Raw genomic sequence first — 57,671 nt, 5'->3', positions numbered from 1 at the left:
GGAAACGCGAGGATATTCTCGAACTAGCCACCAAAAATCAGATTGGCCACAATGCCCTGCTTTACTGCGTACTGCGCAAGCCCGCTGAAGATCAACCGTTTCACTTTCCGATTCAGGGCTACTATGCTGGCACTATCTCCCAAGAGGCAGCACAGGCTTGGGAGACTCTACGATAATAAGGAGAGTAAACATGAAACAGCTCAGGGAGTAATTTGCAGAACTCGGCTACTGCCATATCCCCCAGTTTATTTCGCCCGCTTTGTTAAATGAGTGGGCAGATGACCTGCACTGGCTGGTCGCCACGCAGCTTGAGCGGTTTGGCCTTTCAGCCAGTGAAGAAAGTGACCCTGTGCGTCGTTTGTCGCGCTCGCTCATAACTCTGTGGCGGGCCAAGCCGGAGGCCCAGTCTTGGATTTATGAGGAGGTCAATCGTCGGCCTTGGATGTTTGAACTGGCAAGCAGCCACTTGCTCACTGGTTGGGTTAGAGAGGTACTGGGCAGCGAGCACATCGCCATCCATCCACGCCTGATCATGATCATAAGCATGCCCGGCCACGAATGGCATGTTGCCTACTGGCATCAGGATCGTTTCTACGGCCCATATCACGTAGTGGCCTACATTCCGTTACAGAATACCGGCGCTTTAATGGCGGGTTGGTGGTTGCACCTGGCGAGCACAAGCGGGGTCTGCTGCCTCACGCCTACGACGAGGCGCTGCGTGGAAAAAACAAGTGGATTACGCTTTTGCCAGAAGTCACCGCTTCCTTCAAAGAGCAGCGTCAGCTCGAACTAATGGCAGGTGACCTGGTTCTCCTCGACGGACTATTGCCGCATTCGGCCAACCTGAACCGCAGTGAAGACGTAAGGTTTGCGGTTTCGCTGCGCTATACCGATTTGACCGATCCTTTCTTCATTGAACGAGGCTGGCGCTGGGAAGATTTGGCAGAAGAAGGACGGAAAGCACTTGCAACCAAGGAGAATGCCCCATGAGCAGCACTAACCATCCCTTGAGCGGCATGATCCGCGAGTCATCCCATCAAAGCGAAGCCAATATCAGGTGTCTGGCAGAACTGGAGCGCTACTGGGCCGAGAGCCCCGGCAGCGCCAACATTAAATTGGAAAATTTTACCAAATACGTTACGCGGGAAAGCTTAACGAAATTCTTGGCACGCGCCGAGGTGTTCCAGAAGCAACTGCACGTTCACGGTTCAGTTGTGGAGATGGGGGTTGCCCGTGGCGCAAGCCTCATGACCTGGTATCACCTGAGCTCGATTTTCGAGCCAACCAATTATCTGCGCGAGATCATCGGCTTCGATACTTTCACGGGCTTTCCAGAATTGTCTGCAGCCGATCTGGCAGGTCAGCAGGTTTCCGAACATACCCGTCCCGGTGGTTTTGCCGTCGAAAGCGGCATGGCCAACGATATTCTGCGTGCCGCATCCATCCATGATTTGACCCGCTTTCTCGGACACATACCAAAACTGAAGCTAGTCGAGGGCGATCTGCGTGTTACACTGCCCAAGTATCTTGAAGACAACCCCCATTTGGTTGTCTCTTTGCTGCATCTTGATGTCGACCTCTACGAGCCAACAAAACTGGCCCTGGAATTGCTCGTGCCGCGCATGCCCAAGGGAGCAGTGATCTTGTTCGACGAGCTCAACCTGCGTCAGTTTCCAGGTGAGACGCTGGGCATCCGCAATCTCCGTCTGATCCGCTTCCCCTACGCGACGTCCATGTCATACGCCGTGCTGGAGTAAACTCCTCCACGGCCATAGCTTGCTTCCCTGAAGCAGTAGCCTGCAGAGGACAAGCCAACTACGGGCCTCTGGGCTGGTTGACAGCAGCTCCAGAGGGGGCAATCAGGTTGGCGGCGTTGGACTCCCCATCCCCTTCCCAAGGCCTTTCTTGGCCGCCTGGACTGGGGTGGGGGCTAGCTGACAGGTCAGGGTTTGTTGCATGGTAATAGTACGATAGCCTCAGCGCTGCATTTTTCTGATGACACCCCTTTACTCCGACCCCTGCCCGGCATGCGGCGAAGTAGCGGCCCACCCTTTTTTTGACGGCGGGATGGCGCCGCTTGCCATCCTAGGCTGGCCGCGCACTGAACATGAGGCGCGGTCAATGCCCCGTTATCGGCTTGACTTTGTCCAGTGCATTGCCTGTGGCCATGTCTGGAATCGCGCCTTCTGCTATGAGGATGTTCCCTACCCCAGCCAGTCCACCCTCATGTTCAACGCTGGGATCCTGTGGAACCAGCACCTGGCACAACTAGCTAATGAGGCGTTGACCTACCTGCCCCAGAACCCAACAGTGGTTGAGATTGGGTGCGGCTGTGGTCACTTTCTGCGCGCCTTGGCTGCGCGTCGGCAAGGACAGTACATCGGATTTGATCCCCACCAACCAGACGACTTCCCCCGCGACTTCCAGTTTGAGGCGCGGCTTTTTGAGCCGGTTGAGGATCTGCTGCGCCTTCAGCCAGATCTGGTGGTGATGCGCCACGTGCTGGAGCACTTTAGCCAACCAGCAGCTTTCCTGCAGCAGTTGGCGTGGGCTGCAAGTCAATGTGAGAAGACTGTCCGCTTGCTCGTTGAAGTACCTTGTATCGACCGGGTCTTCCATACAGGCCGATTGGTGGATTTTTACTACGAACACCCCCAGCAGTTCAGTACCGAGTCACTGCGCACCCTGTTACAGCGCGTGGGTGCCATTGTGAGCTTGTGGCATGCCTACGATGGGGAAGTGGTGCTGGCCATCGTGGAGCTCCGGCTGCCCCCCGATTGGCGGCTACGAGCAGAAGCAGCAGCTCAATTCCTGCAGCGCAGCCAAGCGGCCCGGCGCAGGATTGCGGCCCAGCTTCACGAGCTTGCCTGCAGTGGCCTGCGGGTTGCCATATGGGGAGGTACAGGGAAAGGGGCAGCCTTCATGCACCACTTTGGGGTTAGGGCCGAGCAGTTTCCCTTGGTCGTCGATTCGGATCCCAACAAGGTCGGCACTCATGTGCCCGGGGTGGGTCAGAGAATTGTGAGCCGAGAGGAACTGGTCAAGCAACCCCCAGACGTGGTCATCATTCCAACGCAATGGCGCGCTGCCGACATTGTGACAGAGATGGCCAGCCTTGGGATAGCGCCAAAGCAGGTTCTCATCGAGCACCAAGGGCAGTTGGTTGACTACTGGCACGCGACCCATCCCTATGCCCTGCCGGGAGGGAAAAAAAGCACTTGAGGAGTTTCCCTGCAATGTCAGAGTTGGACGACCTGCTGCAGCAAGCCCTCAACCATCACCAGCAGGGGCGCCTGGAGGAGGCGGAGCAGCTCTATCGAGCTGTCCTACGGTCTGTCCCCCGCCACCCAGAGGCGCACCACAAGCTGGGGCAGCTTACCCGCCAGCGGGGGCAGCCCCGAGCGGCCCTGCACCATTTGGTAACCGCCGTCAGCGCCAATCCAACGGTTGGTCAGTATTGGCTGTCCCTGGTTGAGGCGCTGATGGAGTGTGACGAATATGCGGAGGCCGAGTCGGTGCTTGCCGATGGGCACACCCTCGGACTCCTGGAAGAGGCAGTGGTTGTCGAGTGGAGCGCGCGGCTGGCCGCTGCCAAGCTGGCAGGAGAGGCCCCCTCCCCCAGCTCGGTGCCAGCGACTCGAACCCTTAGCGAGGAGGAGGTCAGCGAGCTGCAGGCAGCAAGTGACGCCTACAACTGTGGCAACCTGGCCCTTGCCTTGCAAAAAGCCCAGGAGGTGCTGGCCAGAAACCCCAGCTCTGCCCTAGCCTGGGCCCTTGTTGCCAATGTGCACTGGAATCAGGGGGAGTATGCTGCAGCAGAAGAGGCGGCTCGCCGCGCTCTGGACCTTGAGCCTGCAGAGCGCAACGCCCTGCTTGCCCTAGCGCTATCTCTGCAAGGGCAAGGGCGCTACGTGGAAAGCGAGGCGACCTTTCGCCAGGCGCTCCTAGCCTATCCAGAGGATGCTGAGATATACAGCAATTTTTCAGCTCTACTGCAGGAGATGGGCAAATGGTCGGAAGCGCAAGCGGCTGCCCTGCGGGCCATCGAGCTCCGGCCGACTTATGCTGACGCCTGGGTCAACTACGGGAGCGCGCTGCTGGGGGGCGGCGAAAGAACGCGGGCCAAGAACGCCTACCAAGCAGCACTGCAGTTCAATCCCCAACGGGTGGAAGCGCTCCTCTCGCTTGGGAGAATGGAGCTAGGGGAGCACAACTTTTCCCAGGCCCTGGATTACTACGACAAAGCCTTGGCCCTTCGCCCCGACTTCCCTGAGGGCTTGCTGGGCAAGGCAGAAGTCTACCTCAATTTAGAGCTCTTTCAGGAAGCAGAGAGCTTTGCCCGTCTTGCCCTTCGAAAAGATCCCCACCACTTTGCTGCCTATCTGGATCTAGCGCTTGCCTTGGCAGCTCAAGAAAGAGATGCAGAAGCAGAGGAAGTGCTGCAGGCCGCGCGCCAATGCAGGCCGCAACCCCCTAATGCTGCCGAGCAGATCCTTGCGGCGCAGATTCAGGGCCGGCTTTGGCTACCCCCCATCCTAGAGTCACAGGCCGCTATCGCCCACTGGCGGGCACGCTACCAGGAGGGTCTGCGGAGTTTGCTGGCCTTGCCTGGAACCCTGGAAGACCCGACCCAACTCTTGGGAACCTCCCTTTCCTTCTACCTCGCCTACCACAACGCCGACGACCGGCCACTCATGGAGATGCTCTGCCAGCTCTTTCGAGCCAAGGCGCCGCAGCTCAATTTTGAAGCGCCGCATGTTGCCCGTTGGCACTTCCCTGCTGGTCGGCGCATCCGCGTTGGCTTTTGCTCACAGTTTCTTGTCAACCACACCATCGGCAAGCTCTACCAGGGCCTTTTGCGTCAGCTTGACCGCTCGCGTTTTGAAGTTATCCTCATCTACCCACCGCAAGCCCGTCGCGACTCGGTGCGGGCTATGTTAGAGGCTGCTTGCGACCGAGTGGTGGTTCTCAGCGGCCCACTGCCCCAGTGGCAGGCGCAGGTTGCAGCCCTTGAGCTGGACGCCCTCTTCTATCCCGACATCGGCATGTCGATGGCGACCTACTTCCTGGCCTATGCGCGGCTTGCGCCGGTGCAGATGGTTAGCTACGGCCACCCGGATACCACTGGCCTCGATACAATCGATTACTTCCTGGGGGCCGATGCGCCAGTAGAGCCAGAAGGGGCGGAAGCGTACTACAGCGAGCGCTTGGTGCGCTTTGCCCGCTTGCCCTTCTTCTACTACCAACTTTTCAGCTTGCCGCGGCAAATTCCCCCACGCGCAGAACTGGGCCTGCCTGAGCGCGGCAGGCTCTACGGCTGCCCGCAATCGCTTTTTAAGTTTCACCCGGACTTCGACGCGGTGCTAGCAGCCATTGCTGAGGGCGATCCCGAGGGCCACATTGTCCTCATCGACAGCCGCGCCAAGACTTGGAACGACCAGCTCAGGGCCCGCTGGGCAAAGAGCGCTCCCATCCTCAACGAACGGGTCTGCTTCGTGCCGCGCCAGCCCCTTGCTCGCTTCATGGCGCTGGTGGCCCATTGTGACGTTCTGCTGGATCCTATCCATTTCGGCTCAGGCAACAGTTTCTACGAGCCCATGGCCTACGGCAAACCCGTTGTCACCTGGCCTGGGCGCTTTGCCCGTGCGCGTTTGGTGGCGGCAGCCTATGAGCAGATGGGGATTGCCCAGATAGCGCCCATTGCCCCATCCCTCGACGCCTATGCGGCTACAGCCCTTGCTTTTGGCCGCGACAAGGAGCGCTGTCTGGCTTTTGCCACCAAGGCCGTAGAAGCAGCCAAAGTGCACCTGTACCAAGACCTGCAGGTTGTGCGTCAGTTCGAGACCTTTCTCCTGGCGGCGCTGGAAGCGGCTGCCCGTGGAGAGAAGCTGCCCAGCGGTTTTCGGGTGCCACCCCCCGACCCTGGGAGCTGAGATCCTCAGGGGGTGCGGAGTTGCTGCCTCTGCTCGTGGGCAGAAAACAAGCTCCCCCGTATCCTTACCGAACCACCACCCGCTGCAGCGCCCGTCGCCCTACTGCCATGTCCGGCATCCCTATTGACGTGCGGTAGCGCCGGCCCTGCTACGTTTAAGTCAGACGCCGCCAACCCTTGTCTTGAGTCACGTAGACAACTTCCTTTGGCTCTCTCCTTGCGATCATTTTGCAATCACTCTACGCACCCAACTTACCCTCTTCTACCCCAAACTTGGCTTTACCCTCAACTGAGGTTTTAGGTCTGAAAGGGCTTATCTGGAGCCAGTTTTGCAGCTTAGTTCAGGATCTACCGGCTGGAAGCGGGCGGACGGAATCGAACCGACAACAGCAGTTTGGAAGACTGCGGTTTTACCATTAAACTACGCCCGCCCAGGTAGCTTATACTGCTAGCAAGCTATGCTAGCATCCCCTGGCGTCTTCCCTCAAGTCTTCCCTGCTTTGGCTCTAGGTCAGGATCCCGGTAGGGGAGAGGGTCTATGGTTTTCTCTGGCGTTTTCTCCGCCACTGCTGGAACTCTTTTTCGTAGCGTTCCCCCTCAGTCTGGTAGGTGTTCCAGCCCTTGAGGGCAACCGCCAGACCCCAGCCCATCAGGATAAACAGCGACCAAGACAGCCCTCCCCCAGAGAGCCAATCTAGGCTCACGAGGAAGCTGTTAACGATGGCATACCGCCCCAACAACTGGTAAAACTGCCGCTGGCGGTAGCGTTGAAACTCACGATGTTGGTTGGTCAGCTGTTGCCAGGCTCTCCATTCCCGCTCGGCCTCCTCCAGCTCTTGGGGGGAGATCCCCAGCTCGGCGGCCATTTCCTCCAGTTGGGAGCGGCTAAACTCCCCAAGGCGCCGCTGGCGAGCAATGGCCCGCTGGAGGATCTGCTGCACGTCCTCTTGGCTGTAGCGGGATCCCGACATTTGACTCCGGGGAACTTGATGACTCTTAGTTTAAGGCAGCCCAACTTGGCGGCGCCGCAAGTTGCCTTTCCTTTCGAGCCCAACCAATGGCCAACCTAGGGAGAGGATCCCCCTAGGCTTAGGCAGCGCTCCCGAATGGCCTGGAGGTTGCAGGCCAGATCGCGGCAGATGCGCCGTTCTACTAGGCCGACCGGCATGCGGCGCGGTGGCTGCACCTGCAGATGATAGGTCAGCAGGGTTTGCTGGTCTAGCCAGTCGGCCAGCTCCCAAAACCCCTCGAAGATGAGAAAGTCCCCTTCTACTTCTTGAAAGCGCAGTTGGTGGGGAAATACTTCCTCAATAGCTAGCACCACCGCTGCAGAAAACCGGGCAAACAGAACTTGCTGGGATCCCACCTGACGCACCAGTTTGCGGCCATTCTGGCTGCCGAGGAGGCGACTTTCCACCAAGTTGGGGATAAACTCCGCCAGGTGGTCGTAGTCCGTTAAAACTTGCCAGACCTGTCGTCGCTCTACCGGGATCAGGATGCGGCCTTGCACTCGGCGGCGGCGCCCCCCCAGGTCCTCCACCTCCACCTGGATGTCTGAGGGCTCCATTCCACTGAGGAGGACAGGAAGGGGGTGACCTTGGGGATCCTGTTCAAAGCTGGAAAGCATGGCAAGAAGATAGCCGACAGACCAACTGAGGAGCTGCTAGGCTAGCCCCGCAACAGGCTGAGCTCCCCTGGAGCATTGTATAGGGGATAACGCTCCTAGGAGAAAAGAGCCCGAAACCAACTTAGGATGACCTGCCAAACTTGGTCGAGGAGGGCAAAGGGATCCCGCAGCTCCTGCAGCACCTGGCGCGGGCCAATCCTAAAGACCACGTACAGCACGGCCAGGAGAACTACGATCCCCGCCGCTGTCCAGATGGCCTCCCGAACCACCCGCACCCAGAAAACCAGCATAAAAATGGCGATGGCTACAGCAGCAACCAGCGGCAGTGTCTCCAGGACCATCGCACCCTCCCCCTGAGCTTAGGTTTTGGTCTCTAACAAAGAGCAAAGCCGTCCTTCCAAGAGTACAATCGAGCCATGCAGCACCTGCAAGCAGCCGGGATGATCTGGAGAGTGCACCGCTACCATTGCCAACCCCACCGTGCTAGAGCTTGGAAGCAAGGATCGGCCGGGGGGGTGGCGGAACGGAGTCCTTGGCCAGAGGGCGGGGGAATTGCCGTGCCCAGCGCAAGAAGGAGGCGGGGAGATGCCAAAAACAGGCGGTTGAGGGATCTTATCCCCCAGAGCAAGCTAGAGACAGCTGGGAGTGTCGCCACAGTTGCTGGCTAGAGTGAAGATGAGTGTGTTAGCTTCAGCAGGATCCCCTCCCGACTTTGCAAGTGTGCCCCACCGCTCCCGTGAGCGGATTCACCCCACTGCCGTGATCCATCCAAAGGCTGAATTGCACGAGACAGTGCAGGTTGGCCCCTATGCAGTTATTGGTGAACATGTGCGCATTGGTGCCAACACGGTGGTGGGGGCCCACGTGGTCATCGACGGCTGGACGGAGATTGGGGAGGACAACCAGATTTTTCCGGGAGCGGTGCTGGGCACAGAGCCCCAGGATCTGAAGTACAACGGCGCACCCTCGCAGGTGGTTATTGGTAAAGGCAATCGCATTCGTGAGTTTGTTACCATTAACCGGGCCACCAACGAGGGGGAGGCGACGGTAATTGGCAACTACAACTTGTTAATGGCCTACGTCCATGTCGCCCACAACTGCGTCATTGAAAACCAGGTAGTAATCACCAACGCTGTCTCCCTGGCTGGCCACATTTACATTGAGTCCCAGGCGCGCATTGGCGGCATGGTCGGGATCCACCAGTTTACCCGGGTGGGGCGCCTGGCGATGGTGGGGGCCATGAGCCGGGTGGATCGCGATGTTCCGCCCTACATGTTGGTGGAGGGGCATCCCGCCCGCATCCGTGGCCTCAACTTGGTGGGGTTGCGGCGGACGAAGGGAATGGAGGGATCCCTGCCAGCTTTGCGCCAGGCCTACCGGTTGCTCTACCGCTCTGGATTGCCCCTGGAAAAGGCGCTGCAAACGCTGCGGGAGAGCCTGCGAACCGAGGACGGGCGGAGCATCTTCTCGCTGCAGGGAAAAGAACTGGTGGACGAGACGGGATCCCTGCTCCATCTGCTGCAATTTTTGGAAGATTCCCTTTCCCAACCCCAACGGCGCGGCCCTCTGCCGGCCTTGCGCCGCAGCAGAGAAGAGGACGACCTGTGAGCCATCTGTTTATCTGCACCGGAGAAGTCTCCGGGGATCTGCAGGCTGGCCATCTCATTCGCGAGCTGCTGCGCCAGCGTCCACACCTGCGCATCACGGCCGTTGGGGGAGAGGAAATGGCCGCTGCCGGAGCCCGGCTGCTGCACCGCACTACGGAGATGAGCTCCATCGGCATCCTGGAGGCCCTCCCCTTCGTCCTCCCTGCCCTGTGGACAGAGTGGAAGATCCGCCGCTTCCTGGCGCAGGACCCGCCGGATTTGGCCATCTTGGTGGACTACATCGGCGTCAACAGCCGCCTTGTCCCCCTGCTGCAGCGGTGGCGCATCCCTGCCGTTTACTACATTGCCCCCCAGGAATGGGTGTGGTCGCCCAACAGCCGCCTCACCTACCGCCTAGCTCAGCAGATACGGCTGATGGTGGCTATTTTCCCAGAAGAAGCCCGCTACTACGCCGCAGCAGGCGCCCAGGTTTGCTATGTGGGCCACCCCCTACTGGATATTTTGGCGAGGGTACCCGGTCGCGCTCAGGCCAGGGCTGAGCTAGGGATCCCTGAGGAGGCAACGGTGGTGGCGCTGCTGCCCGCCTCCCGTCGCCAGGAGCTGCGCTCCGTTCTGCCCATCCTGCTCCAGGCAGCGCGGCTGTTGCGGGCTCGTCTGCCTCAGGTGCGGTTTTGGGCGCCGCTGGCCTCGCCCCGTTTTGCCGCCCCGATTGCTCGGGCTGCCCGCCGCTATGAACTGGACGATCTCACCCTTGTCTTGCCTCGCCCTTCCCCGCCAAAGGCGCATCACCTGCTGTTGGCCGCCGCTGACCTGGTGCTGGCCAAGTCGGGCACCGTCAACTTGGAAGCGGCCATTTTGGGGATCCCGCAGGTGGTGATCTACCGCCTCAACCCCATTACCTTTTGGCTAGCCCGCCATTGGCTAAAGGTCTCGGTGCCCTTTATGTCTCCCCCCAACTTGGTGCTGATGCGCCCCATTGTGCCGGAACTGCTGCAGGAGGAGGCCCAGCCGGAGCGGGTTGCCCAACTGGCCTTGGAGCTGCTGACTCAGCCGGAGCGCCGCACCCAACTGCAGGCCGACTATGCTGCTATGCGGGCAGCGCTGGGGGAGCCGGGAGTTTTGGCCCGCGCCGCCAAGGCCATCCTGGAAGTGCTCGACAGCGAAACTCGCCCTAAGGGAGATCCCTGAGGCTAGCCTGTCGAGAGAATGGCATCCAAGAGGGGATCCGCCCCAAAGCGCACCACGTCGGTACAGGGCCGTCCGGTCTCCGCTTCCACCTGGCGGATCTGGGCCAGGGCGGCTTCTTCCTCCCAGCCAAAGGTATTGAGGGCCACCCCCACCACTGGTACGGGGGCAAAGGCACCGGCAGCTCTGGCCACTTGTTCGTACAGCTCGATGACCTTGGGCAGGGGAGGGATGGGTACGTAGTCCATCCCTTTGATGTGGGTCTGGCCAGCCCGGTGTACCAAGATCAAGTGGGTGGGCTGGGATCCCCGCAACAGGGGCAGGGTTGCTGTAGAGGCGGGGTTGAGCAGGGATCCCTGGCCTTCAATGTGCAGAATGTCATGGTCAAGGCCGTGGCGTAGCACCAGTTGCTCCACGGCACCGCTGGCGTAGTCCACCCGCACCGCATCTAGGGGCACCCCATCGCCACTGATGAGGATCCCGGTCTGCCCGGTAGCGAGAAAGCGGGAGCGCAGGCCGCGCTTCAGGCTGGCCCGGTGCAGTTCCAGGCTGGTGGACATTTTGCCCACGCCCATATCCGTGCCCACCGTCAGCACCCGTCGACAGGGGAGGGAGCGGGCTAGGCCTTTCCCTACCCCAAGACCAGGAGGTTCGCGGCGAATGTCCCAGATCCAGGCTCCCGGCTGCAGCCACTGCCGCAATTGGGGATCCTCGGCCAGAGGCGTGTGGAGACCATTCACTAGAGATAGACCGGCCTGCAGGGCTTGGTAGAGCTCCTCCCGCCACTCCGGCGGCAACTGTCCACCAGAAGGGGCAATCCCAATCACCAGCACCTCGGGGTTGTACACCAGGGCCTCTTGCACCGAGGCTACGATGGGAATGTCCTTGGCAATGCCAGTCAGTTGCGCCAGGGATCCCCCTGCCTGCTCTCGGTCAATGACGGCTACCACCGGAAAGGGCCCGTAGCGCAGCAGCCCCAGCCCCGTTTTGCCGTGCTCCCCCACCAGGCCGCCGTGGAGCAGGATAGCCATGCGAGTGTGACTGGAGAGGGATCCCACTTCCTCCATGGTACCTACTCCCGCAACTCCACCCCCAGGCCCGGTCGGTCGGTGGGGATGAGACAGCCCTCCTGCAGCAGGGCTCCGGAAAAGGGATCGTCGACAAGATTGAGGTGGCTATCTAAGTCCACATAATCCGCCAGCGGTGCCAAGTGGGCCGTTGCCGTGTTGCCCAGAGCGGTGTTGCTGTAGCAGCCTAGCATCACCTGGAGCCCATGGGATCTGGCGGTGTGGATCATGCGCCAGGCTTCGCTGAGGCCGCCGCACTTCATCAGCTTGATGTTAATGCCGTGCACGCGATCCGCCAGGGCAGGAATATCGCGGCTGTCGAAACAACTCTCATCCACAAAGATGGGCAGCTTCGACTCGTGCCACAGGGTGATCAGCTTTGCCTCCTGTCCCCTCTCCAGGGGCTGCTCCAGGTAGCTCACCCCCTGCCCTGCCAGCCAATTGCTCATGCTCAGGCTCTGCTCCAGCGTCCAAGCCCCATTGGCGTCCACCGTCAGCAGGGATCCCAGCGGGATCACCTCCTGTACAGCAATTAGCTGGTTTTGATCGGCCAGTAGGCCCAGTTCGCTGCCCAGCTTGATCTTAAAGGCCCGCGCCTGCTGGGTTTGTTCCATCCAGGCCAAAGCCCGCTGGCGCGCCTCCTGAGGGGTAGAAATGCCAATGGTTAGGGTTGTAGGGGGGATGCGGGAGCGATCCAGCCCCCACAGCTGCCACAGGGGCATCCCCAGCCGCTTGCCCATCCAGTCGTGTAGGGCCATGTCCACCGCCGCCCGTGCCGCCGAGGGGATCCCGGCCCGCAGCAGTTCTGCCTCAATGGCTTGTCGCTCCCAGGGGGAGTGGCGGCGTAGGAGCCCTTTGGCTACCTCCAAACCCATCAAGATATCCTCCAAAGATTGGTGGTAGTCCTCGCTCACTGAGAAGGGGCAAGCCTCTCCCCACCCCTCGATCCCTTCCTCCTCAATCCGCACCCAGGCCAAAGTGGCCTCTGTGTGAGTGCCGCGGCTGAGGGTGAGGGCATAGCGCTTGTGAACCGTGAAAGATTCAACGTAGAGCCGCATGGGCGATTTCCAAACACGCTGGGCCAACTCGGTCCCTTTGAGGTTTTCCCTGCCTCCCTAGTCAGGCTGTGGAGGGCAGGCGTAGCTCTGCGGGTCTTTACCGTTGTTCCTAGAGGTTAACTGCAGCCATTATCATATGAGCACAGCTTAGGTGGTCCGGTAGCATGAACGACCTCCCTCTTCCTCTAACCCGTCGCAGCGCCGCTAGTAAAGCCCTGGCCATTGCCAATACCAGCATCACCCCCTTTGGCCGCAAATTAAAGGAGCTGGGTTTTGCCGACGACAAGCAAATCCAGGACATTCAAAATGCCCTCAAAGCCAATCGCGAAGGCGGCAGCAAGGCCTTAGCATTGGCAGTCAAAAATATTGTTGGCAGAGAGCTCCCTCCCGACCTGGCGCGGGTCTACAAGCGGCAGCAGCTCTTTGAGCTGAAAATTATCTACGGGATCCCCTCCCTCGACACCGATCTGGAACAGGTGGATCTCGCGGAGATGGGTGAGCTCATCGACTCGCTCTTGCCCCTTGATATTTGCAACCGCTACAAGTTCTTGCCCATCCGCCGCCAAGACAACCAAGTGCTGGTGGCAATGGTTAAGCCCGACAACCTGCAGGCTATAGACGACATCCAGCAGCGTTTCCGCGTCCGAGGACTGAAGCTGCAGCGGCGGGTTTTTACCCTACAGGACTTTGAGGTCCTCATCAACCGCTACATGGATACCCAAGCGGAGCTGCTGGCCCTCAAGGGGATCGCCGACGCGGCTGCTGCCCCAGAGGAAGAAGAAGAGGTGGTGGTCAATACCGCCGAGATCGACCTGGACAGCATCGAGGATGTGGCCGGGGATGAGGTCGGCGAGGCATCCCTGGAGCAGCAGCTCAAGTCGGCAGACGATGCCCCGATCGTCAAACTCGCCAACCAGATCCTGGTCAAGGCCCTGCAGGACGGGGCGTCGGACATCCACATCGAGCCGCAGGAAGAATACCTGCGCATCCGCTTCCGCAAAGATGGGGTGCTGCGGCAGGCTTTTGAGAACCTTCCCAAAAAGATTGTCCCCGCCCTTACCGCCCGTTTCAAAATCATGTCCAACCTCAACATTGCTGAGCGGCGCTTGCCCCAGGACGGGCGGATTCGGCGGGTCTTTAAAGGGCGCAAGGTAGACTTTCGCGTTAGCACTCTGCCCTCCCGCTATGGGGAGAAGATCGTGCTGCGGATTCTGGACAACTCCGCCACCCAGCTCGGCCTGGACAAGCTGATCACCGACCCAGAAACCCTGGCTAGCTTCAAGGAGGTTGTCAGGCGACCCTTTGGTTTGATCTTAGTAACCGGGCCAACGGGATCGGGGAAAACCACTACCCTCTACTCGGCCCTGGCAGAGCTCAACGATCCCGGCATCAACATCAGCACTGCCGAGGATCCCATCGAATACTCCCTGCCTGGGATCACCCAGGTGCAGGTCCTCCGGGAGAAGGGCATGGACTTTGCCATGATCCTGCGCGCCTTTCTGCGGCAAGACCCGGATGTCATCCTGGTGGGGGAGACCCGCGACCACGAGACGGCCAAAACTGCCATCGAAGCCTCCCTCACGGGTCACCTGGTGCTGACTACCCTCCACACCAATGATGCCGCTGGCGCCATTGCCCGACTGACAGAGATGGGGATCGAGCCGTTCATGATCTCCAGCTCGCTGCTGGGGGTGCTGGCCCAGCGTCTGCTGCGTCGGGTCTGTACTGAGTGTCGGATCCCGTATCACCCCACCCCCGAGGAATTGGCCCGCTATGGCCTCGACCTCAGTGGCGACAGCGAGCAGGTGACCTTCTACAAAGCCAACAAGCTCTCCCCCAAAGAGGTGGAGCAGCGCAAGGCCACCGGCAAGCCTATTTGTGAGAAGTGTGGGGGGGTGGGCTACAAGGGACGCGTGGGAGTGTACGAGTTCATGCGCATGAACGATCGCCTGGCCGAGTTGATTAACAAAGGGGCCCCCACCGAGGTGATTAAGGAAGCAGCTGTCGAAAGCGGCATGAAGACGCTCCTGGCCTATAGTTTGATGCTGGTGAGGCAGGGCCTGACTACGTTGGAGGAGGTCGATCGGGTTATCCTCACCGACAAGGGCTTGGAAACTGAGCTGAAGGCTCGTGCCAAGGCCCTTAGCACCTGCCGCAACTGCGGCGCTGCCCTGCGGGTGGAGTGGATGGATTGTCCCTACTGCCTGACGCCGAAGTTTTAGTTTAGCCTTGCTTTAACAGAGCAAACCCACTCACACCATTGGAGAGGGAAGTCCTATGAAACAACTGATGATTGAAGACTTGATGGAAGAGATTGTCCGCAGGGGTGGTTCCGATATCCATATTTCCGCCGGCTTACCTCCCTATTTCCGCATCAATGGCGAACTCCAGCCAACAGAGTATGATCCCCTCACGCCTGAGGAGGTGCAGCGGCTCATTTTCAGCATGTTGAACAACACCCAGCGCAAACAACTGGAGCAAAATTGGGAGTTGGACTGCTCCTACGGCGTGCGCGGGATCGGGCGTTTCCGCGTCAACGTCTATCGCGAACGCGGCGCCTATGCCTGTGCCATGCGAGCTCTGGCCTCGGAAATCCCCAGCATCGAGAAGCTGGGGCTGCCGGAGATCTGCAAGGAAGTGGCGCGTCTGCCGCGGGGCCTGGTGCTGGTAACCGGCCCAACGGGATCCGGCAAATCCACCACTTTGGCCGCTATCATCGACTTCATTAACCGTGAGCGAGCCGAGCACATCCTTACCATTGAGGATCCCATCGAGTACATCTACACCCCCATCCGCAGCATCATCCACCAGCGGCAGTTGGGTGAGGACACCAAGAGCTTTGCCAACGCCCTGCGGGCAGCCATGCGGGAGGATCCGGATGTGATCTTGATTGGGGAGATGCGGGATCTGGAAACCATCCAGTTGGCCATTACTGCTGCCGAGACCGGCCACCTCTGCTTTGCCACGGTGCACACCAGCTCTGCCGCCCAGACGGTGGATCGCCTGGTGGACGTGTTCCCACCGGAGCAACAGCAGCAGATCCGCGTGCAGCTCTCCAACTCCCTCAAGGCTGTCTTCTCGCAAACTTTGGCCCGCCGCCTCAACCCCAAGCCAGGAGAGCCAGGTCGGGTGCTGGTGCAGGAGATCATGGTGGTTACCCCGGCCATCGCCAACCTCATTCGGGAGGGTAAAACCGCCCAGATCTACTCGGCTATCCAGACGGGCGGTAAGCAGGGCATGAAGACCCTGGAGCAGGATCTGGCCAACCTCTACCTGCAGGGCAAGATTGATTTCGAAACAGCTATGTCGAAGAGCTCTCGCCCCGAGGAACTGCAGCGGCTTTTGGGCAACGTCGTCGGGCCCTCACCAGCTGCGGCAGTTCAATCCCAGCGCCCTGCGGGAGCTGCCGTCCGCCGCTAGGGCTAGCTGCCAGCTTGGACTGCTAGAGGCGGGATAGCCACCCCCGCTGATTTACCCAGAGCTGAGGAGATCCCTCTCCTCTAGCTACGGGTTGAGGAGACAGAGGGAGGCCCAGGTCCCACTGACTCCCTTGGGCGGAGGGGTTGTCCTTGTATAAGTCTTCTGGAGCGGCTAAGCTCTAGCTGAGGTTGGGGTTACCTAGCTTCGGTAGGGAGATCCAAGTAGGGGTAAGTTATGCCGCGCTACAAGGTTCGGGGGTTAAAGGCCGGTCAGCCGGTACGCCTGACGGTGAAGGCCAACAACTTGATGGAGGCCCGCGCACAGCTGCGCCGCGAGGGGATTTATGCCAAACCGGAAGACATTCAGGAGGAAAAGCCCTTTTTCTCGCTGGATACGTCTTTCGATTTCTCGATGCTGCAGTCCATCGACATCCGCGACAAGGCGGTCTTCTCCCGGCAATTTGCCGCTCTAATCAACGCCGGCGTATCGATGGTGCGCTCTCTCACCATCATGGAGGAGCAAACCGGCAACCCTAAGCTCAAGAAATATCTGCGGGCCATCCGTGCGGAGGTGGAAGCAGGGAAGAACCTGTCCGACTCCATCCGCCCTTATCCGGATGCTTTTGACAGCCTCTACTGCAGCATGGTGCAGGCAGGAGAGGTGGGTGGCGTACTCGACGAGGTGCTCAACCGCCTAGCCAAGCTGCTGGAGGACATGGATCGCCTGCAGAAGCAGATCAAGTCGGCCCTGACCTACCCGGTGGTGGTGACCATCCTGGCCGTCTTGATTTTCTTGGGCATGGTGCTGTTCATCTTGCCCACTTTTGAGAGCATCTACAACGACTTGGGGGGGGAGCTGCCTGCCTTTACCCAGTTTTTTATCAACATCAGCAAGTTTCTGCGCACTCCCCAATACAGCTTGGGCCTGGTGGGCTTTTTGGCGTTAGTCTTTTTTGCTTTCCAGCGCTTTTACCGCACTCCCGCTGGCAAGGAGACCATCGACGCGCTGGCCCTGAAACTGCCAATTTTTGGGGATCTGATCCAAAAGTCGGCGGTGGCTCGCTTCTGCCGCACCTTTGGCGCCCTCACCCGCTCTGGCGTGCCCGTGCTAACTGCCTTGGAAATTGTGCGGGATACGTCGGGCAACCAGGTGGTGGCCAATGCCATTGACGCTGCCCGCCAATCAATTTCAGAAGGGGGCCAGATTGCTCCCGCTCTGGATAAGGCGAAGGTGTTCCCCCTGATGGCCATTCAGATGATCAGCGTCGGGGAAGAGACAGGGGAGCTGGACGCAATGCTGATGAAGACAGCCGACTTCTACGAGCTGGAGGTGGAGGAGGCGGTGCGCGCCCTGACCAGCTTGCTGGAGCCTTTGATGATTGTAATCTTGGGGGGTATGGTAGGCTGCATCATTGTGGCCATGTACCTGCCCATGTTCAACGTCTTCGAGCTGGTGAAGTAGGGGGTTAAACTAACCCCTGCCAGCAAGGGGAGGGTTTCCCCAACTAGGCTATGAGCGTCCGCACCGTTGCCACCACTCCCTTTCCTGACCAAAGGCCCGGCACTTCCGGCCTGCGCAAGCCGGTTCAGGTGTTCCAGCAGCCCCATTACCTGGAGAACTTTGTCCAGTCCATCTTTGACGTCCTCGAGGGATCCGCCGGCCAAACCCTAGTGGTGGGGGGGGACGGGCGCTACTACAACCGGGAAGCCATCCAGATCCTGCTCAAAATGGCAGCAGCCAACGGCATCAGGCGGGTGCTGCTGGGCCAGGGCGGGATCCTCTCCACGCCGGCAGTCTCCCACCTTATCCGCAAATACGGGGCCTATGGCGGCATCATCCTCTCGGCCAGCCACAACCCCGGCGGCCCCCAGGGAGACTTTGGCATCAAGTACAACATCGGCAACGGCGGCCCTGCCCCGGAGAAGGTGACCGAGGCCATCTACGCCCGCACCCAGCAGATTCGGGAGTACCGCATCCTGGAAGCCCCAGATGTGGATCTAGACCGCTTGGGAGAGCAGCGGCTGGGATCCCTGACGCTTTCCGTCATCGACCCGGTGGCCGACTATCTGGCCCTGATGCAGCGCCTGTTTGATTTTGACGCCATCCGCGATTACCTGGCCTCTGGGATCCGCATCGCCTTCGACGCCATGCACGCCGTCACCGGCCCCTATGCCCGCACCATCCTGGAAGAGTGCCTGGGGGCAGCGCCGGGCAGCGTCCTCAACAGCCAGCCCCTGCCCGACTTTGGCGGCAGCCACCCCGATCCCAACTTGGTGCATGCCCGCGCCCTGGTGGAGCTGCTGTTTCGGGAGGACGGCCCGGATTTCGGCGCCGCCTCCGATGGCGATGGGGATCGCAATATGATCCTGGGCCACCAGTTCTACGTAACTCCCAGCGACAGTTTGGCCGTGCTGGCGGCTAACGCCCAGCGAGTGCCCGGCTACCGGGAGGGGCTAGCCGGGATCGCCCGCTCCATGCCCACCAGCCAGGCGGCAGACCGGGTGGCAGCCAAGCTGGGGATCCCCTGCTATGAGACTCCTACCGGCTGGAAATTTTTCGGCAACCTCCTGGATGCCGGCAAAGTGACCCTCTGCGGCGAGGAGAGCTTCGGCACCGGCTCCAACCATATCCGCGAAAAAGATGGCCTCTGGGCTGTCCTCTTTTGGCTGAACATCCTTGCTGTGCGACGGCAGTCGGTGCGGCAGATTGTGGAAGAGCACTGGCGCACCTACGGGCGTACCTTCTACTCCCGCCACGACTACGAGGGGCTGCCGGTGGAGGTGGCCGAGGAGCTGATGGAGCACTTGCGGCGCTCCGTGACAAGCTGGGTGGGGCAGCGCTTTGGCTCCCAGACGGTGACCTATGCCGATGACTTCAGCTACACGGATCCGGTGGACGGCAGCACCAGCCACAACCAAGGGATCCGCATTGGCTTTGAGGATGGCTCCCGCATCGTCTACCGCCTCTCCGGCACCGGCACCCACGGGGCCACTCTGCGGGTGTACTTGGAGCGATTTGAGCCGGATCCCAGCCGGCATGGCCTGGATCCCCAGGTGGCCCTAGCCGAGCTAATCCAACTGGCGGATCACTTCGCCCAGATCCGCGCTCGCACCGGTCGGCAGCAGCCGGATGTGGTTACCTGAGAGTCTTGCCGAGAAGCCAGATCTCCTCGGAGAAAGGGAGTGGGGGCGATGGCCAGCAGAGAAGGACACTCGAGAGTGGCGGTAGGATGAGGAGGTAGGGACCCACATTTTTCTGGCTGTGTTCACTGCTCCTCCTGCTAGTTTGGCAGCCGATCCCATTGCCCCTTTTGCTCCCCAAACCTGGAGCTGGCGGGGTCACGCCATTCGCTACGTCGTCCAGGGATCTGGCTCCCCACTGATTTTGGTGCATGGCTTTGGGGCCTCCATTGGCCACTGGCGGCACAACATCCCTGTGCTAGCGGCGGCGGGATACCGGGTCTATGCTTTGGATTTGCTGGGGTTTGGCGGCTCGGCCAAGCCAGCTCTTGCCTACAGCCTAGAACTGTGGGCCGAGCTGCTAGCAGATTTTTGGCAGCAGCACGTGCGGCAGCCGGCAGTGTTTATTGGCAATTCCATCGGCGCCCTGCTCAGCCTGCTCATGGCCGCCCAGCACCCGCAACTGACCGCAGGGGCAGTGCTGCTCAACTGTGCCGGCGGCCTCAACCATCGCTCCCACGAGCTCAGCCCGATGGCCCGCGTTTTCATGGCCACCTTCACTGCTCTGGTGGCCTCGCCAGTCACGGGGCCACTGCTGTTTAATTGGCTGCGGCAGCGGCAGCGGATCCGCGCCACCTTAGAACAGGTGTACTGCAACCCTGCGGCCATCACTGACGAGCTAGTGGAGATCCTCTACGCCCCTTCCTGTGACGTGGGAGCGCAGCAGGTGTTTGCGGCCATTCTCACCGCTCCCCCTGGCCCCACCCCCGAAGCGCTGCTGCCCCAGGTGCGCTGCCCGCTGCTGGTGATCTGGGGCGAACGGGATCCCTGGACCCCTATTGAACGGGGCCGCGGCTTTCAAAACCATGTGCAGGGGATCGACTACCAATTTTTCCCTCTTCCCGATACGGGCCATTGCCCCCACGACGAGCGTCCAGAGATTGTCAACCCCTTGATTTTGAGCTGGCTACCCAAAGCCTTTGCCACGGCTTAGCCTTTCTTGGAGGCTTGGCTAGTTCTTTTGCCCAGGCCCAGCCACCTGCGCACCCTGTCTATCCAGCTCTGAAGGGGCGAAGGCTGGGGCCGAACTGCCACCTGAATGGGCTCGTCTTGAAACTCTTTGTCCTTAAGGCGAAAGCCAAACTCCAGCTCGTCTTTGACTTTGCTAAGACGGGGAAAGAGGCGGACGGCTGCTTTTTTGAGCTCTTCCTCGTTTTGGAAGATGGCCTGGTGGATGGCGCTGGAGCGACTGACCGCTAGGGATCCCACCGGCAACCAAGGGTTGGGTTGCCCAGAGGGGACCTGGCGGCGCCGGGCGAAAATGGTAAACTCGGGCATTCCCTTGGCTTTCAGCTCGTCGTAGCGTTTAGCCGCCTCCTTGCGCTTAGCGGCTTTGGCTTTTGCTGCCTGTTTTTCGGGCTGCGAGGGGCTGAAACCCTTGGGGGGATGCATACCTCTCACTTACGGAACGGTGGGCTCTGGCAGCTTAGCGAAAATTGGCTTAGCAAGGATCGCGCTTGGCCAGTGAGCTGGTGGGGGTACGGGGGTGGATGAGCCCTGCGCTGTCCCTACAAGGTCAGGGTCGGGATACAGCCCTCCCCGCGCTACGAGGGTAATCGACAAAACGGCGTTGCCGAAATGCGCCACCTCCCGTGTCTGTTTGGGGAGGGACTAGAGGATCCCGCAGAGGGTGGGGTAAGCCAGGAAGCTTGTCCTCTAGGCGTTGGCATGAGGCCTGGGAGGACGTTACTGTGCTAAAATTGGTGCGCCTTGGGATTGCGGGATGTAGCGCAGCTTGGTAGCGCACTTCGTTCGGGACGAAGGGGTCGCAGGTTCGAATCCTGTCATCCCGATGGGAGCTAGCCCTCAGCAGTTGCTGGAGGCAGTAGGTGCTGGAGACAGGCAGCAACATTGATGCGAAGTTGTTGCCCCAGCCGCAGCAAGCGGTGGAGGACTTCGCCAGGGATCCCAGGATCCCTGCGGAGCGCCTCTAATCGCTGCCGCTCTAGGCGCAGCAGGTAGAGCTCTTGGAGGCGATCCAGGCGGATAGGCAGGTTGAAATCGGCAGCTAGGCGCAGCCACTCTTCTAGGTTGTGGAGCTGTTCGCTGAGAGTTTCCAAGTCGGCTGCCTGGGCCAACTGCCACATCCCCCGCTGCAAGAGCCGATCCAAAACCCGGGCCGCCTCTTCCCGCTGCAACTGGCACCCCAACTGCTCCGCCTCGCGGGCAATGGCCCGCAACTCCAGCAGGTGATCCCGCTTGCCCTCTTCGATTTCCAGCGCTCGCAAGCTGCTCAACAGGCGCTGGTTGAGGGTGATCTGCGCAGCAGCCAACAGCTCCTCTGGGATTGGCAGGCCATCGGCCCGAAAAGCCATCAAAACCCCGTAGTTTTCCAGGTAGGTTTGGCGGTAGAGCTGGGCTAGGCGATCCAGGGTATCCTGGGTTAACCAGCGCAGCATCTGCTGCCGATCTTCCTCCGTCAAAGCGTTGAGGTCGAAGGTTTCCGGGGCAAACAGCTCTTGCAGGGTTAGGACCAGCTGGATGCGGCTGTGGGCTCCAGACAGCAGGCGAGCTTTCAACTGCTCGTAGCTGCGCCGTCCTGTAAATGGCTTGACGCCACATTGAAAGTCCCAGCCGCCCAGGTGGAGGAGAGCGTAGATGAGGTCATGCTCCTCAAAGGTGGTGGGAAAAGAGAGCTTCGCCCGCCCAACCAGCAGTGTGGATCCCCCTATAGCTAGGCGCTCCTGATCCAGCGGCTCCAGCACATACCCGGAGGAGCGAGGCCTGGTGTTGACCAGGGAAAGCATGGCGTGCTGAGCCACCAGCCGCTGCGGGCTAACTAGGCAGGGGCGCACCAGCGCCTGGTAAACCCCTCGGCCATCTTTGTAGAGCTCGAGGTTGCTGGGGGCTTTGCTCAAGCGGCGCAGAAATTCCTCCTCTAGATCCACGTCCGTCACTGCTGCTGCCAACTGAATGGCCCGCGCTGCATAGCGCAGGATTTGCACCCCCTCAGGGCGAGAGATCTCTTCAAAGAACCAGCCGCAACTGGTGAACATCAGTTGGCTGTAGCGCTGCATCTCCAACAGGCGCAGCACCTGCACCCGGTCTTCGGCACTGAGGCGGTGGCTCTGGTGCTCCTGCAAAAACGCCTCGCAGCGCTCCCGATCCAAGATCACCTCGATGTAGCGATCCCGGGCCAGCCAGGGATCCCGCAGGTAGGCCTTGGCCTCCGTCTCGTAGATCTCCACCAACTGATCCCGCAGCCAGTTGAGAGCCTCCCGCAGCGGTTGCCGCCAGCGCTGGTGCCAGCCTGGAACTGCCCCACAGCCGCAGTCCCGCGACCACCGCCCCACCCCGTGGGCGCAGCTCCAGGCCGTAACTGGCTTGAGTTGCACCTCCCAGGTGGGGGGATGGTGGCTAAGGAAATGGCCGTAGTTGCCCACCTGCCAGCCCCGGCGGGGAAACTCCTCGCAGAAAGCATAGGCCAGGGTACGCTCGGTGCCGCGTTTGTGGTGGCCAAAGGTCTCGCCATCAGTGGCACAGTTAATGAACTGGACTTCTCGGCCAGGGCGAATGGCCAACTGGAGCCGCTCCGCCAGCGCCTGGGTGCTGTAGACAATATCGCCAAAGCCAAGATCCCGAGAGATGGGGCCGTCAAAGAAAAAAACATCTAGGTAGCCGCTGCGATCCGGGGTAAAGCAGCGGTAGGGCCGGCTGGGATCGATCTGGCCCTGGCTGACATCGATCCATTCCGTTTGCCCCAAAGGACGAATACACTGCGCCTGGCTGGGGGCGAGGATAACAAAGCGGATCCCGCAGTCGACCAGGGCTTTAACCGTTGCTGCATCGATGGCGGTTTCCGCCAGCCACATGCCTTCGGGGAAGCGGCCAAAGCGATGCTGGAAATCGGCAATCCCCCAGCGGATCTGGGTGTACTTGTCCCGCTCGTTGGCCAGGGGCAGGATGACGTGGTTGTAGACCTGGGCAATCGCATTGCCGTGTCCCTCCAGCCGCTCGGCGCTGACGCGGTCGGCAGCCAGGATGCGCTGGTAGACCTCAACGTCGTGCTCCTCCAGCCAGGAGAGGAGGGTGGGGCCGAAATTAAAACTCATGAACTCATAGTTATTGACAATGCGCACCACCTGCCCCTGCTCATCAAGAATGCGGGCAAAGGCGTTGGGCCGATAGCACTCCGCCAAAATGCGCTCGTTCCAGTCGTGGAAAGGGCTAGCGCTGGGCTGGCGCTCAATGCGGTCCAACCAGGGATCCTCGCGCGGTGGTTGGTAGAAATGGCCATGCAGCACCACGTAGGGAGCAGTGGCTGTACTCCGCGGGCCTGGCGACTCAACCCCAGACCCCACTAAATCTCCTTGCCCGGACGGCGCCCCCGGCTGGGGGGAGTTTTTGGAGCCACTTGGCAGCATGAGACCTCACTCTTTGCCTGCCTTTAGAGCCGCTGCTAGAGGGGACAGGCCATATCCCCACGTTACCGCGATTGCCAGTGATGGCTGTTAATGTAGTTGGACAGAAACTTAAAAGGCAGCGCCTAGGAGGGTTAAGTCGCCTTCTCCCTTTTTGCCCTCCTGGGTCAAGGTGCTGCAAGTCGGGCTTGGGCTGTATGGTTGAACTCCTCTCACCTCGTCGCCGCTCCTTGGAGCAGTTGCTAGCTCGCTTAGGGTTCAAAGATCCCACCTGGCTAGAGCAATTGCGCTGGGATTTGCTGGATCAGGCTTTGATTCATCCTTCCCGAGATGGCCAGTGCAACAACGACCGGCTGGAGTTTTTAGGGGATTCCGTCCTACGGGTTTTGGCCACCGAGTTCTTGTTCCAGTCCTATCCTCACCTGTCAGTAGGAGAACTCACCGCAATTCGCTCCGATCTCATCAGCGATGCTTACCTAGCGGAACTGGCGGATCTGCATGGCCTAGAGCGTTACCTCGAGCTGGGATCTAGCTGCCAAAACGACCTGGCTGGTCGGGCGCGCCGCTTGGCGGATGCTTTTGAGGCCCTGCTGGGATCCCTGTACCTCAGCTGGGGCATCCACACCCTGTCTCGGCTCCATCCCTGGCTGGATCCCTACTTTCGCCAACGGGTGGAGCAGTGGTTCCAGGATCCCACCCGGCGTAACCCCAAAGCTGCCCTGCAGGAGCTGACCCAACGCTGGTGGGGCATTTTGCCAGAGTATCGCCTGGTGGCTGCCCAGGACCACCCGCCCCGCTTCACCATGGAAGTCTGGGGCCAAGGCCAATGCTGGGGCCGCGGCGAGGGCCGCTCCAAGAAGGCGGCGGAAATGGCTGCTGCTGCCCAAGCTTACCACTACCTGCAGGGGCAGAAATGGGCGGCTAGGCCGGAGGAGATCCCCAAGGCTGCTAAAACAAGCGTAGAGCAAGACTCTAGTTCCCCCTAGGGGCTAGCTGGATACGACGGTATGGATCCCAAACTGGAAGAACGTGCCCGCGAGCTGCGTGCTCTGCTACAGAAGGCCAGCATTGCCTACTACGTCCACGATGCCCCCATCTTGGAAGACAGCGTTTATGATCGCCTCTACCGCGAGCTCCAGGAGCTAGAGCAGGCCTACCCCGAGCTGATTACCCCCGACAGCCCTACCCAACGGGTAGGGGAAAAACCCGCCGAGCACTTCCCCACTGTTTCCCACCGCATTCCCCTCTACAGCTTGGAAAATGCCTTCAACCTGGAAGAGCTCAAGGAGTGGCAGGAGCGCCTGCTGCGGCTGCTGGGGCGTACTCCTGAAGAAGGGGAGCTGGAGTACGTATGCGAGCTGAAAATCGACGGCGCGGCCCTGGCCCTGACCTATGTGGATGGGCTGCTACAGCGAGGGGCCACCCGTGGCGATGGCCAGCTGGGCGAAGACATCACCCCCAATGTCCGCGCCATCCCCTCCATTCCCCTGCGCCTGGCCACGGCAGATCCCCCGCCGGTCTTGGAGGTGCGGGGAGAGGCCTATCTTCCCATTGCTGAGTTCGAGCGCATCAACCGGGAGCGCCGCTCCGCAGGGGATCCCCCTTTTGCCAACCCGCGCAACTGTGCCGCTGGCACCCTGCGTCAGCTGGATAGCCGCGTTGTTGCTGCCCGCAAGCTCAGCTTTTTTGCTTATGCCCTCCACTGGCCGGAGGGGTGGCCGGTTGGGGATCCCCCCCAAACCCAGTGGGAGTGTCTGCAGCGGCTGAAAGAACTGGGATTGCCCGTCAATCCCTTCTCCCGGGTCTGTCGGGGCCTCCAAGAGGTGGCCCAATTCTACGAACGGTGGCGGCAGGCTCAGCTGCCCTATGCCTGCGATGGCGTGGTGGTTAAACTCAACTCCCTGCGGCTGCAGGAAGAAGCAGGTTTTACGCAAAAATTCCCCCGCTGGGCCATTGCCCTCAAATACCCTGCCCAGGAAGTTCCCACCCGCATCCGGGCCATTGTGGCCAGCGTAGGCCGCACCGGAGCCGTCACCCCGGTGGCGGAGCTGGAGCCAGTGCTTCTAGCTGGCACCACCGTCAGCCGCGCTAGCCTGCACAATGCTGATCGCCTAGAGGAGCTGGATGTGCACATCGGCGACACGGCCATTGTGCGCAAGGCAGGGGAAATCATCCCCGAGGTGGTGAGAATCCTCAAGGAGCTGCGTCCCCCCGACGCCGTTCCCTACCGCTTGCCCAGCCACTGCCCCGAATGCCACACCCCCTTGGTTCGCCCTGCTGGTGAGGCGATAACCCGTTGCCCCAATCCGGAGTGCCCGGCCAAGATCCGGGGGCAACTGCAGCACTGGGCCAGCCGCGACGCTTTGGATATCGAAGGCCTGGGGGAAAAGCGGGTAGCCCAGCTGGTGGAAAAGCTAGGAGTGCGCACCGTGGCCGATCTCTACCGCCTCACCCCGGAACAGTTGGCCAGCTTGGAGGGGATGGGATCCCGCTCCAGCCAGAAGCTGGTGCAGGCCATCCAGCGCTCCCGCCAACAGCCCTGGGAGCGGGTGCTCTACGGCTTGGGGATCCCCCATGTGGGCGTGGTGACGGCCCAGATTTTGGCCCGGCATTTCCCTACCCCAGAGCTCTTAGCCCAGGCTAACGTTGAGGCCATCGCCCAAATCTACGGGATAGGGGCAGAAATTGCCGAGGCGGTGGTGAGCTGGTTTGCCGATCCTGCCCACCAGCGGCTGCTGCAGGAGCTGGGGGAGCTGGGGATCCCCGCCCTGCCGCGGCAAAAGGCCCCTGCTGTTCCTCAGGTGCTGGCTGGGAAGAAGTTTGTGATTACCGGCACCCTGCCCACTCTCTCGCGCCAAGCGGCCAAGGCCTGGATTGAAAGCCGCGGCGGCAAGGTAACCACCAGCGTTAGCCGCCAAACGGACTATGTGGTAGTGGGTTCAGACCCTGGCTCCAAGCTCAAAAAGGCTCAAGAACTGGGAATCCCCTTGCTGAGCGAAGCCGAGCTGTTGGCCCTAGAGGGCGGTAATCTGCCTCCTTGACAGGGGCGGACCTCAAAAACTTTGGGCAGCCCAGCTTGTCCTAGCCTTGGAGATGGTTTATCATTCGACTCTGTGAGGAGTGGACGCCAGAGGGGGAAGCGGACGGAACAAGGACAGTCCCTTCCCCTTTTGGATTAAGGCCCTCTTGGCGGTGGGCAGTAGTGTTCCACTATCATGGAAGTAGCGGAGACGCATGTTTCCGTTCACTCCTCACACCATCCGCCGCTCGGCGTCAAGTCGAGCGGTTTTCCTATAGGCTTAAGCAAGCCAAGGGGGGCTAGGAGGGATCCCTGGCGAGGGAGATGTTAGACTAGGGGAGTTAACTCGGCTATAGTCAATTCCTCCCCCGCGACAGCGAGGGAACGCCCACTGCCCTTTCGGGTACCCACTTCACCAGCCACTAGCGACGAGGATCCCATGGCCAAGCAGGACTCCCACTTGAGGTGTTCTTTCTGCAACAAGTCTCAGGATCAGGTGCGCAAGCTCATTGCAGGGCCAGGGGTCTACATCTGCGATGAATGTGTGGAGCTGTGCAACGAAATTTTGGAGGAGGAACTCTACAACGGCAACAGCTCGGCAGCTGCAGCCCCTGCTGCCAACCGTCGGGAAGCTCCTAAAAAGCCTTCCCGCAGCTTGCCTTCCTTGGCTCAGTTGCCGAAGCCCCGGGAGATTGTGCAGTATCTCGACCAGTACGTAATTGGCCAAGAAAAGGCCAAGAAGATCCTATCGGTAGCCGTCTATAACCACTACAAGCGGCTAGCCGCCAAAGCCAACCCTGGCAGCACTGGGTTGGCAGAGCTGGAGGAGGTGGAGCTGCAAAAGTCCAATATCCTTCTCATTGGCCCTACGGGCTCTGGCAAGACCCTGCTGGCCGAGACCCTAGCCCGTCTGCTGGATGTGCCTTTTGCCGTTGCCGATGCCACAACCCTCACGGAAGCTGGGTATGTGGGGGAGGATGTGGAAAACATCCTGCTGCGCCTGCTGCAGGTAGCCGATATGGATGTGGAGCAAGCCCAACGCGGCATTGTCTACATTGATGAGATTGACAAAATTGCTCGCAAGAGTGAAAACCCCTCCATTACCCGCGACGTCTCCGGAGAAGGCGTCCAGCAGGCCCTGCTGAAGATGTTGGAGGGGACAATTGCCAACGTGCCGCCGCAGGGAGGTCGCAAGCATCCCTACCAAGATTGCATTCAAGTGGACACCTCCAACATTCTCTTTATCTGTGGGGGTGCTTTTGTTGGCCTGGAGAAGATCATCGAGCAGCGCATCGGCAAAAGATCGGTGGGCTTTATTAAACCAGGGGATCAGCTGGCAGTTACCCGCGAGCAACGCTTGGCCAATGCCCTCAAGGCCCTGGAGCCAGAGGATTTGATCAAGTACGGCATGATCCCTGAATTCATTGGTCGGCTGCCAGTGGTGGCCACCCTAGATCCCCTGGACGAAAAAGCCCTGGAGGCCATCTTGACGCAGCCCAAAAATGCCATCCTCAAGCAGGCCCAAAAGCTGTTGCGCATGGACGGAGTGGAGCTGGAGTTTGAGCCAGCTGCTATTTCTGCCATTGCCAAGGAGGCCTACCGCCGCAAAACCGGGGCACGGGCGCTGCGGGCCATTGTGGAAGAGCTAATGCTGGACGTGATGTACGAGGTTCCCTCTCGCCGCGACATCAAGCACGTGCGCATCACCGCCGAGATGGTAGAGCGTCGCTCTACGGGCGAGTTGATCCCTCACCCCTCCACCTTGCCCCAGCCGGAGTCTGCTTAGAGCTGCAGCCCTAGCCAGCCCGGCTGCATGGCTTATGATTGATGGTTGGTTTTAGAGCATGGGAGCGGATGGGGCGGGCAGAGCGGGAGTATGCGGTAATTGGGTTGGGACGCTTTGGCACAAGTTTAGCCCTCACCTTGATGGAGCGAGGGCACAACGTTTTGGGGATCGACCGCAGCCGAGAAATTGTACAGCGCTTGGCAGATCAGCTGACTCAGGTGGTGGCGCTGGATTCCACCGATGAAGATGCCCTGCGGGCGGTGGACATTCTCTCCTTTGACACGGTGGTGGTGGCCATCGGCAGTGATTTTGAGAGCAATTTGCTGACGACGGTAGCCCTTAAGAGTTTGGGGGTACGCAATGTTATCTGCAAGGCTTCGACGGAGCGGCAGCGTTCGATTCTCTTGCGGGTAGGGGCCGATCGGGTGGTGTTGCCAGAGCAAGAGGCAGGGCGGCGCTTGGCGCAGGTGCTAACAGCCCCAGGGATCCTGGACCAACTGGAGCTGGAGCCGGGCTATAGCATTACGGAGCTGGAGGTGCCGGAGGCCCTGGTGGGCCATACGCTGGCGGAGTCGGACTTGCGCCGCCGCTTTGGCATCACAGTTTTGGTAGTGAAGCGAAAACAATCGCTGGTGGTCTCGCCGCCAGCTGACTACCGGCTGGAGAAGGGGGATCTGCTGGTGGTGCTGGGGGCCAACACCAACATCTCGCGGCTGAATGAGATGTGAGGGAGGAAGGCGATGCAAGAGGACGCCGCCCCGCCGTCGCGCTCCAGGGAGTCTGAGGCAGGGGTGTCCCCCAGGCCGGAGGGTGCCCGTCGGTCGGTTGCTCCAGGCTTGGCTCTGCCTCCCTTCCCTGCAGTTGCAGCGAACCGCTGGCATCGGCTCCTAGTGGGGGACAGGCGTCGGCCGCTACCACCGCCCTCACGGCTGGTGGTGGGACTGGGCCTGCTGGTGGTGGTGGGGACTTTGCTGCTGAAGCTGCCAGGGATCGGGCGCGAGGAGCCTTTGAGCTGGAGTGAGGCCCTGTTTACAGCCACATCGGCCCTAAGCGTAACGGGACTCTCGACAATTGTGGCAGCAGAGGATCTCACTTTCTTGGGCCAGATCCTGTTGCTGCTCCTCATCCAAATTGGCGGCGTGGGCTTCATGGTGCTAGCGGTGGTGGTCTTTCAACTGCTTGGGCGGCGCATTTCTCTGCTCAACCGCCTAGCCCTGTGCAACTCCCTAGGCCTCATCGACCCGGGGGCGATTCTGGAATTGACGCGGCGGGTTCTGATTGGAGTCACCCTCATCGAGCTAGGGGGGGCCCTGCTGCTCTGGGTGCATTGGCGGGATCTCTACGGGCCAGGTCGGGCGGTTTTTCTGGCCATTTTTCACGCCGTCTCCGCCTTTTGCAACGCCGGGTTTGACCTATTTGGGCAGGAGGGGATCCCTACCGATGGCCTGTCGCTAGCGATCTTGGGCACTCTCATTTTTATTGGCGGTCTGGGCATCCCCGTGTTGTCGGATTTGTTGACCTGGCCGCGGGGCCACCGCCCCTCCCTGCACACCCGCATCACTCTGGTTGTGGTGGTGGTCTTGCTCTGCGCGGGCGGCCTGGGCATGTTCTTGGCCGAAAGCTTGCCCGGCGGGTCGCTGCTGGAGGTAAGCTGGCCCCGTCGCTTGGGCCTGACGTTTTTTCAGTCGGTTTCGGCCCGCACTGCCGGCTTTGCCGGGATCCCCATTGAGGATCTGACCCCAGCCAGTCAGTTGTTGCTGATGGCGCTCATGTTTGTTGGGGCAGCTCCGGCTTCCATGGGAGGTGGCATGACCACCGGCACCTTGGCGGTGTTGGTGCTGGCTCTGTGGGGCTATGCCCGCGGCCTGCCCAGCGCCCAGATTGCCGGGCGCAGTTTGGATCCCTCAATGGTGCGCAAAGCGGCAGCAGTGCTGACGGTTTCCCTGTTTGTCGTGCTGTTGGCAGCGTGGCTGATTCTGATTACCCATAGCCATAGCGAGCTGGCTCCAGTGCTCTTTGAGGTGATCTCTGCCTTTGCCACCTGTGGCCTTTCGGTGGGGTTTACCAGCAGCCTCAACTGGTTTGGCCAGCTCATCATTGTTTTGGTGATGTTCTGGGGCCGGCTGGGGGCCTTGACAATTGTCCTAGCTTTGGCCCAGCAGCAGCCCCGTCAGTTAGTGACCTACCCCGAAGAGGCAATCTTAATCGGTTAGTTAAAGCAGTCTTCGTTAGACTGGGGATCGGGGTTTTCTGTCTCTGGCGTTCTAGGAGCCATCCGTGTCCAAGTTCCTTTTAATTGGTTCTACCGAGCCCTACAGCGGCAAGTCAGCAGCCATCTTGGGTTTGGGCAAGCACCTGCAGCGGCAGGGGGTGAAAGTGACCTACGGCAAGCCAATTGGATCGTGGGCTAGGGAGGATGGCTCCCGGGGAGGGATGGATCCAGATATGCACTTTGTGGCTGAGAGTCTGGGGCTGGCGATAAACCAGATGCCTCCCCTCCTCCTCCAGCTTGACAAGGAGGCTTTGCTGGACCACATCCAGCAGTTTTCAAGGGATCAGCTGGCGCCAACCTGCTCGGTTGCCCCTCTGCTGGAGTTTGCCGCGGAATCGTCTGCGGATTTAATCCTGCTAGAGGGCCCCGCCGATCTCTACGAAGGAGAGCTGTTCGGCCTCTCCTTGGCCAGAATGGCCCAAGCCCTAGGTGCCCCGGTGCTGCTAATCAACCGCTATCATTCCCCCTTCGCTGTTGAGGTCCTCCTTTTTGCCCATCGCCAACTGGGATCCCATCTGGCCGGCGTGCTGCTCAACGATGTGCCGCCCGACCAGATGGAGCCGGCAGAGACCATCGTTCGACCCTTCCTCGAGGCCCAAGGGATCCCGGTCTTGGGCATCTTGCCTTCCCACCGCATTTTGCGCAGCATCAGCGTCGGGGAACTGGCGCGGCAATTGGAGGCGGAGGTGCTCTGCTGCCCGGATCGGATGGACTTAATGGTTGAAAACATTGCCGTAGGAGCAATGAACGTCAACTCCGCCTTGAAGTACTTCCGCAAGCTGGAGCACAAGGCGGTGATCACGGGTGGAGATCGCACCGACATTCAACTGGCTGCCCTAGAAACTTCCACCCTCTGCCTCATCTTGACCGGCAAGCTGCCTTTGGATCCCCGCATTCAGTCTCGAGCAGAAGAGCTGGAAGTACCGATCCTCTCGGTGGATTTGGACACCTTCACCACCATTAACCGCATCGAGCGGGCTTTCGGCCGGATCCGCCTGCATGAAGAGGTCAAAGTCCGCTGTATCCAGGAGCTCATGTCAGCAAACTTTGACTTTTCCCGCCTTTACGCCCATCTGGGCCTGACACCATCCCTCGTGTCGGCAGCGGGCGCATAAAAGCTGAGGCTTCTCTACCCTCCGGATTGCTCGTGTCTTGCACTTTCTCAGATTGCCTGCTATTTGTGGCTCCCCACCCGCTATAGGAGATATCATGCAGGTAATCATCACCTCAACACACCACTCCTCCCCCAGCTTTTCTGGGGGTTTTTATTCGCGCTTTTTGGGCAGACAACTTACAGGTTTATGCTGCGGGTAGCGCGAAAGCATACTTTTCCAGGGCCATCCACACTCAATAGCTGGAGGATAGAATGTAGCTTCTGCTGTCGGTTAGGGATTCCATCATGGCCAAAAGCTCACACCTGGGCAACCGCCAAGTAGCGCGACGGCTGGCGGATTGCCCGCGCAGTGGCATTTTTACCGATGGAGGATGTTCTCCCAACCCTGGACCTGGGGGATGGGCGGTGGTGGTGGTTCAAGATAACCAGATTGTGGAAGAGTTTTGGGGACGGGATCCCGCCAGCACCAACAACCGCATGGAATTGACCGGTCTCATTCGGGCCTTGCAATACTGCCGCGACACCCCGGACAACCGCATGGACACCATCTACAGCGACTCCCATCTCTGTGTGCAGACCTACAACGATTGGATGGAGCGCTGGGCAGCCCAGGGGTGGCGGCGGCGCACCGGGCCGGTGGAAAACTTGGATCTGGTGCAAGAGCTGCATCAACTAAAACAGCAATGCCCTCAGGTGCGGGTGGTCTGGCTCCCGGCTCATCGAGGTCTGCGCTGGAATGAATACGTGGATAAGCTGGTTGCCCGCGCCCGATCCAACTAATTTCCATGGACGGGCCTGGGATCACAGACAGCCTTCGAGTTCATTGCTTATGCTCAAGAGGACGGCTCGTTGCAGGTGTGGTATGCAGGTCCTCCTCCCTCCTCGGTCGCGTCCGCTCTCCCTCACGTTGATGGCAGTGGGGAGCTCTTGGCTTTTGGGCTCCTGCCAGCTTAGGGCACCCCAGGTGCAGTTGCCCGGCGATGTCCTGCCGGAGACGGCGCTGGTGCCCCAGTCAGCACCCTTAGTGCTGGCCTTTTCTACCCAACCAGAAGAGGCGCTGCGCACCCACCCTGACCTTTTGGCTCAGTGGGAGAGCTGGACGGACAAAGCTTGGGCTAGCGCCGGCCAGGAGTTCTCCCGCGAGGAAATCCAGGCCTGGGCCAGGGATCAATTCACGCTGGCGGTGGTGATCCCCAATCTAGTGCCGGGGGCTGCGGAGCCGGTGCCCGGGATCCTGTTTGGAGCTAGCACCCGCAACGCCGATCTGTCCAGGCAATTCCTGGCCCAAGTGCGGCAACAGGCAGAGGCGGAGGGGGCCAACTTCGAGCAGCGCCAGGAGCAAGGGGTAACTCTCCACGTGCAAACCAATGGAGAGCCGGGCGAACGGTGGGTGACGGCCGAGTTTGGCAACCGCTTCGTGGCCCTGGCCAACGACCCCAAGGTGATGGAGCAGGCGATTGCTGTCTATCGCGGCGAGACGGAGTCCATTAGCCGCGCCGAAGGCTTCCGCACTGCCGTGGGCGATCTCTACCAGAAGCCGGGCACCTTGGCTTTTGCCTACTTCAACTTCCAGGCCTTGCAGGAGGATCCCGAGTCTTTCCGAGATTGGACGCGGGACTGGGATCCGGTGGAGCTGGGATCCCTGCAGCCGCTGCGCTCTTTGGCTATGGCTGCCCACTGGCGGGAGCAGGGCCTGCAAATGCGCCTACTCACCCAACTGGATCCCCAAACTCCCCTGCTGCGCAGGTGGCAGCTGGCCCGGGGCGAGCTGATCCAGCGGTTGCCCGGCAATGCCCTGCTGGTAGTCACCACCCAGCAGGTTGCCCAACGCTGGCAAGCGGCTGTGGCGGAGCTGGAAAAGGATCCCCAGGCCAAAGAGTTCCTGGAGGAGTTGCGGTCTGAGTTCCGCGCCAACACCCGCCTGGATTTGGATCGAGACCTAATGGCTTGGCTGGACGGGGAGATGGCCTTGTTGGTAGCGCCCGATGAGCAGGCCCATCCCCTTTTGCAAGGGATGGGGGCGGCTTTGATCATCGAGAGCAGCCAAAAAGACAAGGCCAACGCGGCTCTGGCCCAGTTGGATCGGCTGGCCCAAGAGTCGGGCGCCCAGGTAACAGAAGCCGGCGGCCAGGTGAGCTGGGCGGATCCCTTGTTTAACCGTCCGCTTCTAACCCGTGCCTGGGAAGGCAACTACCTGATGGTTACCACCAGCACGGCGGCGCTGCAAAGCCTTGCCCAACGCCAGGGCCATCTGCTTCCTCAAACCGAGCCGCTGAAAACCCTCTACAACCAGTTGCCCAAGCCCAACTACGGCTACTTTTTGCTGAATTGGCGAGGCCTCCGCACGGTTCTAGAAGCCGCCTTGCCGGGTGGGCTGGCCAGCGTAGAGCCAGAAGCCCGCGAGCTGCTGACCCGCATCGATGGGGTGGGGATCACCAGCTACCCCGCCGGGGAGCACGCCTTTGGGCTGGAGCTGCTGGTTACCGTTCCGCCCAAGCCACAGCCGTAAGCTCCTTCTCCCCTCTCCCAAAGGGAGAGGGGCCAGGGGTGAGGGCTACAACCGGATCAGGCCGTAGGTGAGGGCGTAGCGCACCAGCTCGGTGCGGCTGCTGGTGCCCGTTTTGTTGAGGAGGCGGGTGACGTATTTTTCCACGTTGCGCACGCTGGTTTGCAGTTGTTTGGCAATCTCTTTGTTCATCAGCCCCTCCGCCACCTTCTCCAACACCTGCTGTTCCCGCGGCGTCAGCTCCACCTTGATGGGTGGAGGCAAGGGGTTGGGGGCAGCGGGCTGGGGGGGAGGGGCAGCAGCAAGGGTGCGCTCCGACAGCAGGGCGCGAATCGAGGCCAGCTCGCGGGCAACCACCTCCGAAGGGCTGGCCGCGCGGGAGCGCTCAATGAGATTGGAGACGATGGCCACCAGCTCCTCCGGATCGAAGGGCTTGGGCAAATAGGCATCGACGCCGGCCCGGTAGCCCTGGATGCGGTCGGCGGTCATCCCTTTGGCGGTGAGGAACACCACCGGCAGATGGCTGTAGGGCTCGAGTTTTCGCAATTGGGCCAAAAATTGGTAGCCGTCCATGCCCGGCATCATGATGTCGGAGATAATTAGCTGGGGCTGGGCCGTGCTGAGCAGTTGCAGGGCCTGCTGGGCATTGGCAGCCGGGATCACCTCAAAGCCACTCTCCTCAAGGTAGGCTTGCACTGCTTCCCGTAGGCCTGGCTCATCATCGACTAGCAGAATGCGGGCCACTGGCCTAGCAGCAGTTTCGGGTTTGGTGTTGGCGGAAGAGGCCATAGGGCAGCTCCTAGGTAGCTTGCAAAACTTTGGTTGGGAGGCAAGTCCTACTGGACCGTAGGCAAGCTAAGGCGGAAGCAGGAGCCCTGGGGGGAGCTTTCCACCTGGAGATTCCCTCCCATTTGGGCGGCCAAGTTGCGGCTGATGGCCAGCCCCAGCCCCTGCCCCGGCTTGGAGAGATCGGCACGAAAAAACGGATCGAAGATCCGCTCCAGGTTCTCGGGGTGGATGCCAGGGCCGTTGTCGCAGACAGCAATCCACACCTCCTGCCGAGGGGAGCCGCTTGCATTTTTCGCTGCCTCTGCAGGGCTAAGCTCCACCCTAAGCTGGATGTTGCCGGGGGGAGGGGTATATTTACAAGCGTTGTCAATTAAGTTGTCCAACACCTGGCGGAGGGCACGGGGATCTGTCTGAACCTGGGGCAGCCAGGAGGGCAGAATGGCCTGGAAGCGATGCCCCTGGGTTTCTGCGAGGGCTTGGTAGAGGGGGATCCACTCCTGGAGCAGCTCGCCCAGGGCAAGGGGCCGGAGTTGCAGGGGGGCTGGAGCTCCATCCAAGCGCTCGAACTCGCCCAGTAGCTCTTGCAGGCGCTTACACTCTTTCTCGATACTGAGCCCAATCCAGTGGTTGCGATCTTCAGGGGGCAGGCGCTTTTGCAGCAGCTTGGCCAGCATGTTCAAGGTCGCGATTGGGTTGCGCATCTGGTGGATGAGGGTGGAAAGCTGCTGGGCAGGCAGCGTGACCCTCTCCCCCGGCCTGGCAGCCCTGGCCCCACAGACAGGCTCGGGCTCTGGGTGGGGTTCGGCAACTTTTTTCCCTCTCGGCATGGATCCCCTCTCTTGACTCTCCTGGGGCACCTCAATGATCCTAGCCCTATCTCCTTGGAGCTGGGATCCAAACTAGAGCTGGCGGGGTAAGTAGATATTGAGGATTTCCCCTTGGCGAGCCCGATGGCGCACAGTTAGGTAGCCCCCCAAGGCTCGGAACAGGGTTTGGGCTACTGGCAGGCTAAGGCTAATGGCGCCTGTATCTGGCTGCACCACCAGCAACTGGCCAATTGCTTGAGGGGACTTGAGTTCCGAGCTGGGGCTGTCGCTCCCCTCTGGGGTGTTCACCTGAAACTGCAGCTTAACCAGCTCGCCAGCGCTAAGCAATTGGGCGCGGATGTGGCTGCCGGCAGGGGTGCTCCGGGCCAGGCGGTCGACAATGCCAAATAGCACGGCCTCCAGGGCTTTGGGATCGCTAACTACATCGGGTAGCTCATCAGGGATCTCCAGCTCCAGGCGGGATCCCCGTCGCTCTACCTGGTCTTGCCAGCGGGGTAGGTTTTGCCGCACTAGATCCACCAGGGCAATTGGCTCCAGGTGCAACCGCCGTCCCTCGCCCGGAGGGGCAGTGGGCATGACGGTTTCTGTGGCCTGGAAAAACAGTCCAAAACGGTTGATCTGCTCGGTGCACTCGCGGTCAATCTTCTCCACGTATTCCCGCACCCGTGGTGGCAGGTCGCGCTGCTTTAGGATGAGGCTGACCAAGGTGCGAATGGTACAGAGGGGCGTCTGGATCTCGTGGATGAGGGCCCGCAAGAGCTCTGCCTCTGAAAGGCTACCCGCTTGCTCTGGCTCGGCTTGGGGGGTGGAGGAGGGGCCGCGGGCAGGGGACTCGAGCCGTGGCGAGGCAGCGGAAGAGGAAGACGCAGGGGTTGGCCTCTTGGCCGTGGCTGGTGGCGGAGAAGGCCTAGGGGCAGGCTCCTTTTCTGCCCTAGCGGGGGGCAGGCAGGCAGGCGGGGATCCCGTCTCAGCTAGGGAACCCAGTAGGAGGAAGCTGCTAAAGCGGGCCAGCACCCGCCCATGGGGCTTTCTCAGGGGATAGTGGATAGCTAGATCCCTCCAAGCAGCTAGCCGATCGGGCCTGCCCTGGTGCACTCGCTCTTCCAGGTTCTGCCAGGCCCGCTGCACCACCTCCGGCTCAAAAGAGAGCATCATTCCCCTTTGCCGGGTGTGGGGATGGTACCCCTGGGCAACTATCACGGCAAAAACAGGAGTGAGCAGCAGTAGAAATAGCTCCTCCGCCAGCGGGTCGGGGCGCAGCAGGGGGATCACTGTCTGGCCGGGGGCTAGGATGGACTCAGGCGACAAATCCGGAGTAAACAGCCAGGGCGCCTCCCGCGCCGGCTGGCGGGGGCGGTACTGCACGGCGTCCACAGGCGGCGGATCCCCGCTTACCCAGGGAGGCCACCAGGGTACCGGCCCGCCAATAACCACGCCAAATTGACCCACCTCCTGCCACAGCCGCAGCAGCGCAGCCACTGCCTGCTGCCAAGCGCGCTCCCCCGCCCCCGGCAACCATTCTGGCAAAGGCAGCTCGGCCCAAAGGGCATCCAGCAGGGACAGAAATCGGCGGCTCTTCACGGCTCCCTCTGCTTCCACCCTCCCCCTGTAGAGTAGCGGTTGCAGTGCTCCTCAGACAGCGGAAAACCTCACCTTTTACGGGGTGGATCCCCGCCTCAGCCAGTTCGCCCATCGGGAAGCGTAGCTCCCCGCAAATTGGCCCCGCTGAGGTTGGCTGTGCTTAGATCGGCGCGGGTGAGGATGGCGTTGCTGAGATCGGCATTTTCTAGGCTGGTGCGGCCCAAGTAGGCGTCCACAAGGTTAGCAGACCGCAGATCAGCTCCAGCTAGATTGGCCCGACTCAGGTCCGTCCGCGCCAGTTTGGCGGAGTACAGACAGGCGGCGGAAAGATCGGCCCCTGTCAGGTTTGCCTCGCTGAGGTTGGCCTCTGCCAAGTTGGCCTGGCTAAGCAGCGCCTCCTTTAAATTGGCCTTTCCCATCTGCGCCCCCTGCAAGTCTGCACCTAGACAGCGAGCCTCCCTCAGGTCGGCATTGCTGAGGATGACTCCCTGCAAGCAGGCTTGCTGCAGGCTGGCTCCTTGCAACCGCGCCCCAACTAGACTGGCCTCTTTGAGGTTGGCCCTGCTGAGATTGGCCCGGGTTAAATCTGCGCCCGATAGGTTGGCTCCCCTGAGATCAGCGCGGCTAAGATTGGCGCTGCGCAACACGGCTCCTCGGCGGCTTTCAAAACGGAGATTGGCCCCCCGCAGACAAGCCCCCTCCAGGTTAGCACTGGTTAAGTCGGCCCAGCGGAGATCTGCATCGATGAGGTTGGCGTCAATCAATAGGGCCAGCGTCAAGTTGGCTCTGTGCAAGTCCGCCCCCTGCAGAGTGGCACCGTGCAGTTGAGCATCCCTGAGATCCGCCTCGCTCAAGTCCGCCTGGTTGAGATTGGCTCCACTGAGGTTGGCTCTCACTAAGTTGGCCTTAGTCAGCTTGGCCCGCCCCAAGTAGGCAAAGAGGAAGGTGGCACCCTGGAGGTTAGCCTGGGAGAGGTCTATCCCAATCAAGTCGGCTCGGCTGAGGTCAAGGGCAGCCAGGTTCTCGCCTACGAAGGAAGTGCGCCCCGCCCGGTATAGCCGGAGCAGATCTTTGGCATCCATGGCAAGGTTATCCGCTCCTAGAGCCCATTTTAATGAGGTCCGGCTCTGGCTCTTGGCGTTGGCGGGGAAAACTTGGCCTTCAAACCAGACCAAACAGGCGGCGCTCCGCCTCTTCCAGGCGAGCTAGAAAGGCGGCGAACTTGCTGGAGATCTCCTCGACTTCCTGCAAAAAGGCGCGCAAGGTCTGGTACTTGAGAATTAAGGCTTCTTCTGGAGGACGGCTCTGGAACTGTTCGTCCAACGCTTGGCCCAGCTCGTCCAGGGCATTTTCAATGGCGGTTTTGATCGCGCCAATGCTGTGCCGCACCAAGCGCATCACTTCCTGCTCCAACTGGGGCTTTTGCCGCGCCAGCTCGCTGGTGGCCAGCACCTGCCGCAGAGCAGCATGGGGATCCCCCCCCACCTGAAGCGGCATCTTGGCTGTCTCCCCTGGCTGTCCCCCCTGGCCAGCGGGCCGCAGCAAACTCCACTCCGATTGCTCCAGCTTACTCAGGATCCCTTGGAAAAGGGCGGCGGATCCCTCTACCTCCTTGAGAAAGCCGCGCAGCACCTGGTGTTTGAGGTTCAAGTAGTGGGCTGGATTCCCGTCCTGTAGGCTTTCGTCTAAAGCATTGCCCAAGTCGCTCAGGGTGTTCTCAAGAGTAACCATCAGGGCTTCGGCGCTGCGCTGCAGCAGTTGGCGGCAGAGCTCTGGGAGCTCTTGGACCGCGATGGCAGGAGGGCCAGGTAGGGAAACAGGAGCAACCTCAGGCTCGCCCTCCTCGCATTCCGGAATTTCTGGCTCTAACCAGGTGATGCGACTGGCCTCCACCCCACCAGCGGCACTTTCCCCATCTAGCCAGTCGAGATTGGCGTTGGAGGTTTCGGCAGCCAGTCCCCCACCCGCCCCGGCCTCTGGAAGCACGTAGGTATAGAGGGGCTGCAGTATCTGCAGCACAGCGTTGGCTGCTTGGGCATCTTGCTCAGGCTCCTGGAGCTGCTGCACTGCCTGTTGCAGCCGCCCTTCCAGCTCCTGAGGGGAGCTGCAGGCGTCATAGAGGGCCTTGAGCAATTCGTCAAGGCTGTAGCGCCTCAGGGCTGCCAACCCTTGCACTGTGGGCTCCAGCTTGTGGTGCAAAGCCGTGAACAGAACCAGCTTGGCCCGCAAAGGACTGGTCTGCTGCATCACCCAAGCCCGCACTTCAAAGGGATCGTAGGCTTGCTTGCGCAGTTGCAGGCCGCTGTAGCCCAGCGGTAGGCCAAGCGGAGGAGCTACCCCAGGGGAAGGAGCCCTGGCTGAGGAGGGAAAGGGGTTGCGGGGATCCCTTTGAGATGACTGGGAGGACTGGTAGAGGGGCTGGAGCTTGCTCAGCAGGAGTTTGGCAACGCGGGCATATTCGGCCTTCTTGTTAAGGCGACTGATGGCTTCGCGAAAACGCCGGCCTAAGTCCTCAAGGGTGGCACTCTCCCGGCAAAGCTGCTCCAACAGAGCCCTTAGCTCCTCCTCACTTAGCTTGCCAGCGTCGTTTGCCCAAGTGCGGGTGTAAGTAAAGTAAACCAGCTTTTTTACCCGGTCTGCGTACCCGCCCTGCAGCATTTCCTGCACGACAGGGCCAAGGGGATCCAAGAAAACCATAAGAGCTGCCCAGGGGGAGTTTTAAGCCTTGGGGTTGGCGACAGCTATTTCTGGCGGAGCATGGCATAGGAGGTCCTACCATCATAAACTACCCCTCTAAACTCAAGGACTCCGTCCCGCTGGCGCAAGCAAGGCCTAGGCAAAAGCCTCTAAGGTCGCATCTAGCTTGGCAGCTTGCAAGGCAGACACCTTGAGCTTGCAGGAGATAGTTGGGTCATGCCAAGCGCAGTCTATATATACGGTGGGGTATCCCGCGCCCAGAGGTAGCAAGCAGCAGCAATCCACTAGGGCCAAGAACCGGACGGCGGCTGCCAATCCTCCTGCCAGTCAAGTTCCTGACGGCTCTGCTTACGGGAGGGAGGGTGGTGCCTTTCCCCGCTTCGCTTAGGCTCTGGACGAGCGGGGGCAAAGTTTGCCGCTTGCGCTTCCTGGAGTTCGTGTAAAAGCTGCAGGTAGAATGCGCGTCGCTCCCAATCTAGCCCCCGCAGCCCACAGCCCGGTTCCCGATCGTGCAGGCAATCGCGAAACTGACAGGTGCCCAGCCGCTCCCTCACTTCCGGAAAGCAGCGTATTAGTTGCTGAGGCGAAACCGGTGGGATCTCTTCGCCAGCATTGAACCCTGGAGAGTCGGCAATCCAACCGCCCTCTGGCAAGGGAAACAGCTCCACATGGCGGGTGGTGTGCCGCCCCTGGCGCAACTTCTCCGACACAGCTTGGGTAGCCAACTGAACAGTCGGCAGCAGTTGGTTGAGCAAGCTGGATTTGCCCACCCCCGAGGGACCGACTACCACTGAAATTTGATCCCGACAACGGTGGTAGAGCTCAGGGAGCCCGGCCCCAGTAAGGGCGCTGACCACCACAGGCTCATACCCCCACCGCTGCAAACGCTGCTGCCACTCCTCGGCTACCGCCGCTTCGACACAGTCACTCTTGTTGAACACCACCTGAACCCGCAGATGGCTGGCTTCTGCTTGTACCAGTAAGCGACTGAGCGCCTCGGGCTCAGGCTCTGGATCCACCAGAGCTACCACCACCAAGACCTGGGTCACGTTGGCAATCGCCGGCCGAGACAGCTGAGTGCGTCGCGGCAAAATGGCCTCAATGGCCCCCCGCTCCGGCCAGAGAGAGTCGGCAACTGGCGGCAAGCTAACCTCCACCCAGTCGCCCACCATCACCTGCTGCCCCAATTTTTTGAGCTTGGCCCGTGCTGTGCAGAGAAGCTCTGCCGGAGTGGGCTTCTGAGCCGGGAAATGCGCCTTGAACTCGGGAAACAGGGCAGCCAGCTCGGGATCAATGCGCACGCGATAAAAGTTGGCCTGGGCCGCTCGCACCCAGCCACTACAGGTGGATCCCTGCCTCTCCCTTTGGACAGCTTGTTGCAATCCGTTCTGGTGCAGGTGGCTCATGCCAGGTCCCCGCGGCGTACCCAGAGGATGTAGTGCCCCTCAGGCGCCGCTTGTTGCCCTTCAATGGAATGCCCAGCCATCGCCAGACTCTTGGGCACTTGCTCCAAGGGCTCCCCTGCATCCAACCACAGCTCTAGCAGCTCCCCTGGCGCCATGCGTTCTAGGCGTAACTTGGCCCGCACGTAGTTGAGCGGGCAGGGGATCCCCCGCTGATCCAAAACCAACTTCACCTCTTGGGGGGGAACTGTCTCTGCCATCATTCTTCCTCCCGCTCCCGGTGGCCAGGCATTTGGGCCAGCCCGCGCAACAGTCCGCTCAAGAAGCCATCCCGCTTGTTGGTGCGTTCCCCCTGCAGCTCAGCCAAGCGCAGGAGCAGCTCCCGCTCTTCTGGACTGAGGCGGGTGGGAATCTCCACCACCAGCGTAATTTTGTGGTCACCCCGCACTGCTGGGTTGCCAAGACGCGGCACTCCCTTGCCCTCCAAAGTTAGCACCGTGCCCGGCTGGGATCCAGGCGGGATAATGAGCTCCGCTTCTTCCTCTAGGCCAGCTTTTGAGTCTACCGTAGGCACTGAGACTTTGGCTCCCAGGATGGCCTGCAGATAGCTCACCCGCACCTCCGAGAAAATGGTGAGGCCATCCCGCTGGAAGTCGGGGTCCGGCTCGACAAACAGGTAGACGTAGAGATCCCCAGGCGGACCGCCCCGCCGGCCCGCATCTCCTTCACCCGCAACCCGCAGCCGGGTGCCGCTGTCCACGCCAGCGGGGATGTTGATGCGCAGCTTCTTGGTGGTCTGGACCAGCCCCTCCCCATGGCAGTGGTGGCAGGGCTCCTCCAGCACTTGGCCGGTACCTCCACAAGTAGGACAGGTTGAAACCTGGGTAAAATTGCCAAAGGGCGTGCGGGTGGCCCGCCGCACCTGGCCAATGCCACCACAGGTGGGACAGGCTTTCATACCCATGCCCGGTTTAGCGCCGCTGCCCCCGCAGACAGGACAGGTCTCCAGGTGGCTGATGCGAATTTGCTTTTCGCCCCCAAAGATGGCCTCGAGAAACTCCAACTTTAGGTCAAAGCGCAGATCGTCCCCCCGTACGGGCCCTTGGCGGCTACGGGTATAGCCGACTCCCCCTCCAGCAAAATTGGTGAAAAAGCTCTCAAACAGGTCAGCAAAACTGCTAATGCCACCAAAATCCTGGAACCCACTGGCTGCTGCTCCGCTTAGCCCTGCTTCGCCATAGCGATCGTAGCGGGCTCTTAGCTCGTCATCGGAGAGCACCTCATAGGCACGGTTGATCTCTTTGAAGCGATCCTCAGCCCCAGGCTCCTTGTTGACATCAGGGTGGTACTTGCGAGCTAGCCGGCGATAGGCGCGCTTGATCTCCTCCTTGGAGCAACCACGGCTAACCCCCAAGATTTCGTAGTAGTCGCGGGCCATAGAAACGCTTCAGAAAACTAGGCTGGAAACACAGCTGGCCAGAGATCTGACTGCAACTTTACTTCAGGCTAATCTGTCAAGTGGCTTAGCAAGGACCGTAAATCTCGCTCCCCATCTCTAGGAGAGCTGCCCTTAGCTCTTCCATTGCCTTCTGCAAAGTCGCTAAGTCTACGTTATCATTTGCCAGCAATGCCCTCAACGTGCCCGCCGCCTGGGCCCCCCGCTGAAGGCGGCTCTCGCTCAGGCGACTGCCGTGCTCCTGCAGCGTCTTCTCGTAGTTGTAGAGCAAGCTATCTGACTGGTTGCGGGCTTCCACCAACTGGCGCCGGCGGCGATCTTCTTCGGCATAGAGTTCGGCCTCCTGGCGCATCCGCTCAATCTCACTCTTGCTGAGGCCGCCGTGGTTGGTGATCTTGATGCTTTGCTCGATCCCGGTTCTCTTCTCGCGGGCCGAGACCTTGAGGATACCGTTGGCGTCGATATCAAACGAGACTTCAATCTGCGGCACCCCGCGGGGAGCTGGTGGGATCCCAGTCAGCTGGAAACGGCCCAGGGTCTTGTTGTCCTTGGCCATGGCCCGCTCCCCCTGCAGGACGTGAATTTCCACTACCGTCTGGCCGTCGGTAGCAGTGGAGAAGATCTGGGTTTTGCTAGTGGGAATGGTGGTGTTGCGCTCAATGATGCGGGTGAACACTCCCCCCAGGGTTTCCACGCCAATGGAGAGGGGAATCACGTCCAGCAGCAGCAAGTCTTTGACCTCTCCGCCCAATACTCCCGCCTGGATGGCAGCGCCAAGGGCCACTGCCTCGTCCGGGTTGACGGAGCGATCGGGATTTTTGTTGAAGATTTGCCGAATTTTCTCCTGGACAGCCGGGATCCGCGTGGATCCCCCTACCAACAGCACGCGGTCGATGTCTTCGGGGGAGAGGCCGGCATCCTGCAGGGCCTGGAAAGTAGGCTCTACGGTGGCCTCTACCAGATCCCGCACCAACTCCTCAAACTTGGCGCGGGTCAGCTCCACTTCCAGGTGTTTGGGCCCGGAGTCGTCGGCGGTGATAAAGGGCAGGTTGATGAGGGTAACCTGGGTGCTGGAGAGCTCGATTTTGGCCTTCTCGGCTGCCTCCCGCATCCGCTGCAAGGCCATGCGATCCCGAGAAAGGTCGATCCCTTCCTTCTCGAGAAACTGGCGGATGAGCCAATCCACAATTCGCTGGTCAAAGTCATCCCCGCCCAAGTGGTTGTTGCCAGCAGTTGCTTTTACCTCGAACACGCCGCCGCCCACCTGCAACACAGAGACATCAAAGGTGCCCCCGCCCAAGTCGAAAACTAGAATGCGCAGATCCTGATCTTGCTTGTCTAGCCCGTAGGCTAAAGCCGCTGCTGTCGGCTCGTTGATGATGCGCAGCACCTCCAGCCCTGCAATAGTGCCGGCGTCTTTGGTAGCCTGGCGCTGAGCATCAGTAAAGTAAGCGGGAACAGTAATCACGGCCTGGGTCACCGGCTCCCCCAGATAGGCTTCTGCGTCGGCCTTGAGCTTTTGCAGGATCATGGCGGAGATCTCCTGGGGCGTGTAAGCGCGATCCTGCACAACCACCTCCACCATGTTGTCCCGGCCGGGAATGACCTTGTAGGGAACTCGCTTCCGCTCTTCCTCGGTTTCGGCAAAGGTACGGCCAATGAAGCGCTTGATGCTGAAGATAGTGTTTTCCGCGTTGGTAACCGCCTGGCGCTTGGCCAGTTGGCCCACTAAGCGGACGTTGTTCTTGGCAAAGCCGACGATGCTGGGGGTGGTACGACCTCCTTCGGCGTTGGTGATCACAATGGGCTTGCCGCCTTCCAAAACCGCCACGCAACTGTTGGTGGTTCCCAGGTCAATTCCAATAACTTTACCCATGGCCCCCTCTTCCCGTGTGGCAAATCCCAACCCAGGATGGATTCCCGGGATCTCCTAAGAGCATTCTGCCCAGCATCCTGCAGAAACCTTCCGGTAGCGCTCTCACCTCCCTAGCTTTACTGTAGCCTTGGGAAGGCGGGTAGACCCTACTTGTCTAGGGTTCCAGAAAGCAGCTTTGCTACGAATTGGGGGCAGTTTTACCTTCAGCCTCGGGCTGGGCGTCGGCCCTCTCGTCTGGGGGGGAGGGCTCAGGGCTGGGACTACCCGCAGAGACGGCTACTAGGGCATGGCGAATCACCACATCTCCCAGCTTGTAGCCTGGCTGATACTCGGCCACTACCACATCTTCGGGGTACTCACTGCTGGGTTGGCGGGCTATGGCCTCGTGCAGGCTGGGATCGAAGGGCTGGCCCACTGACTTCATGCGGGATACACCCATTTTTTTCAAAGATTCCACCAGCAGGCGATAGACACTCTGGTAGCTGTTGTGCAGTTCCCGCTCGCGATCAGTCTCGATCCTTAGCTGCTGCTGGGCCCGCTCAAAGCTATCTACAACAGGCAGGATCTCCAGCACAAATCTCCGCCGTTCTCTTTGGCTGAGCTCCTCCTGTTCTCGCTGAGTACGCTTCCGGTAGTTTTCAAAGTCAGCATAAAGGCGAATGTAGGAGTCTTCTTTCTCCTTCAGTTTCTGGCGCGTTATTTCCAACTCCTGTTGGAGCTGCTTTAGAGTTTCGTTGAGATCCGGAGAAGCCTCAGCACTAGTCTCGCCAGCGGGGGTGCCGACTTCTGCTTCACGGTCTTCCAAAATAAGCTTCTCCAGCTCTGCTTCCACGTTGAGCTCTTCTTCCTGGAGCTCAGGGTGGGTATCTTCTGGAGGCATGGGTTGCTTTTCTTCAGCAGTCATAAGTTGGTCAACAAGAGGACAAGCACTTAGCAGTGGCATTACGTTCCCAGTTTGGCACCTCAAAACTACCGCTGCAGCTAGCCAAACTAGGCTCTGTGCTGATCGTATTCTACCGGTTGCCCTGCCGGCCAGTTGGGACCCTAGTTGCTTTAGCCCACCAGCAGCCTCTCCTGAGACCGGTCCAAGCTCTGGGGAAAGTAGATCTCAGCCAAGTTGGGGATAAGGTGCCAGTTGTAGTTGTAGATGGGCCGGAGGGGGGAATGGGTGCGGATGTGGTGAGCAAGAAAATCGCGGATGCTCTCTGCAGAGATCCAGAGCATTTGGGCTTCCTGGAACATGCTGTAGCCACCGCCACCACCAGCGCGGTAGTGGTTGATTACCAGGCGAAAGGTTTGATCCGGTTGCACCGGCTGGCCGCGAAATTGCAAACTAACCAGGCGATCGCCCACTGGGCGGGTGAGATCAAAGCAATAGTTGATACCGTGATAGAGGTCGAAGGTGTAGCCTCGGGCTTCGGGGGCCACGACGGCGGCAGGATCCTCTGGCAGATGGTTGGGATCCAACTGGCGAAAATACCCAGCCGTCTGCTCGAGGGCCCGCCGCAGGATGTCGCCAGTGATCTCCACAAGGCAGAGGGTGTTGTCGTAAACGGTGAGGCTATAGGCATCTTGCAGGAAGATGGGGCCTGCCGCTAACCCAGCATTGCTGCAGATATTGACTAGGGAGAGCTCCGCCGAAAGGCCGGCCTCCCGTACTGCCTGCAGTTGCGCCTGATGCAGTAGCTCCGCCAAAGGGTTGGCCCCCAAGCGGGCTGCCAGCCCCCCGCGATAGGCACAACGGGCGTGGCCGATGGGCTGGCGGATGTAGCGCAAGGTAGCTTGGTGATAGGGTTCTGTGAGGGCCAAGAGTTGCGGATCGGGAGGGATCCCTTCCGCAGCCAGCAACTGGGCGGTTTTGCGGATCACTTGCCAGCGTCCGCCGTGGCGCTCCAGCTCCAAAGACACGTGGGAAAGGTAGCTACCCCAGTAGCCGGGCTGCACCACCAGGGCTTTGGCCCCTCCCAAGCCGGCAATGGTTTGGTGGGTATGGCCGGAGAGAATGACGTCAATGCCCTCGAGTTCCGCCAAGGCCAGCAGCTCGTTTTCCCCCACCAAGCTCTTGTTGCTGACCCAGCCGGAGCGATCTAGGCTAAGCCAGCCCTCAGGGGTACGCAGAGGGGGCAATTGGCTGGGGCCGCTGTGCAAAATCAGCACTAGCACATCCACCTGGGGCCGCAGCAGGGCCAGATAGTGCTGGGCAGTTTCCAGCAGGGGGGCAAAGCGCAGCCCTGCGATATAGTCAGGACGCTCCCAGGTGTCGATGCGGGGAGTGGTCAGCCCCACCAGGCCGACGCGGAGCCCGGCCACCTCCCGGATGAGGTAGGGCTGGAAGAGAGGATCCCCGTTGTGGCGAAGGATATTAGCGCAGAGGGTGGGACAGCGGAGGTCGCTTGCAAAATCCTGCAGGACCTGGAGCCCGAAGTTAAAGTCGTGGTTGCCGGGGGTGAAGGCGTCATAGCCCAGGGCGTTGAGGGCGCAAGCCATGGGGTGGGGGGAAACCCGCTCCACCTGAGCATAGTAGGTGCCCAGCGGGGATCCCTGAATGGTGTCGCCGCTGTCGATAAGCAAAACCGGATCTTCGCTGGCAGCCCGCACACGCTTGATCAGAGTGGCCAGCTTGGCCAGGCCGTGCTCGGCAGGGATCCCGGTAAAGTAGTTCCAAGGGTGCAGGTTGGCGTGGAGATCGGAAGTGTGGAGAATTGTTAACCGCATTCCACTATCCTAACCGAAGCGAAAACTCCCATCCAAGCTCCTGGTTTGGGAAGCTGCTACCTCAGCAAAAACAGCACCTGCACACAGCCCACCAAAAAGCCCAGCAGCCCCCCCAAGTTAACGATGGCCTGCAGCTCTTGGCGCACAATCTGCCGGATGGCCTGCTCCAGCTCAGCGGGGGAGGTGGCGTTGACTTTATCGGCAATGACCTGATCCAAGTTCAACACGGGGATCACCTGCATCATGAGAGATTCTAAGTCGCGCTCTAGGTAGCGCTCCAGGATCAAGGCAAGATCGGCACTGATCTGGTCGATGGAGGCCATAACAGCCTTGGAACTGCGCAGCCGACCCAACACTAAGCTGGCCACCTTTTCCCAATCAATACTCTCTCCCAAACTGCGAATGGCCTCGGCTCCCTGGGAGCGCAGGTAGTCTTGGATCCCGTCGCGCAGGGTGCGGCGCAACTGCCGTACGGCAGAAAGGGGTAGGTTCTGCAGCGAGAGGTTCTGCAGAATCTCCGTTAAGCGGCGGGAGGCGTTGAGGTCCTTGAGCAGATCTGCCAAGAGGGCCTCTGCGCCTTCCGGATCCTCCAGGCAATAGGTACGCAGACGCAGCAGGGCGTTTTTGAGGCCAAATAAGTTAGCCACCACCCAGTAGGAGCCAGTGGCCCGTTCGCGAAATTCTTCATCCAAAGCTTCGATGTTGCGATCGGTGAGAAAGTCCACCAGGTTTTGCCGCAGCACCTTGGGGGGCAGCACCTGCTTTAGGATCCACTCCGAGAGCTGCCGGGCCTGCTCAGCGTTAAGGCGCAGCTCTAGAAGCACCTGGTCGAACAGTTGGTTAATTGGCCCCTCCAAGAAGGTCTCCTGGCGGGCGAGCACCTTCACCAGGCGGGGCAGCGACTCGTTAAACAAATCCGCTAAGATGCGGGCCAGCACCTGCGCCGTTTGCTGCTGGTGTTGGGGATCCTGCAGTCGATCCAAAGCCACCCCCAGTAGCCAGCGGATCCCTGCCTGCATGCGCTCGGTTTGTAGGAGCTTGCGAGCCAGGTTGTGCAGCTCCTCCGGCGTGAGCAGGGATCCCATGATGGTTTTGGCGATTTGCCTGGCCAGGCGGGGCTGGTTCTGCGGGATTAGGCCGGGGGTAAAGGGGATGCGCCAGCCGAAAACCCGGTAGGGGCGGTAGGGCCGGAACAGCATCTTGATAGCAATGTCGTTGGTGAAGTAGCCAATCACCAACCCGGCCAAGGGGGGCACGAGGTAGGTCCAGAAGGCCATGGGGCAAACTAGGGGGCTCTTCTCTACTCTACCGACCCGCTCCTGCCCGCTTTTTGTCAAGGCTACTGGATGATCAGGCTCTCGGCGAGTTCCAGCTCCACCAGGGTATTGGGCTGCAGCGTCACCACTCGGTCGATGTTGGTAGTGCTGGCGGCTGCTCCCACGAGGCTGCCGGCCAAGATGGGCAAAAAGCCCCATCCCCCCGTGAGCACTCCCAAGGCTAAGCCGCCCGCCGCCCCATAGCCTGCCCCCCGAGCGACGGTAGTACCCATATCAGCGCTGCGATCCAGCCCAACCTGGAGGGGTGCAGATTGGCCTCTAATGAGATAGGTGGAAGAGCCGATGGTCAGGCGGTTGGCCACAAAGCGGCTGCCGACAACCCGCTCTTGGGGATCGGCGCTCTCCGACTCCCGACCAGAAAGCTTCAGTTCTTGGTAAACCGGCTCAAAGGTGCCCCACACCACGCTCCCCGCCGGGATCACCACCTGGCCAAAGCGATCCAGCACCGGCTCGGAGACCTCCAGACTGGTGCTGATGGCCTGGTAAGGCTGAAAAGTAATGGGGCGGTAAACCGTGAGGGGAATACGGGTGCCCGCCGGCAGCTCGCCCCGCGCAGCCCCGGCCAGGTTCCCCCCTGGACTGAGGTCGGGCCGCCGTTGATAGGAATAGGCCTCGCCTGGCGTAGCCTGTCCACCTGGGGCCGCTTGAACGGGCACCACCGGGATCGGAGCCACAGCCGGAGCCGTGGGATCCAGCGGCATTTGCGGCACCTGAGGCACTGGTGGCAGGGGATCGGGGGTAGCAGAGCTGGGGGAAGATGGAGCGCTCAGCAGCGGCAGGGTGGGAACGGGATTCGGCTGAGGAGCTTGGGGAGTAAACTCAAACTGCTGGGCAGCAACTGCAGCCGCCGCCGCAGCCCACCCCACCCCACTCACCAGCCACCTAAAGCCAACCCTTTGCCACAATGGCAAAAACGGCTGCAACCCTGAGCTCATGGATCCCATCCAGTCGCAACTGGCAGTAGCTTAACATCCTAACCAGCCTGTTCCCCACTAGATTTAGTAGAGGTTAAGGGGAAGGCAGCTCTTAGAACACTATTGAGGCCTGTTGAAGGCCTGGCTTGAGTTTTCCCTAAGGGCTAGGAGAAGGCTCTCCGCCAGCCTGGGGACTCGGCGTGGGTGTGGGTTCTGGAGTAGGGGTAGGTGTGGGCGTCGGGGTCAGCTGGGTGACCCGCACCTGGAAAGACCACTGCTGGAGGGCGGTGTTGCCGCTGGGATCGGCAATTTGGACGGCAATCAAGGTTGGTCGATCAGTGGGCAGCGGCTCGGCGGGGGTATAGGTAAAGCCAGTGCGGCTGAGCTGGGCTTGGGCGGTAACGTCGACGTTGTTCACCAGCAGGGTAAAGCTATTGAGGTCGATCCCCTGGTCATCTTGAAAGCGAGCGGAGATGGATGGGCGCGGGTTGTCGGTCACCGCTCCGTTGGGTGGAGCCAGATCGCTGATGGTGGGGAAGGTGGTGTCGGTCACCTGCCCAATGGTGATGGTTTTGTCCGGCAATTGGACTAGGGTCACCAGCCCATCCCGCTCCAGACGGGCAAATACCGGCGCTTCTAGAGCCCGGTCTTGGCTGCGGAAGGTGTAGCTGCCCTCGTATTGGCCGGGGCGGGTTTCCTGCAGGGGCAGGTTGTAGGCAATGCCGGGAATGGAGAAAGACGCCTGCGCCCCCGGGGATCCCAGCAAATACACCGTCAAGGTATCTCCCGGCTTGACGGATCCCAGCTCTCCTCGCGGGCAAAGAAAGTCCTCACTTCCGGCGCGGCAGGCAGCGTTTCCACCAGCGGCTCAACGGGCATGTCCGGCGTAGCCAGGGGCTCAGGGGTGGGGGTAACCTGGGCGAGGAGTTCGGTGGGGATCCCTGGTCTGGGAATGGCAGCTCCCACCGGTGGGTCTAGGCTGGGCACCCGGCCCACCTTGGCCAGCGCTTGGTAGGTAAGAGCCGCCACTTCCCCCCGCGTGGCCACCGCCTGGGCATTCAAGCGGGTGGGATCAGGGTAGAGCACCAACAGCCCTTCTTGAAGTGCTGTCGCGATGGGGGCGCGGGCAAAGTTAGGCACCCGATCGCCATCCGCAAACCCCGCGAGGATGGCCTCAATTTGACCGGGATCCTCGAGGAGCTTACCGTTGGTGGCAGCGCGGGTCAAGACAGTGATGGCCTGGGCACGGGTGAGGACCTCGTTGGGACGGAAGGTGCCGTCGGGAAAGCCGGAAACCAACCCTGCTGCTGCCGCCGCGCCGATGGAGGGAGCTGCCCAGCTGGGAATGGGATCAGCAAAAGGACGCACGGGAACGTTGGTGTCTAGCCCAAAAGCTTTGGTAACGATGACAGCAAACTGGGCGCGGGTAATCGACTCATTGGGGCGAAAGGTGCCATCTGGAAACCCGCTGATGATCTGCCGCTCATTGAGCCCGGCGATGTACTGGGCGCCCCAGTAGGTGCTGATATCAGAAAGTTGCGCCCAAGTGGGATCCCCCATCCAAACCAAGCTGCTGCAGCCTACCACCAGAGCTGCCGTCTTCCAACCCTGCCAAAGGAAAAGGTCGCGCATTGTTCACACCTCACGATCTGCCAAAAGAGGTCATGGGACGTCTGTGGGTCCAAGAAGAGGGACCAACTCAGACAGAGTGGCCCCAGACGCAGAAAGTTCTCCTTGGCGGGCCGTTTTGTTGCCTGCCTAGGGCGCAGGATTGGGGTAGCGCTGGTGCACCGCCTCAATCTCCGCCAGGATCTCAGGCGACAGCTCCACCTCCAGGCAACTGAGGTTTTCCTTGAGCTGAGCCAGGTTGGTGGCCCCAATGATGGTGCTGGTAACAAACCAGCGGCTGCGCACAAAGGCCAAAGCCAACTGGGCAGGAGTCAGGCCGTGCTGGCGGGCAATGCGTACGTAGGCAGCTACCGCCTCTTCCACGTTCGGCTTGCGGTAGCGCTGGCCAAAGCTCTCAAACAGGGTCAAACGGGATCCCGGCGGCTTGGCGCCCCCCAGGTATTTGCCCGTCAGCAGCCCAAAGGCCAGGGGGCTGTAGGCCAGCAAGGCCAGCTGCTCGTGGCGGCAGACCTCTGCCAGGCCCATCTCAAACGTGCGGTTGAGGAGGTTGTAGGCATTTTGAATCGAAACCACCTTGGGCAGGCCCAACTGCTCGGCCACGTGGCAGAACTCGCAGACCCCCCAGGGGGTTTCGTTGCTCAGGCCGATGTAGCGCACCAGGCCCTCCTGCACCAGTTCCGCCAAGCCCTGCAGTTGCTCGGCAATGGGAACGGTGGGCCGCTCCTGGCTGGGATCATAGGCCACCCCCCCAAACAGGGGCACATAGCGATCCGGCCAGTGGATTTGGTAGAGGTCGATGTAGTCGGTCTTCAGGCGTTTGAGGCTACCAGCCACTGCCTGCTTAAGATTGTTGCGGCTAATCGAGAGAGACCCGCCGCGGATCCAGTGCCAGGGTCGCCCCGGGCCAGTGATCTTGGTAGCGATGATGAGGCGCTCCCGCGGCTGGTGCCGTAGCCACTCGCCAATGTAGCGTTCTGTGGCTCCCTGGGTTTCCGCCCGCGCCGGCACCGGGTACATCTCGGCGGTATCGATGAAGTTGATCCCGTGCTCCACCGCGTAATCGAGCTGTTCCCAAGCCTCAGTCTGGGTATTCTGCTCACCAAACGTCATGGTGCCAAGGCAGATCTCCGAAACCTGCAGAGGGCTGTGGCCAAGCTGGCGGTAGCGCATGGGAACTTGCCGTCTCCAACCCTAAACAGCACACCAGTCCCCATTGTGCCCAAAACTTGCCAGCCCCTGGGATCCCTGCCCCTACTCTTGCTGCAGCACAGGCATGTACTCGCGGTAGATCTGGTTTAGGATTTCCAGGCCAATGCGGGTGCGACTGTCGGGGGGAAGGGCCTCGATGGCTGCCCTTACTTGCAAGATGGTCCCCACTGGGTAGGGAGAACGCAGCTCCTCCCGCTTGCCCAAAAACACATCCGTGAAGTAGTCAATCAGCCGCTTGACTTCTCCCATGTCCTTGCGGGAAATGTCCATATCCAAAACGGTGGTCAATTTGGCCCGCATCGCCTGGAAGCTTTGCTGACTGGTGTTGAGGGCCACCCGCTTGGCTAGGCTATCCACCAGAATTTGGCTGATCTTCTCCACATTTTGAGTTACAATCTCGCGGTGGCGGGCAGCAAAGCGCAGTTGCACTTCATGCAAAAATTGTTCTCGCTCCAGGATTTGGATGCCCTGCTGCTCCAGATCCACTCCGTAGCTTTGCAACTGCTTGTACTGGTTTAAAACCCACTGGTTGTAGAACGAATCGGCCAAAACTCGCCAATAGCCAATGAGTGTTGCCTCAGCAAAGGGGATGCTAAGCAAATAGGCCTCGCTGGTGATCCGGTGCAAATGCTCGGTTAGCTTGTCCCGCTCTTTCTCGTCCAAGTAGGAGGTGCGCGGCACCCAAGCTGCCCCGTACTCGCTTTTCACCTCCACAGGGAGGGAGATCAAGAGAGTGTCGAAAAATTGGTGGAGGCTGAAAAGGAGAAACTTATTTGGATCCTGCAGGCGGTTGAGGAGCTCTTGTTTTTTCTCTTCTTGGTATTGGGCTACCAGTTGCTGGGCCTCGGCGGCCTGGCTGCGCGCTGCCTCCACCTCTTGCCGCAGCTTTTCGATCGCTTCTGTGCTCGGCACCTCGGTAGCAGCAAGCTCCCCCTCTCCGCTGAAATAACTGCCGCCCGGCCCTGGACCACCGAGGCTTGCCAGCGGTTCGTCGCTGTCGTTATCCAGCGTCAGTAGGCGAGAAAGAGCCTGCAAGCGAGCTCGCCGATCGGAGGAGCCCAGGGATCCCACCTCCACCGGATCCCGACTTTCCCAACCGTCCAGTCCACCGATGCGATAGAGCGTGTAAAAATACTTGCTGAGCAGAATTGCCAACAGATGCTTGTTTTTGACCTCGTTGTACTCCAGGTAGGCCCGCAGACACAGTTGGAAAGCGATGTTGGGCAGGCTGCGACACACCCTCATAATCTGGGAGTATACTCTTTGCAAGTGGGGCCGAAAGCGGCGCGGGATCGCCTCGGGTCGCAGGCCACGCAGCAAAAACTCCGGCTGGCGCAGATCTTGAGGGGTAAAGTAAAAGCTTTCTTGCCAAAGCAGCTCGTCCAGGTCGCGGGCAAAAATCGGCTTCAGCTGATCGATGATCTGCACAACGACCGCTTCGTTAAAAACCGGTATGATTTCTTCAATACGCAGCTCCTCGTAAATAGAATGCAGCCGCTTGCTGCGAAAGTCCTCGATCGAGATCAGCCCCTTCATGGTTCCAATCCGACCGTCGCTCCTCAGAAACTTGTACACAATCTCGGCCGTGGCGCTGGGAGAGAGGACGGGGGTTCCTGTCAGGTCGGGGGAAATTTGCAAAGGTCGCAGCAGGCGGCTGGTTTCGCTAAGGCTGAAGCAGCTCCAGGAAGCGGGGTTAAGCACCACTGAGGAGAGGCTGCCCAGCAATTGCTTCTCATCCAAGTCCTCCAGCCGGATTTCTCCCCTGGGAGCTTGGCAGGGTGCCGTGGGTGAAGCCGCCTGCGAATCCCGAACGGACGGAGGAGATACAGGTAGGGGGGATGCACTCATGCAGCAAAGGGCGTTTAACCTCGAAGGTCACTCTAGACCGGCAAAGGATGGGTAAGATGTGATCTGTGTCTCTATGTCCAACGGAAGTCTCTAAAGCAGAGTCTGCCCAAAAACCTCGCGCTGTGATCTATTGCTACCAGTATCTGGGAACGGTCAGCTTTTGGGTAGCGTGCAACCACGGTTTTGGGGCTCCACCGATCGATACGCAACTTTAGCTCTGGTGGACGAGGTTGCTGAGTCTTTCCCCCCTCTTGCGGAGCCAGTTTTTCTGCCCAATCCCTAAGCTACGACAGAAGGTCTGCCTACCGGTACGGGAGTTGCGGTTTGATGCGTTCTGAATTCGGGTTGATTCAGGATTAGGGTGCATGACGGCCATTTTGATTGTCGACGACGATCCCACCATTCGGCTGGTGTTGAAGCGATCCCTGGAGCGGCAGGGCTACACCGTCGAGATGGCCAGCGGTGGCTTGGAAGGGCTGGAGAAAGCTCATCTCCTAACCCCGGGGCTGATTATCTGTGACTGGATGATGCCGGATATGGATGGGCTGGAAGTCTGCCGGCGCATCAAGGCGGATCCCAAGTTTTCCACCACCTTCTTTATTTTGCTCACTGCGCGCACCGAAGTCGAAGACCGCATCCAGGGCCTAGATGCCGGGGCAGACGAGTTTCTCAGCAAGCCCATCGATCCCAATGAATTGCGGGCGCGGGTGCGGGCTGGGCTGCGCTTGCACCAGCTCAGCTATGACCTGCAGCAGCAAACTGCCCGACTGCGGGCGGAGTTGGCCGAAGCAGCCAGCTATGTGCGTTCGCTTTTGCCCAAGCCGGCCGACTTCTCACCTCACCAAATAGCGATTGAGTGGTGCTTTTTGCCCTCCCAGGAGTTGGGGGGCGATTCGTTTAACTACCACTGGCTGGACGAGGATCACCTAGCTATTTACCTTCTGGATGTGTCAGGGCACGGGGTGGGCTCCGCCCTCTTGTCCGTGTCGGTGATGAACCAGTTGCGTTCCCACAGCCTGCCCGACACCGACCTGCGGCAGCCAGATGCGGTGTTGCGCGCCCTCAACCAATCCTTCCAAATGGGATCCCACCATGACATGTACTTCACCCTCTGGTATGGGGTTTACCGGCCGCGATCTCGCTTGCTTTCTTTTGCCAGCGCTGGCCACCCCCCCGCTCTGTTGGTTGCTCAATCAGATCCCATCCCCTTAGAGCTGAAAACACCCAATTTGCCCATTGGCATTTTGCCCGATCAGGACTTTGCTAGGGACGAAGTGCGGATCCCGGCCAACAGTTGTCTGTACGTGTTCAGCGACGGGGTTTACGAAGTGTCCAGCTCGGAAGGGATCTGGGGAATGGAGAACTGGAAGTCGTTCCTAGGCGCCCATGCCTGCATTGGCCTCGATCGCGTTCTGCAACACATCCAATCTTTCCGCGGCAGGGCTGATTTTGAAGATGATTTTTCCCTGCTCCGTATCAGCTTTGGCTAGGGGCTACCGCAAGCCGGCTCAAGATGAAGGGGATTGGGATGACCAAAGAGCTAAGCTGGGATCTCCTCCGCGAAGCTGCTCCCACTGAGCGGGGGTAAAAGTGCGCAGGGACAAAGCGTGGAGGCGGCCGTCCTGCAGGTAGGTTTTTAGAGCCTCATTCACCAGTTGGTGCTGTTTGAGGAGGGGGAGGCCCTGGAATTGCTCGGCCACGACAATGGCCTGAAAATGGTTGCCATCGCCCACCGTATCTTCTACCCGCACCTGTGCACCAGGCAGGGCAGCTTGTATCAAGGCCTCAATTTCCCGCGGATCCATGTGCTGTCTTCCCGCCTTCGGCTTATCAGTTGCTTACCTTGGGTTCCTATAGCGGGGACTGGATTTGAACCAGTGACCTTCGGGTTATGAGCCCGACGAGCTACCAGGCTGCTCTACCCCGCGTCGTTCTTTTACTCTAGCCTGTTTCTTCCAAGGTCGGCAAGTCCCTCGTTAACAGCAGAAAAAGCCCCCCTGGCAGGCGGGGGGAGGAGAGTAGGGGTAGAACCTCTAGGGCAGCAGTTCTTCGAAGGCTTCCTCCTTGGGGTTGGTGCGGCGGGAGAGGGTGCGGCGGTCGAAGGTCATGTGGATCTCCCGGTTTTGCTCGCCGTCGGCAGCCACGGCAAAGATGGGGAAGTCGATGTTGCCATCCGGGAAAGCCATGTGGAAACGGAAGGTGCCATCGGGGTTGAGCTGGATCTTGCGCCCGCCAATGGTAACGGTGGCGTCCGGCTCCGTGGCTCCATAGACAATCAGCTCGGCATCAGCCACCAGCCAGAACTTGCGGGAGCGCCGCGGCAGGACTTCGGAAGCGCCGGAGAACAGCCCCAGGCCCGATCCAGAAGCCATCCAAGGGGCAGCAGGCACCTCTGCCATGCCCATCATGCCCACACCTGAAGGGATAACAAACGAGCTAATGGCCTGCTCGGGCACCAGTTGACGGCTGCCCATTTGGTGGCTGCCAAACAGGGATCCCGCCACCCGCATTGCCTCAAAACCGCCCACCATTTCCAGGAAGGGATCCGCTGTCGCCTCCCGCTGCGGCTCGTCGCCTTTGTAGGCCACCACGCCCATGCCGGCAGCGCTGCGCTTGTAGGGCTCGGTGAGCTGGTAGAGGGTGCGGCCCTGGAGGGGCATATCAAAGGGCACGGTTAGGAAGTGCTCTTCCAACCAGTCAGAGGGGAAGACCGGCGGCACCATCACTGCCGCTGAGCGGGCCAACATCAGCCAGCGACCATCTGCCGTCCGGTAGCCAATCTCCACCAAATAGGAGCGGTCACTCACTGGGATTGGCAAGTACCACTCCCGCGCCAACTCATCGCAGGGGTACTCCTGCATGCTGTGAGCCGGCTGGCGGTCGAAATCAATATCGGTTACATCGTACAGACGCAGCGCCAACTGCTGGCCGCCCTCGCGGCGCTTGCTCTCCTTGGCTTCGTTGGGCACATCCCAGTAGGCGTAGGCCCACTGGGGATCCCGCGGCAGCAGGACAATGCGGCTTTCGCCATAGCCCCCGGGCAGATCCCCCAGCCCCTTGTCCACATCAGCCAGATCCAGCTTGCTGGCTACTTGGCCGACATACTTCGTCCCGGTAACTACCTCTTGGCCACTGGGCTCCGGCATTGCATTCCCGGGGGGACCAGCCTTGGCCTGGGCCTCCCGAATAGCCTGGAT

At 60.4% G+C, this 57,671-nt stretch carries 47 protein-coding genes and 3 tRNA genes (2 of these 50 only partly in view); 22 read left to right on the top strand and 28 right to left on the bottom strand.

Annotated elements, in window-relative coordinates:
• From NW822_RS05960 to NW822_RS05940, 5 genes are all read left to right on the top strand, one after another.
• Positions 1-176, top strand: partial view of a hypothetical protein gene (locus NW822_RS05960; RefSeq protein ID WP_414403836.1) — the 3' portion only. It extends 598 nt beyond the left edge of the window; only the last 176 of its 774 coding nucleotides appear in the window; the start codon falls outside the window, past its left edge; the stop codon is at positions 174-176.
• 382 nt (positions 177-558) lie between these two features.
• Complete coding sequence (locus tag NW822_RS05955) at positions 559-990, top strand: phytanoyl-CoA dioxygenase family protein (protein ID WP_414403835.1); 432 nt, start codon at positions 559-561, stop codon at positions 988-990.
• On the top strand, positions 987-1,757 hold the full coding sequence (locus NW822_RS05950) for a TylF/MycF/NovP-related O-methyltransferase (protein ID WP_414403834.1): 771 nt from the start codon (positions 987-989) through the stop codon (positions 1,755-1,757). Before NW822_RS05955 ends, NW822_RS05950 begins: the two co-directional genes overlap by 4 nt.
• A gap of 238 nt (positions 1,758-1,995) precedes the next feature.
• Entirely contained in the window at positions 1,996-3,222 is a 1,227-nt protein-coding gene (locus NW822_RS05945; RefSeq protein ID WP_414403833.1) for a class I SAM-dependent methyltransferase, read from the top strand.
• A gap of 14 nt (positions 3,223-3,236) precedes the next feature.
• Positions 3,237-5,933, top strand: a complete 2,697-nt coding sequence (locus NW822_RS05940; protein WP_414403832.1) for a tetratricopeptide repeat protein — start codon at positions 3,237-3,239, stop codon at positions 5,931-5,933.
• Positions 5,934-6,292: 359 nt separating this feature from the next.
• Here the strand turns inward: NW822_RS05940 and NW822_RS05935 are convergent.
• The 4 genes from NW822_RS05935 to NW822_RS05920 all read right to left on the bottom strand — a co-directional run bounded on the left by NW822_RS05935 (position 6,293) and on the right by NW822_RS05920 (position 7,900).
• A tRNA-Gly gene (locus NW822_RS05935) sits at positions 6,293-6,363 on the bottom strand.
• Between the two features lie 105 nt (positions 6,364-6,468).
• Entirely contained in the window at positions 6,469-6,903 is a 435-nt protein-coding gene (locus NW822_RS05930) for a 2TM domain-containing protein (protein WP_414403831.1), read from the bottom strand.
• A gap of 95 nt (positions 6,904-6,998) precedes the next feature.
• The gene (locus NW822_RS05925; protein ID WP_414362850.1) at positions 6,999-7,559 is read right to left on the bottom strand and encodes an SRPBCC family protein; all 561 of its coding nucleotides are present in this window, start codon (positions 7,557-7,559) and stop codon (positions 6,999-7,001) included.
• 95 nt (positions 7,560-7,654) lie between these two features.
• Positions 7,655-7,900, bottom strand: coding sequence for a hypothetical protein (locus tag NW822_RS05920; protein ID WP_414362848.1), 246 nt, complete (start codon positions 7,898-7,900; stop codon positions 7,655-7,657).
• A 334-nt stretch (positions 7,901-8,234) separates the two neighbouring features.
• Here NW822_RS05920 and lpxA point away from each other — a divergent pair, with 334 nt between their 5' ends.
• Together lpxA and lpxB are read left to right on the top strand one after the other, a co-directional pair.
• Positions 8,235-9,167: an acyl-ACP--UDP-N-acetylglucosamine O-acyltransferase gene (gene lpxA, locus NW822_RS05915; protein WP_414403830.1), complete on the top strand. Its 933-nt coding sequence runs from the start codon at positions 8,235-8,237 to the stop codon at positions 9,165-9,167.
• A complete protein-coding gene (gene lpxB / locus NW822_RS05910) occupies positions 9,164-10,354 on the top strand; it encodes a lipid-A-disaccharide synthase (protein WP_414403829.1) in 1,191 nt (396 codons plus the stop codon). Before lpxA ends, lpxB begins: the two co-directional genes overlap by 4 nt.
• A 2-nt stretch (positions 10,355-10,356) precedes the next feature.
• On the opposite strand, the gene NW822_RS05905 is transcribed toward lpxB, so the two are convergent.
• Together NW822_RS05905 and NW822_RS05900 are read right to left on the bottom strand one after the other, a co-directional pair.
• Positions 10,357-11,418, bottom strand: coding sequence for a DUF1611 domain-containing protein (locus NW822_RS05905; RefSeq protein WP_414403828.1), 1,062 nt, complete (start codon positions 11,416-11,418; stop codon positions 10,357-10,359).
• A gap of 5 nt (positions 11,419-11,423) precedes the next feature.
• Positions 11,424-12,476: a dipeptide epimerase gene (locus NW822_RS05900; protein WP_414403827.1), complete on the bottom strand. Its 1,053-nt coding sequence runs from the start codon at positions 12,474-12,476 to the stop codon at positions 11,424-11,426.
• 164 nt (positions 12,477-12,640) lie between these two features.
• On the opposite strand from NW822_RS05900, the gene NW822_RS05895 reads away from it, so the two are divergent.
• The 5 genes from NW822_RS05895 (at position 12,641) to NW822_RS05875 (ending at position 20,069) form a co-directional block, all read left to right on the top strand.
• On the top strand, positions 12,641-14,698 hold the full coding sequence (locus NW822_RS05895; protein ID WP_414403826.1) for a GspE/PulE family protein: 2,058 nt from the start codon (positions 12,641-12,643) through the stop codon (positions 14,696-14,698).
• A 55-nt stretch (positions 14,699-14,753) separates the two neighbouring features.
• The gene (locus NW822_RS05890; RefSeq protein ID WP_414362840.1) at positions 14,754-15,896 is read left to right on the top strand and encodes a type IV pilus twitching motility protein PilT; all 1,143 of its coding nucleotides are present in this window, start codon (positions 14,754-14,756) and stop codon (positions 15,894-15,896) included.
• A gap of 234 nt (positions 15,897-16,130) precedes the next feature.
• Positions 16,131-17,357 (top strand): type II secretion system F family protein, encoded by a 1,227-nt coding sequence (locus tag NW822_RS05885; protein ID WP_414362838.1) that lies wholly within the window; start codon positions 16,131-16,133, stop codon positions 17,355-17,357.
• Positions 17,358-17,407: 50 nt separating this feature from the next.
• On the top strand, positions 17,408-19,039 hold the full coding sequence (locus NW822_RS05880) for an alpha-D-glucose phosphate-specific phosphoglucomutase (RefSeq protein ID WP_414403825.1): 1,632 nt from the start codon (positions 17,408-17,410) through the stop codon (positions 19,037-19,039).
• A gap of 118 nt (positions 19,040-19,157) precedes the next feature.
• Positions 19,158-20,069 (top strand): alpha/beta fold hydrolase, encoded by a 912-nt coding sequence (locus tag NW822_RS05875; protein WP_414403824.1) that lies wholly within the window; start codon positions 19,158-19,160, stop codon positions 20,067-20,069.
• Here NW822_RS05875 and NW822_RS05870 read toward each other — a convergent pair.
• Positions 20,066-20,527, bottom strand: a complete 462-nt coding sequence (locus NW822_RS05870; RefSeq protein WP_414403823.1) for an HHL1-like protein — start codon at positions 20,525-20,527, stop codon at positions 20,066-20,068. The two genes, NW822_RS05875 and NW822_RS05870, sit on opposite strands and share 4 nt — an antisense overlap.
• Positions 20,528-20,854: 327 nt before the next feature.
• Here NW822_RS05870 and NW822_RS05865 point away from each other — a divergent pair.
• Positions 20,855-20,928 (top strand) — tRNA-Pro (locus NW822_RS05865).
• 6 nt (positions 20,929-20,934) lie between these two features.
• On the opposite strand, the gene NW822_RS05860 is transcribed toward NW822_RS05865, so the two are convergent.
• Complete coding sequence (locus NW822_RS05860) at positions 20,935-23,436, bottom strand: DUF3536 domain-containing protein (RefSeq protein WP_414403822.1); 2,502 nt, start codon at positions 23,434-23,436, stop codon at positions 20,935-20,937.
• Between the two features lie 257 nt (positions 23,437-23,693).
• Between NW822_RS05860 and rnc the strand changes: the two genes are divergently transcribed.
• The 8 genes from rnc to NW822_RS05820 all read left to right on the top strand — a co-directional run bounded on the left by rnc (position 23,694) and on the right by NW822_RS05820 (position 34,196).
• Complete coding sequence (gene rnc / locus NW822_RS05855; RefSeq protein WP_414403821.1) at positions 23,694-24,482, top strand: ribonuclease III; 789 nt, start codon at positions 23,694-23,696, stop codon at positions 24,480-24,482.
• A gap of 21 nt (positions 24,483-24,503) precedes the next feature.
• Positions 24,504-26,537 (top strand): NAD-dependent DNA ligase LigA, encoded by a 2,034-nt coding sequence (gene ligA / locus NW822_RS05850; RefSeq protein WP_414403820.1) that lies wholly within the window; start codon positions 24,504-24,506, stop codon positions 26,535-26,537.
• Between the two features lie 417 nt (positions 26,538-26,954).
• Positions 26,955-28,301, top strand: coding sequence for an ATP-dependent protease ATP-binding subunit ClpX (gene clpX / locus NW822_RS05845; RefSeq protein ID WP_414362826.1), 1,347 nt, complete (start codon positions 26,955-26,957; stop codon positions 28,299-28,301).
• Positions 28,302-28,342: 41 nt separating this feature from the next.
• Positions 28,343-29,029, top strand: coding sequence for a potassium channel family protein (locus NW822_RS05840; RefSeq protein ID WP_414362825.1), 687 nt, complete (start codon positions 28,343-28,345; stop codon positions 29,027-29,029).
• Positions 29,030-29,191: 162 nt separating this feature from the next.
• Complete coding sequence (locus tag NW822_RS05835; protein WP_414362824.1) at positions 29,192-30,514, top strand: TrkH family potassium uptake protein; 1,323 nt, start codon at positions 29,192-29,194, stop codon at positions 30,512-30,514.
• A gap of 64 nt (positions 30,515-30,578) precedes the next feature.
• Positions 30,579-31,688: a phosphotransacetylase family protein gene (locus NW822_RS05830; RefSeq protein WP_414403819.1), complete on the top strand. Its 1,110-nt coding sequence runs from the start codon at positions 30,579-30,581 to the stop codon at positions 31,686-31,688.
• Between the two features lie 284 nt (positions 31,689-31,972).
• On the top strand, positions 31,973-32,467 hold the full coding sequence (locus NW822_RS05825) for a ribonuclease H family protein (RefSeq protein ID WP_414362821.1): 495 nt from the start codon (positions 31,973-31,975) through the stop codon (positions 32,465-32,467).
• Positions 32,468-32,549: 82 nt separating this feature from the next.
• Positions 32,550-34,196, top strand: a complete 1,647-nt coding sequence (locus NW822_RS05820; RefSeq protein ID WP_414403818.1) for a DUF3352 domain-containing protein — start codon at positions 32,550-32,552, stop codon at positions 34,194-34,196.
• A 45-nt stretch (positions 34,197-34,241) separates the two neighbouring features.
• Here NW822_RS05820 and NW822_RS05815 read toward each other — a convergent pair whose 3' ends face one another.
• The 17 genes from NW822_RS05815 to NW822_RS05735 all read right to left on the bottom strand — a co-directional run bounded on the left by NW822_RS05815 (position 34,242) and on the right by NW822_RS05735 (position 54,366).
• Positions 34,242-34,982 carry a response regulator gene (locus tag NW822_RS05815; protein ID WP_414362819.1) on the bottom strand — a complete coding sequence of 247 codons (741 nt, stop codon included), beginning with the start codon at positions 34,980-34,982 and terminating at the stop codon, positions 34,242-34,244.
• A 47-nt stretch (positions 34,983-35,029) separates the two neighbouring features.
• Positions 35,030-35,809, bottom strand: a complete 780-nt coding sequence (locus NW822_RS05810; RefSeq protein ID WP_414403817.1) for a sensor histidine kinase — start codon at positions 35,807-35,809, stop codon at positions 35,030-35,032.
• A 72-nt stretch (positions 35,810-35,881) separates the two neighbouring features.
• A complete protein-coding gene (locus tag NW822_RS05805) occupies positions 35,882-37,390 on the bottom strand; it encodes a sensor histidine kinase (protein WP_414362817.1) in 1,509 nt (502 codons plus the stop codon).
• Between the two features lie 95 nt (positions 37,391-37,485).
• Complete coding sequence (locus NW822_RS05800) at positions 37,486-38,472, bottom strand: pentapeptide repeat-containing protein (RefSeq protein WP_414362816.1); 987 nt, start codon at positions 38,470-38,472, stop codon at positions 37,486-37,488.
• A 79-nt stretch (positions 38,473-38,551) separates the two neighbouring features.
• Complete coding sequence (locus tag NW822_RS05795) at positions 38,552-40,087, bottom strand: hypothetical protein (RefSeq protein ID WP_414403816.1); 1,536 nt, start codon at positions 40,085-40,087, stop codon at positions 38,552-38,554.
• Positions 40,088-40,371: 284 nt separating this feature from the next.
• A complete protein-coding gene (rsgA, locus tag NW822_RS05790; protein ID WP_414403815.1) occupies positions 40,372-41,493 on the bottom strand; it encodes a ribosome small subunit-dependent GTPase A in 1,122 nt (373 codons plus the stop codon).
• Complete coding sequence (locus NW822_RS05785; protein ID WP_414362451.1) at positions 41,490-41,750, bottom strand: sulfurtransferase TusA family protein; 261 nt, start codon at positions 41,748-41,750, stop codon at positions 41,490-41,492. The genes rsgA and NW822_RS05785 overlap by 4 nt, the downstream gene beginning before the upstream one ends.
• On the bottom strand, positions 41,750-42,928 hold the full coding sequence (dnaJ, locus tag NW822_RS05780) for a molecular chaperone DnaJ (protein ID WP_414362452.1): 1,179 nt from the start codon (positions 42,926-42,928) through the stop codon (positions 41,750-41,752). The genes NW822_RS05785 and dnaJ overlap by 1 nt, the downstream gene beginning before the upstream one ends.
• A gap of 85 nt (positions 42,929-43,013) precedes the next feature.
• Positions 43,014-44,822 carry a molecular chaperone DnaK gene (gene dnaK, locus NW822_RS05775; protein WP_414403814.1) on the bottom strand — a complete coding sequence of 603 codons (1,809 nt, stop codon included), beginning with the start codon at positions 44,820-44,822 and terminating at the stop codon, positions 43,014-43,016.
• A gap of 178 nt (positions 44,823-45,000) precedes the next feature.
• Positions 45,001-45,726 (bottom strand): nucleotide exchange factor GrpE, encoded by a 726-nt coding sequence (gene grpE / locus NW822_RS05770; RefSeq protein WP_414403813.1) that lies wholly within the window; start codon positions 45,724-45,726, stop codon positions 45,001-45,003.
• A 149-nt stretch (positions 45,727-45,875) separates the two neighbouring features.
• Positions 45,876-47,537 (bottom strand): bifunctional metallophosphatase/5'-nucleotidase, encoded by a 1,662-nt coding sequence (locus NW822_RS05765; protein WP_414403812.1) that lies wholly within the window; start codon positions 47,535-47,537, stop codon positions 45,876-45,878.
• A gap of 56 nt (positions 47,538-47,593) precedes the next feature.
• Positions 47,594-48,814, bottom strand: a complete 1,221-nt coding sequence (locus NW822_RS05760) for a DUF445 domain-containing protein (protein ID WP_414403811.1) — start codon at positions 48,812-48,814, stop codon at positions 47,594-47,596.
• Between the two features lie 62 nt (positions 48,815-48,876).
• Complete coding sequence (locus NW822_RS05755) at positions 48,877-49,809, bottom strand: hypothetical protein (RefSeq protein ID WP_414403810.1); 933 nt, start codon at positions 49,807-49,809, stop codon at positions 48,877-48,879.
• Positions 49,810-49,945: 136 nt separating this feature from the next.
• Entirely contained in the window at positions 49,946-50,566 is a 621-nt protein-coding gene (locus NW822_RS05750; protein ID WP_414403809.1) for a hypothetical protein, read from the bottom strand.
• Entirely contained in the window at positions 50,563-51,420 is an 858-nt protein-coding gene (locus NW822_RS05745; RefSeq protein ID WP_414403808.1) for an S-layer homology domain-containing protein, read from the bottom strand. Before NW822_RS05745 ends, NW822_RS05750 begins: the two co-directional genes overlap by 4 nt.
• Positions 51,421-51,546: 126 nt before the next feature.
• On the bottom strand, positions 51,547-52,587 hold the full coding sequence (locus tag NW822_RS05740; protein WP_414362459.1) for an NADP(H)-dependent aldo-keto reductase: 1,041 nt from the start codon (positions 52,585-52,587) through the stop codon (positions 51,547-51,549).
• Between the two features lie 81 nt (positions 52,588-52,668).
• The gene (locus NW822_RS05735) at positions 52,669-54,366 is read right to left on the bottom strand and encodes a hypothetical protein (RefSeq protein WP_414403807.1); all 1,698 of its coding nucleotides are present in this window, start codon (positions 54,364-54,366) and stop codon (positions 52,669-52,671) included.
• Positions 54,367-54,839: 473 nt separating this feature from the next.
• Here NW822_RS05735 and NW822_RS05730 point away from each other — a divergent pair, with 473 nt between their 5' ends.
• Positions 54,840-55,964, top strand: coding sequence for a PP2C family protein-serine/threonine phosphatase (locus NW822_RS05730; RefSeq protein ID WP_414403806.1), 1,125 nt, complete (start codon positions 54,840-54,842; stop codon positions 55,962-55,964).
• Positions 55,965-55,982: 18 nt separating this feature from the next.
• On the opposite strand, the gene NW822_RS05725 is transcribed toward NW822_RS05730, so the two are convergent.
• From NW822_RS05725 to NW822_RS05715, 3 genes are all read right to left on the bottom strand, one after another.
• Positions 55,983-56,279, bottom strand: a complete 297-nt coding sequence (locus tag NW822_RS05725; RefSeq protein ID WP_414362462.1) for a BolA family protein — start codon at positions 56,277-56,279, stop codon at positions 55,983-55,985.
• Positions 56,280-56,328: 49 nt separating this feature from the next.
• Positions 56,329-56,402, bottom strand: a tRNA-Met gene (locus NW822_RS05720).
• A 105-nt stretch (positions 56,403-56,507) separates the two neighbouring features.
• A protein-coding gene (locus NW822_RS05715; RefSeq protein WP_414362463.1) for a DUF4912 domain-containing protein crosses the window boundary here: on the bottom strand, positions 56,508-57,671 show its 3' portion. The gene runs 108 nt beyond the window's last position; only the last 1,164 of its 1,272 coding nucleotides appear in the window; its start codon lies off the right edge, out of view; its stop codon occupies positions 56,508-56,510.

It is taken from the genome of Synechococcus sp. H70.2 (assembly GCF_047462275.1).
In the GTDB taxonomy this organism is placed as follows: domain Bacteria; phylum Cyanobacteriota; class Cyanobacteriia; order Thermostichales; family Thermostichaceae; genus Thermostichus.
Note: the sequence above shows the minus strand (reverse complement) of the source record. Positions and strands in the feature narration are given on the sequence as shown.

What these genes read in the sequence shown, in the direction of transcription:
- NW822_RS05765 (WP_414403812.1), bottom strand. Translation starts at nt 47,537, where the DNA reads ATGCGGTTAACAATTCTCCACACTTCCGATCTCCACGCCAACCTGCAC.
- NW822_RS05800 (WP_414362816.1), bottom strand. Translation starts at nt 38,472, where the DNA reads ATGGATGCCAAAGATCTGCTCCGGCTATACCGGGCGGGGCGCACTTCC.
- NW822_RS05745 (WP_414403808.1), bottom strand. Translation starts at nt 51,420, where the DNA reads ATGCGCGACCTTTTCCTTTGGCAGGGTTGGAAGACGGCAGCTCTGGTG.
- NW822_RS05785 (WP_414362451.1), bottom strand. Translation starts at nt 41,750, where the DNA reads ATGGCAGAGACAGTTCCCCCCCAAGAGGTGAAGTTGGTTTTGGATCAG.
- lpxA (WP_414403830.1), top strand. Translation starts at nt 8,235, where the DNA reads ATGAGTGTGTTAGCTTCAGCAGGATCCCCTCCCGACTTTGCAAGTGTG.
- NW822_RS05890 (WP_414362840.1), top strand. Translation starts at nt 14,754, where the DNA reads ATGAAACAACTGATGATTGAAGACTTGATGGAAGAGATTGTCCGCAGG.
- ligA (WP_414403820.1), top strand. Translation starts at nt 24,504, where the DNA reads ATGGATCCCAAACTGGAAGAACGTGCCCGCGAGCTGCGTGCTCTGCTA.
- NW822_RS05900 (WP_414403827.1), bottom strand. Translation starts at nt 12,476, where the DNA reads ATGCGGCTCTACGTTGAATCTTTCACGGTTCACAAGCGCTATGCCCTC.
- NW822_RS05755 (WP_414403810.1), bottom strand. Translation starts at nt 49,809, where the DNA reads ATGAGCTCAGGGTTGCAGCCGTTTTTGCCATTGTGGCAAAGGGTTGGC.
- clpX (WP_414362826.1), top strand. Translation starts at nt 26,955, where the DNA reads ATGGCCAAGCAGGACTCCCACTTGAGGTGTTCTTTCTGCAACAAGTCT.
- NW822_RS05820 (WP_414403818.1), top strand. Translation starts at nt 32,550, where the DNA reads ATGCAGGTCCTCCTCCCTCCTCGGTCGCGTCCGCTCTCCCTCACGTTG.
- NW822_RS05945 (WP_414403833.1), top strand. Translation starts at nt 1,996, where the DNA reads ATGACACCCCTTTACTCCGACCCCTGCCCGGCATGCGGCGAAGTAGCG.
- NW822_RS05880 (WP_414403825.1), top strand. Translation starts at nt 17,408, where the DNA reads ATGAGCGTCCGCACCGTTGCCACCACTCCCTTTCCTGACCAAAGGCCC.
- NW822_RS05895 (WP_414403826.1), top strand. Translation starts at nt 12,641, where the DNA reads ATGAACGACCTCCCTCTTCCTCTAACCCGTCGCAGCGCCGCTAGTAAA.
- NW822_RS05885 (WP_414362838.1), top strand. Translation starts at nt 16,131, where the DNA reads ATGCCGCGCTACAAGGTTCGGGGGTTAAAGGCCGGTCAGCCGGTACGC.
- NW822_RS05825 (WP_414362821.1), top strand. Translation starts at nt 31,973, where the DNA reads ATGGCCAAAAGCTCACACCTGGGCAACCGCCAAGTAGCGCGACGGCTG.
- NW822_RS05815 (WP_414362819.1), bottom strand. Translation starts at nt 34,982, where the DNA reads ATGGCCTCTTCCGCCAACACCAAACCCGAAACTGCTGCTAGGCCAGTG.
- dnaJ (WP_414362452.1), bottom strand. Translation starts at nt 42,928, where the DNA reads ATGGCCCGCGACTACTACGAAATCTTGGGGGTTAGCCGTGGTTGCTCC.
- NW822_RS05810 (WP_414403817.1), bottom strand. Translation starts at nt 35,809, where the DNA reads ATGCCGAGAGGGAAAAAAGTTGCCGAACCCCACCCAGAGCCCGAGCCT.
- NW822_RS05905 (WP_414403828.1), bottom strand. Translation starts at nt 11,418, where the DNA reads ATGGAGGAAGTGGGATCCCTCTCCAGTCACACTCGCATGGCTATCCTG.
- NW822_RS05950 (WP_414403834.1), top strand. Translation starts at nt 987, where the DNA reads ATGAGCAGCACTAACCATCCCTTGAGCGGCATGATCCGCGAGTCATCC.
- NW822_RS05760 (WP_414403811.1), bottom strand. Translation starts at nt 48,814, where the DNA reads ATGGCCTTCTGGACCTACCTCGTGCCCCCCTTGGCCGGGTTGGTGATT.
- rsgA (WP_414403815.1), bottom strand. Translation starts at nt 41,493, where the DNA reads ATGAGCCACCTGCACCAGAACGGATTGCAACAAGCTGTCCAAAGGGAG.
- NW822_RS05795 (WP_414403816.1), bottom strand. Translation starts at nt 40,087, where the DNA reads ATGGTTTTCTTGGATCCCCTTGGCCCTGTCGTGCAGGAAATGCTGCAG.
- NW822_RS05920 (WP_414362848.1), bottom strand. Translation starts at nt 7,900, where the DNA reads ATGGTCCTGGAGACACTGCCGCTGGTTGCTGCTGTAGCCATCGCCATT.
- NW822_RS05870 (WP_414403823.1), bottom strand. Translation starts at nt 20,527, where the DNA reads ATGCATCCCCCCAAGGGTTTCAGCCCCTCGCAGCCCGAAAAACAGGCA.
- NW822_RS05740 (WP_414362459.1), bottom strand. Translation starts at nt 52,587, where the DNA reads ATGCGCTACCGCCAGCTTGGCCACAGCCCTCTGCAGGTTTCGGAGATC.
- NW822_RS05930 (WP_414403831.1), bottom strand. Translation starts at nt 6,903, where the DNA reads ATGTCGGGATCCCGCTACAGCCAAGAGGACGTGCAGCAGATCCTCCAG.
- rnc (WP_414403821.1), top strand. Translation starts at nt 23,694, where the DNA reads ATGGTTGAACTCCTCTCACCTCGTCGCCGCTCCTTGGAGCAGTTGCTA.
- dnaK (WP_414403814.1), bottom strand. Translation starts at nt 44,822, where the DNA reads ATGGGTAAAGTTATTGGAATTGACCTGGGAACCACCAACAGTTGCGTG.
- NW822_RS05955 (WP_414403835.1), top strand. Translation starts at nt 559, where the DNA reads ATGGCATGTTGCCTACTGGCATCAGGATCGTTTCTACGGCCCATATCA.
- NW822_RS05840 (WP_414362825.1), top strand. Translation starts at nt 28,343, where the DNA reads ATGGTTGGTTTTAGAGCATGGGAGCGGATGGGGCGGGCAGAGCGGGAG.
- NW822_RS05725 (WP_414362462.1), bottom strand. Translation starts at nt 56,279, where the DNA reads ATGGATCCGCGGGAAATTGAGGCCTTGATACAAGCTGCCCTGCCTGGT.
- NW822_RS05940 (WP_414403832.1), top strand. Translation starts at nt 3,237, where the DNA reads ATGTCAGAGTTGGACGACCTGCTGCAGCAAGCCCTCAACCATCACCAG.
- NW822_RS05730 (WP_414403806.1), top strand. Translation starts at nt 54,840, where the DNA reads ATGACGGCCATTTTGATTGTCGACGACGATCCCACCATTCGGCTGGTG.
- grpE (WP_414403813.1), bottom strand. Translation starts at nt 45,726, where the DNA reads ATGACTGCTGAAGAAAAGCAACCCATGCCTCCAGAAGATACCCACCCT.
- NW822_RS05925 (WP_414362850.1), bottom strand. Translation starts at nt 7,559, where the DNA reads ATGCTTTCCAGCTTTGAACAGGATCCCCAAGGTCACCCCCTTCCTGTC.